General features: G+C 60.8%; 54 protein-coding genes (2 of these 54 only partly in view). 28 read left to right on the forward strand and 26 right to left on the reverse strand.

Annotated features, from left to right (window positions below; all coding sequences use genetic code 11):
* A protein-coding gene (gene ytfE / locus F8N85_RS15975) for an iron-sulfur cluster repair protein YtfE (protein ID WP_150804526.1) crosses the window boundary here: on the forward strand, nt 1-131 show its final stretch. The gene continues 544 nt to the left of window position 1, outside the view; only the last 131 of its 675 coding nucleotides appear in the window; its start codon lies off the left edge, out of view; it ends in the stop codon at nt 129-131.
* A 77-nt stretch (nt 132-208) separates the two neighbouring features.
* Here ytfE and F8N85_RS15980 read toward each other — a convergent pair whose 3' ends face one another.
* Together F8N85_RS15980 and F8N85_RS15985 are read right to left on the reverse strand one after the other, a co-directional pair.
* On the reverse strand, nt 209-646 hold the full coding sequence (locus tag F8N85_RS15980) for a hypothetical protein (RefSeq protein WP_191636192.1): 438 nt from the start codon (nt 644-646) through the stop codon (nt 209-211).
* A gap of 28 nt (nt 647-674) precedes the next feature.
* The gene (locus F8N85_RS15985) at nt 675-1,865 is read right to left on the reverse strand and encodes an NnrS family protein (protein ID WP_150804528.1); all 1,191 of its coding nucleotides are present in this window, start codon (nt 1,863-1,865) and stop codon (nt 675-677) included.
* A 627-nt stretch (nt 1,866-2,492) separates the two neighbouring features.
* Here F8N85_RS15985 and F8N85_RS15990 point away from each other — a divergent pair.
* Both F8N85_RS15990 and F8N85_RS15995 read left to right on the forward strand, forming a co-directional pair.
* The gene (locus F8N85_RS15990) at nt 2,493-3,176 is read left to right on the forward strand and encodes a Crp/Fnr family transcriptional regulator (protein ID WP_150804529.1); all 684 of its coding nucleotides are present in this window, start codon (nt 2,493-2,495) and stop codon (nt 3,174-3,176) included.
* A gap of 5 nt (nt 3,177-3,181) precedes the next feature.
* Nucleotides 3,182-3,373 carry a protein DnrP gene (locus F8N85_RS15995; RefSeq protein WP_150804596.1) on the forward strand — a complete coding sequence of 64 codons (192 nt, stop codon included), beginning with the start codon at nt 3,182-3,184 and terminating at the stop codon, nt 3,371-3,373.
* A gap of 246 nt (nt 3,374-3,619) precedes the next feature.
* Here the strand turns inward: F8N85_RS15995 and F8N85_RS16000 are convergent, their stop codons facing one another.
* From F8N85_RS16000 to F8N85_RS16025, 6 genes are all read right to left on the reverse strand, one after another.
* Entirely contained in the window at nt 3,620-5,467 is a 1,848-nt protein-coding gene (locus tag F8N85_RS16000; protein ID WP_150804530.1) for a nitric oxide reductase activation protein NorD, read from the reverse strand.
* Between the two features lie 78 nt (nt 5,468-5,545).
* Nucleotides 5,546-6,976: a cbb3-type cytochrome c oxidase subunit I gene (locus tag F8N85_RS16005; protein ID WP_150804531.1), complete on the reverse strand. Its 1,431-nt coding sequence runs from the start codon at nt 6,974-6,976 to the stop codon at nt 5,546-5,548.
* Nucleotides 6,977-6,979: 3 nt separating this feature from the next.
* A complete protein-coding gene (locus F8N85_RS16010) occupies nt 6,980-7,420 on the reverse strand; it encodes a c-type cytochrome (RefSeq protein ID WP_150804532.1) in 441 nt (146 codons plus the stop codon).
* A gap of 261 nt (nt 7,421-7,681) precedes the next feature.
* Nucleotides 7,682-7,939 (reverse strand): cytochrome C oxidase subunit IV family protein, encoded by a 258-nt coding sequence (locus tag F8N85_RS16015; protein ID WP_150804533.1) that lies wholly within the window; start codon nt 7,937-7,939, stop codon nt 7,682-7,684.
* 11 nt (nt 7,940-7,950) lie between these two features.
* Complete coding sequence (locus F8N85_RS16020) at nt 7,951-8,538, reverse strand: cytochrome c oxidase subunit 3 family protein (RefSeq protein WP_150804534.1); 588 nt, start codon at nt 8,536-8,538, stop codon at nt 7,951-7,953.
* On the reverse strand, nt 8,522-9,313 hold the full coding sequence (locus F8N85_RS16025; RefSeq protein ID WP_150804535.1) for a CbbQ/NirQ/NorQ/GpvN family protein: 792 nt from the start codon (nt 9,311-9,313) through the stop codon (nt 8,522-8,524). The genes F8N85_RS16020 and F8N85_RS16025 overlap by 17 nt, the downstream gene beginning before the upstream one ends.
* 322 nt (nt 9,314-9,635) lie before the next feature.
* Between F8N85_RS16025 and nirS the strand changes: the two genes are divergently transcribed.
* The 11 genes from nirS (at nt 9,636) to F8N85_RS16080 (ending at nt 18,585) form a co-directional block, all read left to right on the forward strand.
* Complete coding sequence (gene nirS / locus F8N85_RS16030; RefSeq protein WP_224795699.1) at nt 9,636-11,204, forward strand: nitrite reductase; 1,569 nt, start codon at nt 9,636-9,638, stop codon at nt 11,202-11,204.
* Nucleotides 11,205-11,228: 24 nt separating this feature from the next.
* Nucleotides 11,229-11,543 (forward strand): c-type cytochrome, encoded by a 315-nt coding sequence (locus tag F8N85_RS16035; RefSeq protein ID WP_150804537.1) that lies wholly within the window; start codon nt 11,229-11,231, stop codon nt 11,541-11,543.
* Between the two features lie 16 nt (nt 11,544-11,559).
* Entirely contained in the window at nt 11,560-11,898 is a 339-nt protein-coding gene (locus tag F8N85_RS16040) for a c-type cytochrome (RefSeq protein ID WP_150804538.1), read from the forward strand.
* A complete protein-coding gene (locus F8N85_RS16045) occupies nt 11,895-13,070 on the forward strand; it encodes a cytochrome D1 domain-containing protein (protein WP_150804539.1) in 1,176 nt (391 codons plus the stop codon). The genes F8N85_RS16040 and F8N85_RS16045 overlap by 4 nt, the downstream gene beginning before the upstream one ends.
* Before the next feature lies 1 nt (nt 13,071).
* Complete coding sequence (locus tag F8N85_RS16050) at nt 13,072-13,530, forward strand: Lrp/AsnC family transcriptional regulator (protein WP_150804540.1); 459 nt, start codon at nt 13,072-13,074, stop codon at nt 13,528-13,530.
* Nucleotides 13,527-14,066 (forward strand): Lrp/AsnC family transcriptional regulator, encoded by a 540-nt coding sequence (locus F8N85_RS16055; RefSeq protein WP_150804541.1) that lies wholly within the window; start codon nt 13,527-13,529, stop codon nt 14,064-14,066. The genes F8N85_RS16050 and F8N85_RS16055 overlap by 4 nt, the downstream gene beginning before the upstream one ends.
* On the forward strand, nt 14,059-14,502 hold the full coding sequence (locus F8N85_RS16060) for an Lrp/AsnC family transcriptional regulator (protein WP_150804542.1): 444 nt from the start codon (nt 14,059-14,061) through the stop codon (nt 14,500-14,502). Before F8N85_RS16055 ends, F8N85_RS16060 begins: the two co-directional genes overlap by 8 nt.
* A complete protein-coding gene (locus F8N85_RS16065; protein WP_150804543.1) occupies nt 14,477-14,980 on the forward strand; it encodes an Lrp/AsnC family transcriptional regulator in 504 nt (167 codons plus the stop codon). Before F8N85_RS16060 ends, F8N85_RS16065 begins: the two co-directional genes overlap by 26 nt.
* 26 nt (nt 14,981-15,006) lie before the next feature.
* Nucleotides 15,007-16,185: a heme d1 biosynthesis radical SAM protein NirJ gene (nirJ, locus tag F8N85_RS16070; protein WP_150804544.1), complete on the forward strand. Its 1,179-nt coding sequence runs from the start codon at nt 15,007-15,009 to the stop codon at nt 16,183-16,185.
* A gap of 70 nt (nt 16,186-16,255) precedes the next feature.
* Entirely contained in the window at nt 16,256-17,095 is an 840-nt protein-coding gene (cobA, locus tag F8N85_RS16075; protein WP_150804545.1) for a uroporphyrinogen-III C-methyltransferase, read from the forward strand.
* Complete coding sequence (locus F8N85_RS16080) at nt 17,092-18,585, forward strand: nitrite reductase (RefSeq protein WP_150804546.1); 1,494 nt, start codon at nt 17,092-17,094, stop codon at nt 18,583-18,585. The genes cobA and F8N85_RS16080 overlap by 4 nt, the downstream gene beginning before the upstream one ends.
* A gap of 33 nt (nt 18,586-18,618) precedes the next feature.
* On the opposite strand, the gene F8N85_RS34555 is transcribed toward F8N85_RS16080, so the two are convergent.
* Genes F8N85_RS34555 through F8N85_RS16100 form a run of 5 tightly spaced genes read right to left on the reverse strand, consistent with a single transcriptional unit; the run spans nt 18,619 to nt 21,626 of the window.
* Nucleotides 18,619-18,759 (reverse strand): hypothetical protein, encoded by a 141-nt coding sequence (locus F8N85_RS34555; RefSeq protein ID WP_191636194.1) that lies wholly within the window; start codon nt 18,757-18,759, stop codon nt 18,619-18,621.
* Nucleotides 18,744-19,355, reverse strand: coding sequence for a hypothetical protein (locus F8N85_RS16085; RefSeq protein WP_150804547.1), 612 nt, complete (start codon nt 19,353-19,355; stop codon nt 18,744-18,746). Before F8N85_RS16085 ends, F8N85_RS34555 begins: the two co-directional genes overlap by 16 nt.
* Nucleotides 19,352-19,558 (reverse strand): hypothetical protein, encoded by a 207-nt coding sequence (locus F8N85_RS16090; protein WP_412072494.1) that lies wholly within the window; start codon nt 19,556-19,558, stop codon nt 19,352-19,354. Before F8N85_RS16090 ends, F8N85_RS16085 begins: the two co-directional genes overlap by 4 nt.
* The gene (locus F8N85_RS16095) at nt 19,543-20,157 is read right to left on the reverse strand and encodes a hypothetical protein (RefSeq protein WP_150804548.1); all 615 of its coding nucleotides are present in this window, start codon (nt 20,155-20,157) and stop codon (nt 19,543-19,545) included. The genes F8N85_RS16090 and F8N85_RS16095 overlap by 16 nt, the downstream gene beginning before the upstream one ends.
* Entirely contained in the window at nt 20,154-21,626 is a 1,473-nt protein-coding gene (locus F8N85_RS16100) for a PAAR domain-containing protein (RefSeq protein WP_150804549.1), read from the reverse strand. Before F8N85_RS16100 ends, F8N85_RS16095 begins: the two co-directional genes overlap by 4 nt.
* A 733-nt stretch (nt 21,627-22,359) precedes the next feature.
* Between F8N85_RS16100 and F8N85_RS16105 the strand changes: the two genes are divergently transcribed.
* Nucleotides 22,360-22,725, forward strand: a complete 366-nt coding sequence (locus F8N85_RS16105) for a DUF6124 family protein (protein ID WP_150804550.1) — start codon at nt 22,360-22,362, stop codon at nt 22,723-22,725.
* Nucleotides 22,726-23,557: 832 nt separating this feature from the next.
* Here the strand turns inward: F8N85_RS16105 and F8N85_RS16115 are convergent.
* The 10 genes from F8N85_RS16115 to F8N85_RS16160 form a co-directional block, all read right to left on the reverse strand.
* Nucleotides 23,558-24,301: an SDR family NAD(P)-dependent oxidoreductase gene (locus F8N85_RS16115; protein WP_150804597.1), complete on the reverse strand. Its 744-nt coding sequence runs from the start codon at nt 24,299-24,301 to the stop codon at nt 23,558-23,560.
* A 128-nt stretch (nt 24,302-24,429) separates the two neighbouring features.
* Complete coding sequence (locus F8N85_RS16120) at nt 24,430-24,957, reverse strand: nitrous oxide reductase accessory protein NosL (protein WP_150804552.1); 528 nt, start codon at nt 24,955-24,957, stop codon at nt 24,430-24,432.
* Nucleotides 24,958-24,991: 34 nt separating this feature from the next.
* Nucleotides 24,992-25,822, reverse strand: coding sequence for an ABC transporter permease (locus tag F8N85_RS16125; protein ID WP_150804553.1), 831 nt, complete (start codon nt 25,820-25,822; stop codon nt 24,992-24,994).
* On the reverse strand, nt 25,819-26,742 hold the full coding sequence (locus F8N85_RS16130) for an ABC transporter ATP-binding protein (RefSeq protein ID WP_150804554.1): 924 nt from the start codon (nt 26,740-26,742) through the stop codon (nt 25,819-25,821). The genes F8N85_RS16125 and F8N85_RS16130 overlap by 4 nt, the downstream gene beginning before the upstream one ends.
* Nucleotides 26,739-28,049: a nitrous oxide reductase family maturation protein NosD gene (locus tag F8N85_RS16135; RefSeq protein WP_150804555.1), complete on the reverse strand. Its 1,311-nt coding sequence runs from the start codon at nt 28,047-28,049 to the stop codon at nt 26,739-26,741. The genes F8N85_RS16130 and F8N85_RS16135 overlap by 4 nt, the downstream gene beginning before the upstream one ends.
* Nucleotides 28,050-28,076: 27 nt before the next feature.
* Nucleotides 28,077-29,996, reverse strand: a complete 1,920-nt coding sequence (gene nosZ / locus F8N85_RS16140; RefSeq protein WP_150804556.1) for a TAT-dependent nitrous-oxide reductase — start codon at nt 29,994-29,996, stop codon at nt 28,077-28,079.
* On the reverse strand, nt 29,993-32,233 hold the full coding sequence (nosR, locus tag F8N85_RS16145) for a transcriptional regulator NosR (protein ID WP_150804557.1): 2,241 nt from the start codon (nt 32,231-32,233) through the stop codon (nt 29,993-29,995). Before nosR ends, nosZ begins: the two co-directional genes overlap by 4 nt.
* Nucleotides 32,234-32,344: 111 nt before the next feature.
* Complete coding sequence (gene hemN, locus F8N85_RS16150; protein WP_150804558.1) at nt 32,345-33,733, reverse strand: oxygen-independent coproporphyrinogen III oxidase; 1,389 nt, start codon at nt 33,731-33,733, stop codon at nt 32,345-32,347.
* A 23-nt stretch (nt 33,734-33,756) separates the two neighbouring features.
* Nucleotides 33,757-35,103, reverse strand: coding sequence for a coproporphyrinogen III oxidase (locus F8N85_RS16155; RefSeq protein WP_150804559.1), 1,347 nt, complete (start codon nt 35,101-35,103; stop codon nt 33,757-33,759).
* 107 nt (nt 35,104-35,210) lie between these two features.
* Entirely contained in the window at nt 35,211-35,654 is a 444-nt protein-coding gene (locus F8N85_RS16160; RefSeq protein WP_150804598.1) for a CopD family copper resistance protein, read from the reverse strand.
* Between the two features lie 558 nt (nt 35,655-36,212).
* Between F8N85_RS16160 and F8N85_RS16165 the strand changes: the two genes are divergently transcribed.
* Complete coding sequence (locus F8N85_RS16165) at nt 36,213-36,908, forward strand: GNAT family N-acetyltransferase (RefSeq protein WP_150804560.1); 696 nt, start codon at nt 36,213-36,215, stop codon at nt 36,906-36,908.
* A 78-nt stretch (nt 36,909-36,986) separates the two neighbouring features.
* Here F8N85_RS16165 and F8N85_RS16170 read toward each other — a convergent pair whose 3' ends face one another.
* A complete protein-coding gene (locus F8N85_RS16170) occupies nt 36,987-37,622 on the reverse strand; it encodes a response regulator transcription factor (protein ID WP_150804561.1) in 636 nt (211 codons plus the stop codon).
* Between the two features lie 4 nt (nt 37,623-37,626).
* Entirely contained in the window at nt 37,627-39,903 is a 2,277-nt protein-coding gene (locus F8N85_RS16175; protein ID WP_150804562.1) for a PAS domain S-box protein, read from the reverse strand.
* 218 nt (nt 39,904-40,121) lie between these two features.
* Here F8N85_RS16175 and F8N85_RS16180 point away from each other — a divergent pair, with 218 nt between their 5' ends.
* The 11 genes from F8N85_RS16180 (at nt 40,122) to F8N85_RS16230 (ending at nt 53,698) form a co-directional block, all read left to right on the forward strand.
* Nucleotides 40,122-41,744, forward strand: a complete 1,623-nt coding sequence (locus tag F8N85_RS16180) for an acyl-CoA synthetase (RefSeq protein WP_150804563.1) — start codon at nt 40,122-40,124, stop codon at nt 41,742-41,744.
* Between the two features lie 129 nt (nt 41,745-41,873).
* Nucleotides 41,874-42,200 carry a DUF485 domain-containing protein gene (locus F8N85_RS16185; RefSeq protein WP_150804564.1) on the forward strand — a complete coding sequence of 109 codons (327 nt, stop codon included), beginning with the start codon at nt 41,874-41,876 and terminating at the stop codon, nt 42,198-42,200.
* A 5-nt stretch (nt 42,201-42,205) separates the two neighbouring features.
* Nucleotides 42,206-43,870, forward strand: a complete 1,665-nt coding sequence (locus F8N85_RS16190) for a cation acetate symporter (RefSeq protein WP_412072496.1) — start codon at nt 42,206-42,208, stop codon at nt 43,868-43,870.
* 68 nt (nt 43,871-43,938) lie between these two features.
* Nucleotides 43,939-45,711, forward strand: a complete 1,773-nt coding sequence (locus F8N85_RS16195; protein ID WP_150804566.1) for an acyl-CoA dehydrogenase C-terminal domain-containing protein — start codon at nt 43,939-43,941, stop codon at nt 45,709-45,711.
* A 180-nt stretch (nt 45,712-45,891) separates the two neighbouring features.
* Nucleotides 45,892-47,160 (forward strand): OprD family porin, encoded by a 1,269-nt coding sequence (locus tag F8N85_RS16200; RefSeq protein WP_150804567.1) that lies wholly within the window; start codon nt 45,892-45,894, stop codon nt 47,158-47,160.
* A gap of 182 nt (nt 47,161-47,342) precedes the next feature.
* Nucleotides 47,343-47,864: a polyhydroxyalkanoate synthesis repressor PhaR gene (gene phaR / locus F8N85_RS16205; RefSeq protein ID WP_150804568.1), complete on the forward strand. Its 522-nt coding sequence runs from the start codon at nt 47,343-47,345 to the stop codon at nt 47,862-47,864.
* A 212-nt stretch (nt 47,865-48,076) separates the two neighbouring features.
* Nucleotides 48,077-48,406 (forward strand): cupin domain-containing protein, encoded by a 330-nt coding sequence (locus F8N85_RS16210; RefSeq protein ID WP_150804569.1) that lies wholly within the window; start codon nt 48,077-48,079, stop codon nt 48,404-48,406.
* Nucleotides 48,407-48,590: 184 nt separating this feature from the next.
* Nucleotides 48,591-49,460, forward strand: coding sequence for a c-type cytochrome (locus F8N85_RS16215; RefSeq protein ID WP_150804570.1), 870 nt, complete (start codon nt 48,591-48,593; stop codon nt 49,458-49,460).
* A 15-nt stretch (nt 49,461-49,475) separates the two neighbouring features.
* Nucleotides 49,476-50,846, forward strand: coding sequence for a cbb3-type cytochrome c oxidase subunit I (locus F8N85_RS16220; protein ID WP_150804571.1), 1,371 nt, complete (start codon nt 49,476-49,478; stop codon nt 50,844-50,846).
* A gap of 26 nt (nt 50,847-50,872) precedes the next feature.
* The gene (locus F8N85_RS16225; protein WP_150804572.1) at nt 50,873-51,676 is read left to right on the forward strand and encodes a CbbQ/NirQ/NorQ/GpvN family protein; all 804 of its coding nucleotides are present in this window, start codon (nt 50,873-50,875) and stop codon (nt 51,674-51,676) included.
* The gene (locus F8N85_RS16230) at nt 51,677-53,698 is read left to right on the forward strand and encodes a nitric oxide reductase activation protein NorD (protein WP_150804573.1); all 2,022 of its coding nucleotides are present in this window, start codon (nt 51,677-51,679) and stop codon (nt 53,696-53,698) included. It begins immediately after the preceding gene.
* A gap of 90 nt (nt 53,699-53,788) precedes the next feature.
* Here F8N85_RS16230 and phaP read toward each other — a convergent pair whose 3' ends face one another.
* Complete coding sequence (phaP, locus tag F8N85_RS16235) at nt 53,789-54,376, reverse strand: TIGR01841 family phasin (protein WP_150804574.1); 588 nt, start codon at nt 54,374-54,376, stop codon at nt 53,789-53,791.
* Between the two features lie 252 nt (nt 54,377-54,628).
* On the opposite strand from phaP, the gene F8N85_RS16240 reads away from it, so the two are divergent.
* Nucleotides 54,629-57,235, forward strand: partial view of a DUF3141 domain-containing protein gene (locus F8N85_RS16240; protein ID WP_224795696.1) — the 5' portion only. The gene runs 279 nt beyond the window's last position; 2,607 of the gene's 2,886 nt are visible here — the first part of the coding sequence; its start codon is at nt 54,629-54,631; the stop codon falls past the right edge of the window.

The raw sequence follows: 57,235 nt of genomic DNA on the forward strand, positions 1-57,235 counted from the left end.
CGCCGGCCAATGCCTGCAACACCTGGCGTGCGCTTTACCGGGGGTTGCTGGAGTTTCGCGATGACCTGATGCAGCACATCCATCTGGAAAATAACGTACTGTTCGTCAAGGCCATCAGCCCTCGGGATTGATCGCTTGGCGGTCACTCAAAACCCGCGCCAGCCAACCGGTTGACGCGGGTTTTTTATGGCGCTGGACGAACCGGGTGTCAGCCGTGCCAATAGAACATGGCCTTGGCCAGGATCACGATCACCAGCATGTGCCCAAGGATGCTGCGGCGAATCCAGGTGGCGCGGGTCGGGGTCAGCTGTGCGCGTGTGAGCAGGTACGCCAGCAACAGGTAATGGCCGATGATGCTCAAGGCCAGCACGATCTTCAGGCTCAACAGCGTGCCGAAACTGCTCGCCAGCGGCTGACTCAAGGCTGCACGGTGCTGCCATGCCAGGCCGATTCCGGCGCCGTACAACAGCAATACCACGCCATGCAGCACCTTGCGCGAGCGCACCGCTATCGCCTGATCCGCCGGCAGTTGCGCAGCCTGCGCCAGCTGCTGACGGGCGGAGTGCCAGATGAACACTTCGAAAAACAGTGTGCCGATAAAGGCGATCGCGGCCAGTAAGTGGGTGACCAGCAAAATGGGGTAGATCACCGGTAGCCTCCGTCAAATTGACTGCTCATCCTGGATGGCCGTCAACCCGGCCGCGCAACAACATCGGTCCGTAGCGCCAGACATACAGCGCGAACGCCAACGCCCAGCCCACCGCCGCCAGCCACAACCCAAGCATCGGCAAGAACATGACCAGCAGCACCCGGCTCAGACACGCCAGGTTCAGCAGGGTAAATGCCAGGGTCATCCCCGACGGCGGCTCCAGCGGACGGCCGGTATGGCCCAGGCTGACCCGGGCGATCATCGCCAGAATCAAGCCACCCATGGCCCCGATCGTCAGGCTATGCACCGCCAGACTGGGGTTCAGCGGCACACCGAAATGCCACAGCGCCATGCCCAGGCAGGCCACGGCCAACCAGCCATAGGCCAGGTGCAACGACCACAGCAGCGGCACTCGCCAGAGCGCCCGATCGTGCCAGCGAACCAGGCGCACCAGATGCCCCGCCGCCAATACGGCGAACAACAGGCCGACCACTACGTTGGGGGAAAGCGCGGGGCCTGCGGCATACAACAGTGCCACCAGCGCCGAGCCCACCAACAGCAGGCTATCCAGCCAGGGCCAGGGCGCTACGCTATCGACCCGGCCGAGGCCGCGCTGGGTGAAAAACGGTATGACCCGCCCGCCGATCAAGCCCATCATCGCCGCCGCCAGCCAGATGCCGGTCAAGACGCTTTGACGCTGCCAGGCTTCATTGCCTGGAAGCAGGCCATACACCGACAAGCCGTCAGCTACGGCCAGCAGCAGCAACACCGCCACAATCGGATAGTTACGTTTCTGCCGCACCTTCCACAGGGTGAAGCCCATGAGCCCTGCCACCGCCAGTGGAAACGCCAATTCCAGAACCGCCAGCAATGGCCACGGCGCATTCGCCAACCAGGCCAGTCGCGCACCCAGCCACAGCAACGCCAGCAACGCCAGCGGCTTGCCGCTGATGCCGGGGCGGCCGCTCCAGGTCTGTACGGCGGTCAAAAGGAAGCCGGCGATAATTGCCAGCGCAAAGCCGAACAACAGCTCATGCCGATGCCAGGCCAGCCATCCGCCTGCCGGCTGCCAGCCAGTGATCGCGCCACTGAAGGCCGCCACCCAGAGGGGTACAGCCAGCAAAGCCAACAGGCAGCCCGCCAGGAAAAACGGCCGAAAGGCCAGACGTAACAGCGGCATAATCGCCATCGCGGTACGGCGGTCAAGTACTTGCATAACACCACTCCTTTACCTTGCTGCCGGAGGGTAAATCCCGGTCCGATCATCGGGTATTACCGATGAGTTTCAGTTGTCACAGATCAAGCTCGCAAAGGGCCATTGGGCAAACTGGCCAGTCTGTAGTCGAACATTAGTGTGCAAGGGGCGTGCCCTGGTGCCGATTAGGGCGGAATGCATATCCCCTGTGGTGAGGGGGCTTGCCCCCGTTCGGCTGCGAAGCAGTCGTAAAACTGGCTGATACCGTTCTACCTCGATACCGCGGATACAGGTTTTAGGACCGCTTCGCGCTCCAACGGGGGCAAGCCCCCTCGCCACAAAGGGGTGACCCAGCAGGGTATAAATAACCATTTGATGGTTATTTATACCCTAATACCTATGGTCTTTTTCACCACGATCTCCTGCAACCTCCCGCAAATACAGCCCTCCACGCATGGCCCGAGTCTTGCTCAATCATGAGCACCCTTATCACCCGTTTCGATCCCTCGATTACCGGAGTCGTCATGAAAAAAGTCATCCAGCCTCTGGCATGGTTTGTAGTGCTGAGCTCGATAGTAGCCCTGGCCAGCGGCGTCTCTCTAGGACTAGTCTGACTAATCCCCTCCCCAGCCATCAGGATGAATTTTTATGGTGCTTCATCGCGTCCATCACCAGATTCTGCGCAGTCATCATTTGTTCGAGCCGTTGAATGAAGAACAGCTCGATGAGTTGATGAGTACCAGCCACTTGCTGAGCATCGACAAGGGCGAACCGCTGTTCCGCCAGGGCGAGCCGGCCGACTCGTTTTATTTCGTGATCGCCGGCGCAGTGAAGATCTACCGGCTGACGCCCGACGGCCAGGAAAAGGTCTTTGAAGTCATCGGCGATCGGCAAACCTTCGCCGAGGCGATGATGCTGATGGACACCCCCAACTATGTGGCCTCCGCCGAAGCGATCTGTCCGACTCAGCTCTACCGGATATCCAACAACACCTACATGCGTCTGCTGCAGAGCAATAGTCGGCTGACTTTCGCGCTGCTCGGCAAGCTCTGTGTGCGCCTGCACCAGCGGGTCAACGAGATCGAAACCCTGTCGCTGAAAAACGCTACCCACCGGGTCGTGCGTTATCTGCTGACGCAGCTGGTGCGCCAGCAAACCGTTGACAGCCAGTTCGAACTGCCGATGGCCAAGCAACTGATTGCCGGCCATCTGTCAATTCAGCCGGAGACCTTCTCGCGGATCATCCGCCGCCTGATCGATGAAAAAATCATCACTCAGGACGGCCGTCAGATCGCCATTCTTGATCGTCTGCGCCTGGAACAGTTCGAGTGAGTGTCATGCCCATCTGTCTGTATTGCCAACACGCCAACCCTTCACAGGAAGTCGAATGCCGCCAGTGCGGCATGCCCCTCCCGGCCTTGGCCGAACACGCCGAAAAACGTCGGTTGCGCCGATTCCAATGGTTCTGCGTCGGCCTGACGATCTTCTGCATCGCGATGTTCTTCTGGCTGCCGCGCAGCATCTCCTGAGCGGCGCCACACTTCTCAACCCGAATAGATGCCCCCTCCTCCGTCAACTGGCACGGCTTGATCCCCGTAGCAGCTGCCGAGCTTGCGAGGCTGCGTTCGGCCAGCGGCCGTAAATCCTGAGTCCTCGGTTTTTCTAAGACACCGCGGTGGTTGATTTTACGACTGCTGCGCAGCCGAACGCAGCCTCGCAAAGCTCGGCAGCTGCTACGGGGACGCGGGCTATGGCAGTTGTCACGGCAGCGACGGTCAAGGCTGGGTCAGCTGGCGGTACAACTGCGGCAAGCGCAGGGGTAATTGATCCGGCTGGCGGATCAGGGTGTAGCCATTGGCACCGAACATATACGGCAGGTAATCCCCGGCCTCGCGATCAATGGTGATACAGAACGGCGTCAGCCCCTGGCGACGTGCCTCCAGTACCGCTTCGCGGGTGTCTTCCACACCGTAGCGTCCCTCATACAGATCCAGATCGTTGGGCTTGCCGTCAGTCAGCAGCAGCAACAACTTGCGCCGCCGTTTGCAACCGCTCAGTAACTGCGTGGCTTGGCGAATGGCCGCGCCCATGCGCGTGTAATAACCCGGCTTGAGTCCCTGAATACGCCCTCGGGTCGTGTCGTCATAGCGCTGGCCGAAGGACTTCAATTCCTGCATGCGCACCTGGTGGCGGCGCAGCGAGGAGAAGCCATACAGGGCGAAATCATCGCCCAGCATCGACAGCGTTTCGCCGAACAGCAGCAGGCTGTCGCTGATCACATCGATCACTCGATGCTCATCATCGATATGGGCGTCGGTCGACATCGACAGGTCCGCCAGCAACAGGCACGCCAGGTCACGATGGGTCTGGCGCTGCTCCATGAACAGACCGCGTTCGGCGCACTGGCCGTGCTGACGTTCAACGTGGAAATCCAGCCAGGCTTGCATGTCCAGCTCTGACCCCTGGGGCTGCTGACGCAACCATTGTCGATCATTGCGCAGGTGCTCGAACTGACGCCGTAAACGGTGCGCTGAAGCCTTCAGCCTGGGTGGCAGCGGCTTCGGCTCGCTGTCGCGCGGCACCATCATTTGCAGATTGACAAAGGCCTCCTGCATGGTCTGTTTGCGATAGTCCCACTCCGGCAACTTGATGCCCTCGCCCAGGGGAATATCGTCGACATCGGCTGGCGGCAAATCCAGGTGCAGCTTCAGGCCGCCGCCCTTGCGCAGGCGAGTGCGCGACAGGGTCAATTCGTCCAGGTCGTCGGCGACTCGCGCGGCGTCCGGGTCTTCGCTGTCATCCGTCCAGCGATCCAGATCGACGTGTTCGGTCCAGCTGAAGAGGTTCTCCAGCCGCACTATCAGCAGGCCACCTTTACTGGTGCTTTCATCGATTCGCTTGGCGCGCTTGCGGCCGCCTTTCTGTTCGCCGGGGGGCGTGGCCAAATGATCTTCCGAGTCTTGCGACTCTTCGAGATCCCCGGCCTGGGGGCTGGCGAGGTGAAGTGGCGGATACAACCACAGCGGCAGCGGCCAGGCCGCCCGTTCGCTGCGCGGAAAATGTTCGACACTGCCGGGATCGCGCAGTGCCTGGCGCAACGCCCGCTCCAGCGCCGCTTCACCAGCACTCAACGAGGCCGGATCCGGTCGTAATTGCAGATGGGCATCGACCAGTCGCTCGTAGCGCGAACGCAACGCCGGATAACGTTGCAAGAGCATTTGCGTCCAGCGCTGATTGTCCCGGCCCCAGTGGCGCATCTGTCCGGCCTGGGCCGCCAGCAACGCCAGCCAGCGATACAGCTCTTGATTCAGCGTGGGATCCGGGTAGACCGCGAGGCTCGATGGCAGGCGAAGGTTATTCTCGTCACACCAGGCCAACGGCACTTGTTTGCAGGTACCGGCGATCTGCTGCAGCATGTTGCGGCGCAGTAACAGATCGCGGTCGCTGGCGGCTTCCACGCCGACGCCACTGGCACCGCCCATGGCACGAAACAACAACGCCAGTGGCCGTTGCTGGTTGATCAATTCGACCCGGGCCTCTGGAAAGTCCGGGCTGGCGCGGCGGGTGATAAAGCGATGCCAGACACTGCCGACCCACTCTTCCAGTTCGACGGTAAAGGCCATGGTTTTTTTCCTCTGAAAACCAATGTAAAACGGCCCGCTGTACCAGCCGGGCCGTCCTCCTCCAGGGTGTTTCCTGACTTACGAGCGAACGGCGGCTGCGTTCATATCAGCGGTCGTCACAGGCACACGACGCTTGAAGCTGAACAGGTAGCAGATCAGCCCTGCGAAGAAACCGAGACCGGCGCCCAGACGGGCCCAGAACAGCACTTGCAGATGGTCGACAGTGGCCATGAACGGCAACGCGACCCCATCGACCGGCCAGCGTTGCAGGTAGATCTGCACGACACCGGCGGCGGTAAGCAACAGCGTGATCATCACCATCGACAGGGTCATCAACCAGAAGCCCCAGATCTCCAGTTGCTGCGAACGCTCGTCCGCTGCCTCGCCGAGCCCGCGCAGTTTCGGCATGGCGTAGCTGATCAAGGTCATCACGATCATCGCGTAAGCACCGTAGAAGGCCAGGTGACCGTGAGCCGCTGTCAACTGCGAACCATGGGTGTAGTAGTTGACCGGTGCCAGTGTGTGCAGGAAACCCCAGACGCCAGCGCCGAAGAAGGCGGTGACCGTAGTGCCCTTGGCCCACAGCGTGGCCGCGCGGTTCGGGTGGTCGCGGCGCCGATTCTTGACCATGCTGAAGGCGAATATCACCATGGCCAGGAAGGGTAGCGGCTCCAGTGCCGAGAAGATCGAACCGACCCACAACCAGACCTCAGGCGCACCGATCCAGAAGAAGTGGTGACCGGTACCGATGATCCCCGTTATCAGCGCCATGGCGATGATCACGTAGAGCCATTTTTCCACGACCTCCCGGTCCACACCGGTGATCTTGATCAGGACGAAGGCCAGCATCGAACCCATGATCAGTTCCCACACGCCTTCTACCCAAAGATGCACCACCCACCACCAGTAGAACTTGTCGCGGGCGAGGTTGCCGGGGTTGTAGAAGGAGAACAGGAAGAACACCGCGAGCCCGATCAACCCGGTCATCATGACCATGCTGACCGTGGTCTTGCGACCTTTGAGCAGCGTCATGCCGATGTTGTAGAGGAAGCCGAGGCAGACCACCACAATGCCCATCTTGGAAATGGTCGGCTGCTCCAGGAACTCCCGACCCATGGTCGGCAGCAGCTCGTTGTGGGTCAGCTTCGCCAGGCCCGCATAAGGCACCAGCAGATAACCGAGGATCGTCAGCACACCGGCTGCGGCGAATACCCAGAACAGGATGATCGCCAGCTTCGGACTGTGCAGTTCGCGGTCGGCCTCCTCCGGAATCAGGTAGTAGGCAGCGCCCATGAAGCCGAACAATATCCAGACGATCAGCAGGTTGGTGTGCACCATCCGCGCCACGTTGAAGGGAATGATCGGGAACAGGAAGTCCCCGACCACATATTGCAGGCCCATGATCAAACCGAACAGTATCTGACCGAGAAACAGCACCAGGGCAAACACGAAGTAAGGTTTGGCGACGGCTTGCGAGGCGAATTTCAGATGCGGATTAGCAATGCTCATCACTCAGCCCTCCTTGTTTGGCGGCCAGCCATTGGTATTGATGTTCGACGTCCATTTGAGGAACTCAGCGATGTCATTCACCTCCTGTTCGCTCAGATTGAACTGCGGCATCGCGCGCCGGCCTGGTATGCCCAGTGGCTGCATTTTCATCCAGGCATGCAGGAAAGGTTTGAAACCCTCCTCCCCACCGCGCCGTTTGAACACGTTGCCCAGCTCAGGCGCGAAGTAAGCGCCCTCGCCCAGCAGCGTGTGGCAGCCGATACAGTTGTTGTGCTCCCAGACCGTCTTGCCGCGAATCACTGATTCGGTCAATAACGCCTCATTGCTGCGTTCCGGAAAGGTCTTCTCGGTGTGATAGGTCAAGGCCAGGAATATCAGGAAGAAGAACACGCTTCCTCCGAAGTAGATATTCCTGGCCATGCCTTTAGTGAAGGTCTCTGACATGGTCGCTTCCTCATTGCTTGGCCTGTCCATTCTAGGAAGCGAAGGGTCGAAACCCGCTTGATGGCGATCAAGAAACTCCGATGGTTTTGGTCGGGTATAAATTTCGGGGGTGTGGGGGCAGCGAAGATTTCTAATGTGAAATTGAAAAGATCGCAGCCTGCGGCAGCTCCTACGCCGACCGGGTACACCCGTAAATAATCAGGTGTACGCAATCCCTGTAGGAGCTGCCGCAGGCTGCGATCTTTTGGGAGCGCTCAATACTTAATTGACTGCCACCAACGTCACCCCCACCACCACCGCCAAAGCCACCGCCCAGCTCAACATCAAGCTGCGCCACAAACGCGGGGCGTGGCGCATCTCCATGAAGCCATCGGCGATCAGCCAGGCCTTGCCGACGGCCACCAGCAAAATGGTCATGGACAGCAGCATGGTGCCCCCGGCATTCCCCAGCAGCACGGTGCAGACGCTTAACGCGGCCAGCGCCGCCCAGCAGGCGAGCAGAACCCTGGAAACGGACATGAGCAACCTCGTTAATTCAGAACGTAGACCAGCGGAAACAGCACCACCCAGATCAGATCGACCATGTGCCAATAGAGCACGCCGGATTCCAGTCCGCTGCGGTTGTCGGCGCTGTACAGGCGACGCCGGCAGCGCAGCGCCAGCCAGCCGAGAATGAACATCCCGAGCAGGACGTGGAGGAAATGAAACCCGGTGAGGATCCAGTACAGGGTGAAAAAGGTGTTGTGCTCCATGTCCAGGCCGCTGGCAACCAGATGCACGTACTCAGTGAGCTTCAACACCACGTAGACACTGGCGGCCAGCAAGGCCGCCAGCAGGTACCAGGCGCCGTGACGGGCCCGCGACTGCCTGACCTGTTCCTGGGCCAGCGCGGCGAATAGCCCGGCCGTCAGCAGACTCAAGGTCATCTCCAGCCCGGTGGAGCTGTCGAGCAGCTGCCGGCTCTCGCTGAACATCTGCGGGTACAGCGCCTGGGTCACCGCGAAGGCGAGGATCAGGATCGCGAACACCGAGAGCTCGGCGAGGATAAAAAACCACATCGCCAGATCGCCCGGCAAATGACCGGGCGAGGCGACCCTGATTTCAGCTGAAGTGGACATCGACCACATCCATCAGCGCCGCAACGGTCAGCGGATCATCAGTCAAGGGTTCGGCCAGACAAGCCATGCAGGCCTCACGCGGGTTCATCCCGGAGCGGATCATTCGTGCAGTGAAAATCAGCAAGCGAGTCGATGCGACCTCTTCCAGATCATGTTGATCGAGCCGGCGCAGGGCTTGTCCGAGCCTGACCACTTGAGCCGCCAGCGCGAGGTCCACCTGGGCCTCCCTGGCGACAATGCGCTCTTCATCGGCCACCGGCGGATAGCCGAAACGCATGGCCACGAAACGCTGGCGAGTACTCGGTTTCAGGCCCTTGAGCAGGTTCTGGTAACCGGGGTTATAGGACACCACCAACATGAACGACGGCGGTGCCTGCAACACTTCACCGGTGCGCTCCAGGTACAGCTCGCGACGGTCATCGGCCAGCGGATGCAGGACCACCGCGGTGTCCTGGCGTGCTTCGACCACTTCGTCGAGGTAACAGATGCCGCCTTCGCGCACCGCGCGGGTCAACGGTCCGTCCTGCCACCAGGTGCCCTGGGCACCGATCAGATGCCGGCCGATCAGGTCGGCGGCGCTCAGGTCGTCGTGGCAGGCCACGGTATACAGCGGCAGTTTCAGCCGATGAGCCATGTGCTGGACGAAACGGGTCTTGCCGCAGCCGGTAGGCCCTTTGATCAGCACCGGCATGCCGTGGCGCCAGGCTTGTTCGAACAGCGCCTCTTCATTGTTCAGCGGTTGGTAGAAGGGTTCGCGGGAATGATTACTGTCCATTGGGATACCTGGTTCAACAGCGGGCTTGCAGACCACGCTACGGGTGCCTGCGACAACCTGGCAAGGGGGATGGCCGGCAAACTTGATCGCCGTCAAGCGGTATTGGCCGGCTCGGGCATAGCCTTGCACCGCACTAAGAACCTGCGCTCTGTACTGCCGTTTCAGTACATCTCAAAGGTCTTGCCTGAGGAGAAATGGAATGCTGATCAGCAATAGAAAAACGTTTGCTCTGACCATCGCCACCCTGTGTTCGGCACTGGCCCTGGCGGTGAGTCATGCTGCCAGAGCCGAGGATCCTGCCGCTGCTGCAGCCACCCCAGCCATGGTCAAAACCGCGGGAGCGCCCGACATGGGCCAGGCCGAATTCGACTCATCCAAGGAAATCTATTTCCAGCGTTGCGCCGGCTGTCACGGCGTACTGCGCAAGGGCGCCACTGGCAAGGCACTGACCCCGGACATCACCCAAGGCCGCGGCCAGCCTTATCTGGAAGCCTTGATCACTTATGGCTCGGCGGCCGGTATGCCGAACTGGGGCACCTCCAATGTTCTGACCAAGGATCAGATCACCTCGATGGCCAAGTTCGTTCAGCACACGCCGCCAACGCCGCCGGAATGGGGCATGGCCGAGACGCTGAAAACCTGGAAAGTAGTGATCAAACCCGAGGACCGGCCGAAGAAACAGCTGAGCAAACTCAATCTGCAAAACCTGTTTTCGGTGACCCTGCGCGATGACGGCAAGATTGCCCTGATCGATGGCGACAGCAAGAAGATCGTGAAACTCATCGACACCGGTTACGCGGTGCACATCTCCCGGATCTCTGCCTCCGGCCGCTACCTGCTGGTCATCGGTCGAGACGCCAAGATCGATATGATCGACCTGTGGCCGCTGGAGCCGACCAAGGTCGCGGAAGTCAAGGTGGGCATCGAAGCCCGCTCGGTGGAAACCTCCAAGTTCAAAGGCTACGAAGACAAGTACACCATCGCCGGCTCCTACTGGCCGCCGCAATTCACCATCATGGACGGCGAAACCCTCGAGCCCAAACAGATTGTCTCGACTCGCGGCATGACCGTCGACAAGCAGGATTACCACCCCGAACCCCGGGTCGCGGCGATTATCGCCTCCCATGAATGGCCGGAGTTCATCGTCAACGTCAAGGAAACCGGCAAGGTCATGCTGGTCAACTACCAGGACATCAAAAACCTTACCGTCACCTACATCGATGCCGCGCCGTTCCTGCATGACGGCGGTTGGGACAGCACCCACCGTTACTTCATGACCGCCGCCAACAACTCCAACAAAGTCGCAGTGATCGACTCCAAGGAGCGCAAATTGACTGCGTTGGTCGAGGTCGGCAAAACCCCTCACCCGGGCCGTGGCGCCAACTTCACTCACCCTAAATACGGTCCGGTCTGGGCCACCAGCCACCTGGGCGACGCCGGCATTTCACTGATCGGCACCGACCCGGTGAAACATGCGCAATACGCCTGGAAACAGGTTGACTCGCTCAAGGGCCAGGGCGGCGGTTCACTGTTTATCAAAACCCATCCCAAGTCCCGTCACCTGTATGTCGACACCACCCTCAACCCCGACGCCAAGCTCAGCCAGTCGGTAGCGGTGTTCGACATCGACAAGCTCGACGCCGGCTACACCGTGCTGCCGATCGCCGAATACGCGGGGATCAAGAAAGGCGCCATGCGCGTCGTGCAGCCGGAATACAACAAAGCGGGCGATGAAGTCTGGTTCTCCGTCTGGAGCGGCCAGGAAGAAGAGTCGGCACTGGTAGTGATCGACGACAAGACCCTCAAGCTCAAATCCGTCATAAAGGACAAACGGCTGATTACCCCGACAGGGAAGTTCAACGTTTACAACACGCAACACGACATCTATTGAGCGCCATCAACACGAGAACCCCTGATGAAAATTATTCTGATTCCCATGCTCGCACTGACCGGTGCACTGATGCTGCAACCGGCCCTGGCCGAAGACGGCCCCACTCTGTTCAAAAGCAAACCCTGCGCCGCCTGCCACTCCATCGACACCAAAGTAGTCGGCCCGGCGCTTAAAGACGTTGCAGCCAAGAACAAGGGCGTCGCCGGAGCCCAGGAAACCCTGGCCAAACACATCAAGGAAGGCACGTCAGGCAACTGGGGCCCGATGCCGATGCCGGCGAACGCGGTAACCGATGACGAAGCGAAGATTCTCGCTGCGTGGGTCCTGACGCTCAAATAACCCCCTGGAGGGCGTCATGAGACTTTATCGACAGGTTGTGATTGTGGCGTCCCTCCTCCTGATTTTCAGCGCAACTGCGCTTGCCGCGGTTGCCGCGCCTGACAGCAAACGTCAGGCACAACTCGAACACCTGTTGGCCCAGGACTGTGGCGCCTGCCATGGCCTGCGCATGACCGGGGGGCTTGGCCCGGCCCTGACCCGTGAAGCGCTGGCCGGCAAATCCACCGACAGCCTGATTGCCACCGTCACCCAGGGTCGACCTGGAACCGCCATGCCCGGTTGGGGCCCGTTGCTCAGCCCCGCCGACATTCGCTGGCTGGTCGAGCTTCTTCTGCAAGGATATCCAGCACCATGATCCGTTCAATCCTGTTGTCAGCGGCGGCCGGCCTGTTGTTGTCGGCCTGCGCCCAGCCGCCCTTGCGGGGCACTGGCGATCTGGGCGTGGTGGTGGAACGCGCCACCGGCAGCCTGCAGATCATCGAAAGCGACACCCACACCGCCCTGGCCCGGATCGAGGGTTTCGGCGACCTCTCCCATGCCTCGGTGGTGTTCTCCCGCGACCAGCGCTACGCCTACGTATTCGGTCGCGATGGCGGGCTGAGCAAGGTCGACCTGCTGACCCAGCGCATCGACCAGCGTGTCATCCAGGGCGGCAACAGCATCGGTGGCGCCATCAGCCAGGACGGCAAGCTGATCGCCGTATCCAACTATGTGCCCGGCGGGGTCAAGGTATTCGATGCCGTCACCCTGCAACAGGTAGCCGATATCCCCGCCACGGCCATGGCCGATGGCAAACATTCGCGGGTGGTCGGTCTGGTGGATGCACCCGGGCAACGTTTCGTGTTCAGCCTGTTCGATACCGGCGAGATCTGGAGCGCCGATTTCAGCCAGGGCAATACCCCGAAAATCAGTCGCTTCACCGGCATCGGCGAGCAACCCTACGACGCCCTGATCACCCCGGACGGCCGCTACTACATGGCCGGGCTGTTCGGCGAAGACGGCATGGCGCAACTCGATCTCTGGCATCCGGAGCGCGGGGTACAGCGGGTCCTCGGTGACTACGGTCGCGGCCAGGCAAAACTGCCGGTGTACAAGATGCCCCATCTGGAAGGCTGGGCGGTCGCCGACAACCAGGCCTTCGTGCCCGCCGTCGGACGTCATCAGGTGTTGGTGATGGATTCGCGCAACTGGAAGCAGACCGCGGCCATCGCCGTGGCCGGCCAGCCGATATTCGTCACGGCGCGGCCGGACGGTCGCCAGCTGTGGGTGAATTTCGCCTATCCGGACAACGATCGGGTGCAGGTCATCGACACCGAGACCCACGCGATAGTCGCGGACCTGAAACCGGGGCCGGCGGTGCTGCATATGGAATTCACCTCCCGTGGTGACCAGCTGTGGCTGTCGTTACGCGACGGCGAGCAGGTTCAGGTCTGGGATCCGTACCGTTTGAAACTGCTGAGCACCCTGCCCGCCACCAAACCGAGCGGGATTTTCTTCAGCAGCCGCGCGCAAAAGATGGGGTATTGAAATGAAACTTGACCCCCTCAGCCGCCGCCTGATCGACCGCTTCCAGCATGGCATGCCGCTGTGCCCGGAACCTTACAAGGAAATGGCGCAAACCCTGGGCTGCACCGAAGCCGAAGTGATCGCCTGCCTGCAACACCTGACACTGGCCGGCACCCTGTCACGGATCGGCCCGGTGTTCGAACACAGTCGCGCTGGCGCCAGCACCCTCGCTGCCCTGGCCGTGCCCGCCGATCGTCTGCAACAGGTGGCCGCCCGGGTCAGTCAGTATCCCGAGGTCAATCACAACTATGCCCGCGAACATCACTACAACCTGTGGTTCGTGCTGACCGGTCCCGATCGCCCGCACCTCGAGCGGATCCTCGACGAACTGGAGCAAGACACCGGTCTCACGCCGCTGGATCTGCCGATGCTCACCGCTTACCGCATCGACCTGGGTTTTGCCCTGGGAGAAAGCTCATGAAGCCTGGATTGAATCCGAAACAAGTGTTGGCACTGCGCCGGCACCTGGAAGCCGGGTTGCCGCTGGTATCGCGCCCCTATCAGGACCTCGCCGAACGGATCAAGGCTGACGAACACCAGGTGCTCGAACAAATGCGCCTGTGGAATGAGCAAGGCATGTTCCGTCGCATGGGCCTGGTGCTCAATCACCGCGCGCTGGGCTTTGCCGCCAACGCCATGCTGGTGCTGGATATCCCGGACGCGCTGGTCGATGAAGTCGGCCAGCGCCTGGGACGCGCGTCCGGCATTACCCTCTGCTACCAACGGCCACGGCGCTTGCCGGATTGGCGATACAACCTGTTCTGCATGTTTCATGGTCGACAACGGGATCGGGTCGAGGCGCAGATCCAGGCATTGCTCGAAGACCATCTGCTGAGCGATCTGCCCCACCAACTGCTGTTCAGCACCCAGGTGTTCAAACAGTGCGGCGGCCGTTTCGCCCCTCCGTTGACAGATGCATCGACAAAAGCTTCGACAGCAGCGCCGCGCCATGGATGATCTCGACCGCCGACTGATCAACCGCTTGCAGCTGGGCCTGCCGCTGGTGCGCCATCCCTGGCAAGTACTGGCCGCAGAACTCGATAGCAGCAGCAGCGAATTGCTCGACCGCTTGCATGTTTTGCTCGAGGACGGCGTTCTCACCCGCTTCGGCCCGATGTTCGATATCGAGCGCCTCGGCGGGGCATTCACCCTGGCCGCGCTGGCGGTCCCCGAAGAGCGTTTCGAGGAAGTCGCCGAACTGCTGCATGACCTGCCTGAAGTGGCTCACAACTACCGTCGCGAGCACGCCTGGAACATGTGGTTCGTCCTCGGCTGCCCGACCGCACAAGGTATCGACGAGACCCTGCAACGGATCGAACGCCTGACCGGCCTAGTGCCGCTCAACCTGCCGAAAGAGGAGACTTACCATGTCGGTCTGTATTTCCCGGTCTGAAGACTCCCTGGCCTTGCGCCTGATCGAGCTGACCCAGGCCGGCCTGCCCTTGCTCGACGACCCCTGGGCCTGGCTCGCCGAACAGCTGGGGCTAAGCGTCGAATCGACCCTGGACCTGCTCAAGCGACTACAGGCCGAAGGCGCCATCCGCCGGATCGCCGCCGTACCCAACCACTATCGCCTCGGCTATCGCCACAACGGCATGACGGTCTGGGATGTGCGGGACGCCGACATGCCGCGCCTCGGTGCGCTGATCGGCGCGCAATCCTTTGTCAGCCACTGTTATCGCCGGCCGCGCCGCAGCGCCTGGCGCTACAACCTGTTCGCCATGGTTCATGGCCGCAGTAGCGACGAAATCGACAGCTATCGCGAGCACCTGCGCTTCTTGCTGGGTGACGCCTGTGCTGGCGATGAAATGTTGGTGAGCAGCCGCATCCTGAAAAAAACCGGTCTGCGTCTGCCGCCCCCTTTACGCTGAACAAGCGCGCACTCAAGGAGAGTTGCATGTTGAGGATCAGCCATTACCTGCGTGCCCTCGCAGGCCAGAGTCCCGCCCCTCGAACCAGCCCGCCGGGTAGCACCCGCGCACCGGTGGTGATCTGGAATCTGCTCAGGCGTTGCAACCTGACGTGCAAACACTGCTACGCCACCTCGGCCGACAGTGTCTTTCGCGACGAACTGGACACCGCTGCCGCACTGACAGTGATCGATGACCTGCACGACGCCGGGGTGCGGGTATTGATCCTGTCCGGTGGCGAACCATTGTTGCGCGAAGACCTGTTCCAGCTCAGCGACTACGCCAGGAGCAAGGGTTTCTTCGTCGCCCTGTCGAGCAATGGAACGCTGATCAATCAGCAGAACATTGCGCAGATCAGCGCGGCGAGTTTCGATTATGTCGGGATCAGCATCGACGGCCTGGAAGCAACCCATGACGCGTTCCGCCAGCTCAAGGGCAGCTTCGCCAGCTCCATGCAGGCGATCCGGCTGTGCCGGGAACAAGGCATCCGCGTCGGGCTGCGCACCACCCTCACCCAGGAGAACCATGGCCAGCTTCCCCAACTGCTGGAGCTGATGCGCGAATACGACGTGCAGAAGTTCTATCTGTCGCACCTCAATTACAGCGGGCGCGGCAAACGCAGCCGCAAGCTCGACGCCCGGCAACAGATGAGCCGCGAGGCCATGACGCTGATCTTCGAGCGCGCCTGGGAGGACATCGAACAGGGGCGCGACAGCGATTTTGTCAGTGGCAACAACGACGCCGACGCCATTCTGCTGCTGCAATGGGTCGGCCAGCGCCTGCCCGAGCATTACGCTCGGCTGGAACAGATGCTTCGAGCCTGGGGCGGCAACGCCTCGGGCAGCGGCATCGCCAACATCGACAACACCGGCGAAGTGCACCCGGACACCTACTGGTGGCAACACTCGGTGGGCAATGTCCGGCATACGCCGTTCCGCACCCTCTGGCTGGAGCAGCCCGATGCCTTGCTGCAGCAGTTGCGCAAGCATCCACGGGCGGTCGGCGGGCGCTGCGGGCAATGCCGCTGGCTGAGCATCTGCAACGGCAATACCCGCACCCGGGCCTGGGCCGAAGGCGATCTCTGGGGGCAAGACCCGGGCTGCCACCTCAGCGATGAGGAAATCGGCTTGCAGCCGTCACTGACCATTCCTTGCACCATGAGCTGAATAGCCTGGCTGGCAAACCATCTGACACAGGATGGGGCCGGTAAACCTGATGAAGAACCAAGGAAGTCTCATGCAACCATCGACTGTTTTACCTGCCGCTCTCCACTCCCCGTTCAGACCGGGCGAAGTCGCTCTGGTCGGCGCCGGCCCCGGCGATCCACGCCTGCTCACCTTGCGCGCCTGGAGCCTGTTGATGCAGGCCGACGCCGTGGTCTATGACCGGCTGATCAGCGCCGAACTGCTGACATTGATTCCCCTTGATTGCGCCCGACATTACGTCGGCAAGGCCAGCGGCTGCCACAGCCTGCCCCAGGAACACATCAACGAGTTGCTCGCCGATCTCGCCGACCAGGGTCTGCGGGTGGTGCGGCTCAAGGGCGGCGATCCGTTCATTTTCGGCCGTGGCGCCGAGGAGCTGGAGTATCTGCTGGCGCGCGGCGTTGACTGCCAGGTGGTCCCGGGGATTACCGCCGCCGCAGGCTGCACCGCCTACGCCGGGATTCCGCTGACCCACCGTGACCTGGTCAATTCCTGCCGTTTCATCACCGGCCATTTACAGGCCGATGGTGAGTTGCAATTGCCCTGGAGCAGCCTGGCAGACGATAGCCAGACCCTGGTGTTTTACATGGGGCTATCGAACCTTGCTGTCATCTCCCGGCGCTTGATCGAGGCCGGTATGCCTGTCGATACACCGGCGGCGCTGATCAGCAACGGCGCCCGCCCCGACCAGCAGGTTATCCGAGGCACCCTGCAGGGTCTGCCGAGCATGGCGCTCGACTGTCCCCAAGGCACTCCGACGCTGACCGTGATCGGCAAAGTGGTCGATCTGTTCGCCGCGCAGCCGCTGGAGTACCCGGCGCGGGTGTGCTGCGCGCCGCTGCGGCAGCACGCCCGCAAGGTGGCGATATGAGGCGCATGCTCCTTGCCCCTTTGTTATGGCTGGGTACGGCATATGGCACAGTCTCTGGCGTCGCGGTTGACCAGGCCGCGCAGGATTATCAGCAGCACTGCCAGAGCTGCCATGGTGTCAACCGCCTCGGCGGCGCGGGGCCGGCGTTGCTACCGGAGAGTCTCAGCCGGATCAAGCCTGACGAAATTCGCCGGGTGATCCAGAACGGCCGCCCGGCCAGCCAAATGGCCGCGTACGCCAGCGTCCTCGATCCGGCGCAGATCGACGGGCTGGTGAACTACCTTCAGCAACCTCCCGCCACCCCGCCCACCTGGAACGATGAGCAGATTCGCGGCAGTCACAGCCTGCTCGCCGATGTCTCGAAGTTGCCCGTCACACCTCAGCATGGCGCCGACCCGCTCAACCTGTTCGTGGTGGTGGAAGCCGGCAATCATCACATCAACATCCTCGACGGCGATCGTTTTGAAGTGCTGGCGCGTTTTGCTTCGCACTTTGCCGTGCATGGCGGGCCGAAGTTCTCGCCGGACGGGCGCTTCGTCTACTTCGCCTCCCGCGACGGCTGGATCAGCCTGTATGACCTGCACAACCTGAAATTGATCGCCGAAGTGCGTGCCGGGATCAACACCCGCAACCTGGCAGTGAGCAAGGATGGCCGCTGGGTGCTGGTGGGCAACTACCTGCCCGGCAGCCTGGTGGTGCTCGACGCCCGCGACCTGTCGCTGGTCAAGACCATCCCGGCCGTCGGCCTGGACGGCAAGACCTCGCGGGTCAGTGCGGTCTACACCGCGCCGCCGCGCGACAGCTTCATCGTCGCGCTCAAGGACGTGAAGGAAGTCTGGGAGCTGTCCTACTCCGGTAAAGCGGACTTCGAACCGCGACAGATCGCGGCCCAGGATTACCTGGACGACTTCTCCTTCTCGCCGGACTACCGCCAGTTGCTGGCCACTTCACGCAAGGCCCAGGGCGGCCAGGTGATCGACCTCGACAGCGGCAAGGTGGTCACCGACATTCCACTGCCAGGCATGCCGCACCTGGGCTCGGGCACCTACTGGAAACGCGACGGCCAGTGGGTGTTCGCCACACCGAATATCAGCAAGGGACTGATCTCGGTGATCGACTTCAAGACCTGGAAGCTGATCAAGGAAATTCCCACGCTGGGTCCGGGTTTCTTTATGCGCAGTCACGTCAATTCACGGTATGCCTGGACCGACGTGTTCTTCGGCCCGGATAACGATGCGATCCACCTGATCGACAAACAAACCCTGGAAATCGCCCACACCCTGCGCCCGATGCCCGGCAAGACCGCCGCCCACGTCGAATTCACCCGCGATGGCCGTTACCTGCTGCTGAGCATCTGGGACACCGACGGTGCGCTGATCGTTTACGACAGCAATACCCTCAAGGAGATCAAGCGCATCCCGATGAACAAACCGTCGGGCAAGTACAACGTCGGCAACAAGATTGAATTTGCTGAAGGGACTTCGCATTAGACCATTGAAGGCGGCCTGGATTCGATCAGTGTGCTACAGCAGCTCATCAAACCGCGCTGCGGCCTTGAGCACGAAGGGCATGCGCTGATGGAGATCGGCCAGGTCGGCCATGGGGTTGTTGCCAAAGCCAATGGTGCGTCCGTCATCAAGGTGCCGGGTCAAGGCTTCACCCATGGCTTGGCCAGCGCCAGCGTGATTAGGTAACGCTCCTCTGTAGGGCGCTTAACGTCCCTGAAGCGATTAACCACCAGCATCGCTTGATACTGGTTGCCCGCTTGCCAATAAGACGTCCCGCCTTTATTCACGTCGCGCAATCGGGCACGCCATTGCGGTGTGTCGGCAAAGGGTGGATCGTCCTTGACCCGGATGGGTCTCCAGCCGCCTTGGCGCCATTGCTCCTGTAAATCCAGCACGACCTTGAGCGTATCGTCGAGCAATAGCGGCTCGATTTGCGGGGACATCCGTACACTGTTGATCAGCTCATTACGGTAAATAACCGTGAAGAAGCGGGCCAGTGGGGTCACGAACCCGTATTGCGGGTCAGTGAAACGCAGACGGGCATCAGACTTGGGAATGTTGAACGAAACCTGCCCCGGAATGGCGGGTCCAATGGCTGCACTGGAGCGCTGGCGCATGGACTCGTAAGGCTCGCCAATCACCAGTGCGATTTCCTTTTCCGATTGCACTTCAATAGCCCCCCATGCAAGGAGTGCGACAACGACTAGCCCGACCCCGCCACGTCGCCAGCCCACCTGCGCGAGCCAACTCATCGTACGCCCCCACCTGCGGCGATCTCCCGAATCGCCTGTTCGATCTGGTGGCGATTGCCGTTTCGCAGCAGCTCGTCAAACTGCGCCGCGGCCTTGAGCACGAAGGCCATGCGCTGCTCGATATCGGACAGGTCGGCCATGGGGTTATTGCTGAAACCAATGGTGCGTCCGTCATCGAGGCGCAGGATCATGGCTTCACCCATGGCCTGGCCAGCGCCAGCTTGATGAGGTAGCGCTCCTCTGTAGGGCGCTTATCGTCCCTGAAGCGATTAACCACCAACATTGCTTGATACTGGTTGCCCGCTTGCCAATAAGACGTCCCGCCTTTATTCACGTCGCGCAATCGGGCACGCCATTGCGGCGTGTCGGCGAACGGTGGATCGTCCTTGACCCGGATGGGTCTCCAGCCGCCTTGGCGCCACTGCTCCTGCAAATCCAGTACGATTTTGAGCGTATCGTCGAGCAATAGCGGCTCGATTTGCGGGGACATACGGACATTTCCGACCCGCTCATCATCGAAACTAATGGTGAAGAAGCGAGCCAGTGGGGTCACGAACCCGTATTGGGGGTCTATGAAACGAAGGCGGGCATCTGATTTCGGCAATCGCCCCCAGTAATGCCCGGGAATAGCTGGGTCAATGGTGGCGCTGGAGCGCTGACGCATGGCTTCCCAGGGCTCGCCAATCATCAGTGCGATTTCCGGTTCACTCGAATGCACTTGAATCGCCGCCACCGTAAGGAGGGCAGTGACCGCCAGTGCAAATACCGCGCGTCGCCAACCCACACGTTGCAGCAGGCTCATCGCACGCCCCGGCCCGCGGCGATATCCTGAATCGCCTGTTCGATCCGCTGCCGATTGCCATCTTGCAGCAGCTCATCAAACAGCGCCGCCGCATTGAGCACGAAGGGCATGCGCTGATGGAGATCGGCCAGGTTGGCCATAGGGTTGTTGCCGAAGCCAATCGTGCGTCCATCATCAACGCGGCGGCACTGGCTGGCCAGCGTCAGTTCGATGGCTTGAGCGGCGCCGGACGGAAAGCCAGTGACGTAAGAGACATGGTTGCCGCGCAGTAGAGCTACCAGTTTCGTGTCGCTGTACATCGCCGGTTGCAGGATATTCCGCTGTTCGTGCCAAGCCAGACGCTCAACACTATTGGCGACGTAGCCAGCCTCAATGGCTTCGAAGGCTTGCAGGATTTCCTCGTAGTTAGTACCGAACTCTAGCGTCTCCTGCCCGACCGGCCATAGCACTGGGTACTCATCATGCCCATAAATGTTTTTGCGTGAAGGCAGGCAAGTTTCGAGCGCCTTCAACCCACGTTCTTGGTAAAAAACATGCAGCGGAAACACATCCAGAAACAGCGTGGTATTGCCCATGGCCAACATCTCGTACACGTACTGGTACAGCTGCTGCGCGTACGACAGTGATTCGTCGTTGCGCCCGAGGTCGATGCTCGGCACCGGGTTGTTGCGGAGCGCTTGCTCGTAGTCACGCTGTGCCTGCTCGAAGTCCCGCAGTTTCGCCTGCCTGTCCCGCTCACTGCGGCTGAGCAAGCCTAAGAACCCCTTCCTGGCGCTATTCCTCAAGCGCTCCCCGGCCTCATATTCAGCCTGAATCTTCTCCATCGAATCAGCGGCGTGCAGCAGGCCACAGCCGACCTGCTTGGAGGCGAAAGCCGCGAGGCCCGCCCACTGGAAGCGCTGATCGTGCAGCCATAACTGGGCGTAGGCGGCATTGATCGCGCGGTTGCGCTCCTTGGGGTCGACGATCAGCCTGCCGCCCGGCGCCACGACGGACTCGGCTCGTTGCTGGTACCCCAGCCAGAGGTTCTCGCAGACCCGTCCCGGCAATTCAGCGAAGGTCGGAGTGGGACGGCTCGCTGCAGGCGCGAAACCGGAGGGGCGCGGCTCGGTGACCGATTGGCGGGCGGCGGCCGGCGCGGCGGGTTGAGCGGCTGCCCGGGGACGCGGCGCGACGGCACCACCATCGATCTCCTGACACCTGAGGGTCTGGTTGGCAATCAGCCGCGGCGGCGGGTCGCACTTGCACTTGCAGAGGTCACCGTCCAGGGCGGCGTTGCGTCCCTCCAGCAGGTCCACCAGGCGCGGGCCGTCGCAGACAATCTCCCCGGTGCTGTCGCATTCCGGGCAATAGACCTCATCGCCTTCGCGGGCCATGGCCAAGCCATTGATGGTGCTGTACTGCCAGCCGGTGCGCACGCTGCCGTCGACGGTAGTTTTGGCCCCGACGGTGATGTGATAACGCCTCATGCGATGTATGTCCTTGTTTTATCTGCAGGGACGACCACGCTAGGTAAGGCGATGGGGGAGATAAATCAGACGTGTCTTTGTCTGGTGTAGGTCGATTCTGCAATCAGGTAGCCAATGGGCAGTGATTTGGCATTTGAGCAGATAGCTCCGGCGGGATGACCGCATCATCCGAGCGCGACCCATTGTGGCGAGGAAGCTTGCTCCGGTGGCCCGGTCCGCGCTCGGGCGAAGCGGTCGTAGTCCGGTTATCGCGTTCCATCTGAATACTCGCGGTGGCTGATTTCAGGGTCGCTTCGCAACCCAGCGGGAGCAAGCTCCCTCGCCACAGGTTTTGTGTTCGGCGAATCCTTTCCTGAACTAATCGGCATTGGGGCAAGCTTGTTCGGCGCTGATCACGATATCGTGGGCTGATGCAGATCATGTGTGGGAGCGGGATTTTTCCGACAGGTCTTCGGGGTTGCTTTGATGCAGGCCGACGGCTAATCTTTGCGGGTCGCTGCAAAATCAGCGAACGGGTTTAGCGACCCGAACAGGTGTAGGCGCAACAGCGCCCCAGACTTCATTGCAGGCGTTTTTTTATGCCCGCGATATCGTGTCATGGCGGCTGTGCGTGGGAGACCTTCGGGTCTGCCGGGCTCCTATACCCCCGGTTCGCTAACCTGCGTACAGCTGCCACCCTTACTTGTTTAGCGACAGGTCACGGTGGTTCCAACTTCGGTATAGGAGCTTCACCATGCACAAGGTCACCCCCAATCCCCCTGAAATCCCTGATGTTTCTCCCTACGAATCCCTCAATTCCAACAAACTCCATCAGGCCGCCCAGCGGGCTCTGGATCACTACCTGCCACCCCCGTCCGACAAATCTCGACTCGCTGACGCTCGGCCGCTGAACATCTTCGCCGTCGTCCCTGGTCTCAACACCGAAACGCTGTTGGCCAACGCCTCCGAGACGCTAGCCAGCGCCAATGTCCTGGCCAGCGAGCTGGCATTCGATGTCGAGGGCTCTTGCCGCAATGTGGCGCTGGCGATTCAGCAGATGATCGAGCTGGGCCAGTTGTTGGTAAATGAGGCGTTGGAGCAGGTAGCTCCGGCAGGTTGACCGCGTCAGTCGAGCGCGCAAAAAACCTGTGGGAGCGTGGCTTGCCCGCGAAGAACGATGACGCGCAAAGTCTGAAAAACCGCGGTGTTCGTTTCGCGGGCAAGCCACACATTGGATTTGGGTACATCCCCAAGAGCCAGGCCGGATGTCCGGCCGCTATCGCGAGCAGGCTCGCCCACAGTTGATTTGGGTACATCCGCAGGAGACAGGCCGGCCGGTCGGCCGCCTCGCTTTTGCTTTGGCTTTTGATCCTGATCTTGATCTACCCGCCCCTTCGGCAGGCCGAGTGGAGGCGTTCATCAGGGGGGTGGCGCGAAGCGCCGTCAGCGCAGCTGACTCCGCCGCATTGCGGCGCCCCCTGATGGACGCCGGAGCGAGGGAACACCGAGCCTTGGCGAGGTGCCGTACGCTCGGGGCGAGACCTTTGCTTCCTTTGGGCTGGGCCGGCACTCCGGCGTTTGCCAAAGGGAGGCGCCGTAAGGGCGAAACCCTAAGTGGCCGTTACCGCAGGAATGGATATGTACACCAGTGAGAGACAGGTCGGCTATAAGGCCGCCTTCGCAGGCAAGTCGGATCGCCGCACCGCACCTCCCACATTTTATTTGGGTACATCCGCAGGAGACAGGTCGGCTACCAGACCGCCATCGCGAGCAAGCTCGCTCCCACGGTGGATCGGTGTACATCCGCGAGAGACAGGCTGGCTATAAGGCCGCCTTCGCAGGCAAACCAGCTCCCACATTTTATTTGGATACATCCGCAGGAGACAGTTCGGCTGTCAGGCCGCCTTCGCGGGCAAGCCCGCTCCCACAGGAATTGTGCAGTATCTTTGAAATCAACCCAGGGTGTACCCGTTATCCACCTTCCAATCCTGCCCATAGACACCCCGGGCGCCCTGGGACAGTTGAAAAACAATCACATTGGCCACCGCCGCGGCGTCGAGGAAATGACCGGGCAGCAAGCGTTTGGTCAGGTTGTCGGCCAGGACATCCAGCTGCTGCTCGCTCAGGCCCAGATTGTCCCACATGGCAGTGGCTGTCGGCCCTGGCGAGACCAGATTGATCCGCACATCAAGGGACGCGAACTCCACCGCCAGGGTCCGCGCCTGGGCCACCAGCGCGGCTTTGCTGGCGATCCAGGCAGCCAGCCCGGGAAAGCTCGACCCCGTCAGGAAGCTCCCGACAAACACCACCGAAGCCGGATTCGCCAGTTCGCAGCGCAACGCCGCCAGGGTATTCAACGCCCCGGCACCATTGACCGCCCACTGGCGCTGGAAGGCTGCCATATCCAGGCTGTCGGCCATCTCCGCGATGCCGGCGTTGGGCACCAGATAATCCACCGGCCCCAATGCCGCGGCACGCCCGGCGAGACCGCGCAGGTCCTCCTGACAAGTGACATCCCCGGCATGCCAGTGCAAACGGTCGCCATGGATCTGTTGCAAGGCCGACAGTTCGCCGAGGGTGCGCGACATCGCCAACACCTTGGCGCCTCGGGCCAGTAACGCCGTGCACAAGGCCAGGCCAATCCCGGAACTGGCACCCGTGATCACCGCCAAACGATCCTGAAACTCGGTCTTCATCATTTGCTCCTGGGCATCGCTGATGCCAAGCACTGGGGACATAACACACCCCTATCTTTGAGCAGATGGAGAAATACCGACTTGACGGCGATCAGATTTTCTCGATGCAGTTTCGGCTGATCAGCCGATCAATGAGTCATGTGCGACATGGCGGTTTGCTGCTGGAGCAGCGCCTGGTCGATTTCGTAGAAGCGCAGTACGCGCCCGCCCTTGTCGGCGGCAAGTTGTTCCGCGGCCTGCTGCTCGGAGAACGACGCCAGCACCACGCCCATGGAGCCTTTGAGCTCGGTGCCGATCACATAAAAAGCATTTTTCGCATCAATCAGGTGGGAGTCATCCGGCGAATCCCACGAGCTGCGGCCCATATCATGGACATAGAGCCTGGCATTGCCATGATGGTTTTCCGGCTGCAACCACCAACCGAGCATTTCCGCGGTGGAGCAAAACTTCTTGGTCCCGGTCGGTTCGACCACTTCGCCCTTGGGCCCGGGCAATTCGGTGATGATCATCCCGCAGACATGGCACTCATCGCTGGGGTGGAAGGCCGACGCAGCGTCGCTGTAGGTGGTTTGTACGGGCTTGTCGCAGGCCGCCAGCAGCAGGCAGACCAGCAGGCCGGCCAGTGCCCGCGCCGTATTCGGATAACGCCTGTTCATCGTTAAATGCTCCAGAAATGTCCAAAGTTGAAATTCATGTCGACCGTCGACGAAACAGCAGGTAGGCCAGCCCCAGGGGCGCCGCGACCCACAGCGCCAGGCACAGCCAGAGCATCGAGCCCGGCATCGGCAGGTCGCTGCCCAGTGCCAGCACCCCAACGCCATTGGCGCTGGCCTCGAAACCCGAGAGATTGATCAGCCGATACACATCGGCGGGATTGAGCAATAGCAGCCACGGCAGCAGTTTCGGGCTGAACTGGCCTTCGCTGAGCACCAGCAGCGCCAGCAGCGCCAGATCGAACACCAGCACGAAGAAGAACCACACCCCCAGTGCCAGACCGGCCGCGGTGGATTTCTCCGCCGAGACACTGCTCAGTACATAGGCCAGGCCGAGAAAGCCCCAGCCGAGCAAGGTCGAAGACAGCATGAAGCGACCAAAGGCCCAGAGCAGCAGACTCAGTTCGACGTCATCGACCAGCACGGCGATCGCCAGCATCGCGCAGCCGAAACCGATCAGTGTCGCCAGGGCCAGGATCAAGCCATGGCCAACGAACTTGCCCAACAGGATCTGCCCGCGTCCAAGAGGATAGGTCAACAACAGCAAGAGTGTGCCGCTCTCGTCCTCGCCGACTATCGCGTCATAGGCCAGCAGCAAGGCAATCAGCGGCATCAGGAAGGTCGCCAGGCTGGCCAGGCTGGCGATGGTCGCCGGTATCGAGGTGAAGCCCAACTGCCCGGAAGCAGCGGCGCCCAGCCAGGCGATGCCGATGGCCAGTACCGCGAATAACAGACTGATCGCCAGCAACCAGCGGTTGCGCAAACCGTCGCTGAATTCCTTGCGGGCCATGTTCCAGATCGGCTTCATAACGCGCCCTCGGTCGCTGCCACAGCGGCGCGGCCCATGTAAAAGCGGTAAATATCTTCCAGGGATGGTGGATGGATTTCCACGTCCGCCGGGCTGTCTTCTGCCAGTAGCTGGCGCAACAGCCCGAGCTTGTGGCCATTGAGCGCGGCCACTTGCAGGCCTTCCACCCCCCAGCGTTGGGTGACATGCCCGGCGTTGTTCCAGCGCTGCTGCAATTGCCCGGCGCGCTTGAGCCCGCAGGTGCGAATCAGTGTTGGCAGGCCAGCCTCCTCGCGCAGGCTGGCGAGGCTGCCGAGGGCCAGCAACCGGCCTTGGGTAAGAATCGCTGCGCGATTGATATGCGACTCGACCCCCGGCAATACGTGGGAGCAGAGAATGATGCTGGTGCCCTGGCCGCGCAGGCGGTCGAGCAATCGATAAAGGTCCTGGGTCGCGATTGGATCGAGGCCGACGGTCGGCTCATCGAGCAACAGCAGCCTCGGCTCGCCGAGCAGGGCTTGAGCCAGACCCAGACGTTGGCGCATGCCCTTGGAATAGGTCTTGACCCGCCGCAGCGCCGCGCCCGCCAGGCCGACTTCTTCGAGCAGGCTGTCGACCTGGGCGACCGGCGCACCCTTGAGCCGGGCGAAATGGCGCAAGGTTTCCAGACCGCTGAGTTGCGGGTAAAAGGTCACGTTCTCCGGCAAATAGCCGAGCAGCCGCCGCACCTGCGGATCGCTGGGCTGCCGGCCGAACACCCTGACCTGCCCTGCGCTGGCCTGGAGCAGACCGAGTATCAGTTTCATGCTGGTGGTCTTGCCCGCGCCGTTATGCCCGAACAGGCCCAGCACCTCACCTTGCGCCAGACTCAGGTTCAGTTCATGCAACACAGTGGTCTGCCCGTAGCGCTGGCTGACGCCTTCGATTTCGACGACATTCATGACACAGGCTCCTGGGTCAGGGTTTGGGTGGGTGCTTTCATCAGCGGATGGCTGTCCATCACTCCCGGCGATTTCATCACCGGAAAGGCCCGTTGCACCCAGCGCAACAACTCGATCCCGGGGCTATTCATCAACAAGCGGACCTGCGGGTACAGCCACAGCAGGCGGTCGACGTTATCGTTGGGTTCATAGGTAACATCGCCCAGGCCATCGTCGTTGCGATCCCAGCCCAGGTAGTCGCTCCAGTAATTGCCGCGGCCATCCACCGACCATTCCTGCAAACGGGTGGCGACATATTTGACCTGGCGCTGGTTGCCGACAAAAGCGTTGTCGGCGATACGGTTGTCTTCGGAGCCGGCGGTGAGATGAATGCCCACCGCGCTGCCTTCGAAGTGATTGTGTTCGATGCTGTTGAACAGCGAGTTGTAAATGAACAGTGCCTTGCCCTCGGCGCCGCTGATCATGCTGTCGCCGGTCGAGCCGCCGTCGCGTACGTCAGTGACGATGTTGTCGCGCAAGGTCGAATAGGTGATGTAGTTCATCAGGATGCCGTAGTTCTGATCCTGTTCGGAGCGATTGCCGATCACCGTCAGCTTGCGGCTTTGCATCAAGGCGTAGCCGGTGCGGGTGCGGCGAGTGGTGTTGCCGAGCAGTTGGTTGTCGTTGGCAAACATGTAGTGCACACCGTAGCGCAGGTCTTCCAGGGTATTGCCCTGCAGCAGGTTGCCGTTCGAGGTGTCGATGTAGATGCCGTCGCGGGTGTCACGGACATGGTTGCCGATGACCCGGGCGCCGTGCACCGCATACAGATGGATGCCGTTGCCGCGGTCCTGGGAGCGCATGGTCGGATCACCCTGGATGCTGTTGTCGATCAGGCTCACATCCGGGGTTCCATCGACCCAGATACCAAACCCCTGGCCCTGCATCCGGTTGCCCTTGATCTGCGCACCATGAGCCTTGGGCAGGATAAACAACGCAGCGTTCATGGCCGTCATGTCGTGCCCCCAATCGACAAAGGTACAGCCCTCGATCGTTACGTCGGGCGCGCTGATGATCAAGCCATTGCCCTGCCCCTGGCCCTGAAACACCGCACCGGGTTCGCAGAGAATCTGCATCGGCTGATCGACGCTGAACGAGCCAGAGTACTCCCCGGCAGGCAAGCGCCAGCGTTGCTCGCCAGCAGCCTGCAACGGCAGCGCGGTGATGGGTTGCACCACCGCCCCGACACTGCTCGAGAGCACCAGCAGTACCAGCGCAATGGACTTTATCCGGGATCCGCGAACCGGGCTTTCCTTGATATCGACCATTGAACCGTTACCTCCATAGTGAGACCGTCAGACGCGTTCGACTTTCATGCGGCCGACCATTTCCATGTGCAGCGCATGGCAGAACCAGCTGCAGTAGTACCAATGCAGGCCAGGCTGATCGGCAATGAAGGTGATCGAGGAAGTCTGCTGTGGGCTGATTTCCATGCTCACGCCGTGGTTGGTCATGACAAAGCCGTGGGTCACGTCTTCAATCTGGTCGATGTTGGTGATGGTCACGGTGACCTCATCGCCCTGTTTGACGGTGAATTCCGGCATGCCGTAGGCCGGGGCCATCGAAGTCATGTAGACCCGGACTTTTTTGCCGTCGCGGATGACCTTGTTGTCGGTCTCCAGCTTGATCCCGTCCTTGGCTGCAATGGCCACGGTTTCGGCGAAAAACGGGTCGTTGCGGTCCCAGATCTTTTTGGTCCTGATCTGGTCGCGACGGGCCATGATGCAATCGTGGGGTTCGGCGAAGGCCGGGCCGTCGTGCACCAGTTTCATCACGTCGCCGGAGATATCGATCAACTGATCGTTTTCCGGGTGCAACGGGCCGGTCGGCAGGAAGCGGTCCTTGGAGAATTTGCTCAGGACCATCAGCCATTTGCCGTCGGCTTCACTGGTTTCGGTCAGCGATGCATGGTTGTGGCCCGGCTGGTACTGCACGTCGAGTTTCTGCTTGATGTAATTAACCTTTTCGCCGGTGTAGGCGCGAACGGCTTCTTCCACGTTCCACTTCACCACCTGGCTGTCGATGAACAGCGTGGTGTAGGCATTGCCGCGACCGTCGTAGGTGGTGTGCAGTGGGCCCAGACCCAGTTCTGGCTCGCCGACTACCGCATCGCGCGGCTCCTTGAGTTTGTCGTCGAACAGATCGTCGAGCTTGGCAGTGGCGATGATGGTGCAGGTCGGCGAAAGCTTGCCGGCGGCGATGAAGTACTTGCCATCGGGCGTCATATTGATGCCATGCGGGTTCTTCGGCACCGGGATGTAACGGGTGAATGCGCTGTCCTTGCCGTCGGTTTTACGACCGTCGACCACCGGCACTTTCGAATCGCCCACGGTGATGAACTTGCCGGCCTTGATCGCCGCTTCGATGCGCTGAATATTGAATACCACCACCCAGTCGCGCTCGTTGCGCATCATGCCGCCGAGGTCGTAGGCCTTCTCCGAGTTGTAGCAGGTCGACGCCGCATACTTGCCGGTGTAGTCGGCATCGGTGTTGTCCAGGTTGCCGTCGACAATGACCTGGAAGGCCATCTCCATTTTCTCGGCATCGATGGCGTTGAACATGGTGTAGCTGTTCTTGTCCTGCAGGTCGAAGGTGCTGCCGTCATTGGGATGCGGAATGACGAACTCGGCATTGGCGAACACGTACTTGGTGTGCGGCATTTTCTGCAGACGCAGACCGTGCACGGCCTGCACATTCGGGACGGTGAGCATCTTGTCGCATTTCATGACATCCAGGCGGATGCGCGCGACGCGGCTGTTGGCCTTGTCGTTGATGAACAGGTATTTGCCATCGTACTTGCCATCGGTCATGGACAAATGCGGGTGGTGGCAGTCGCCGTTCTGGAATTTGGCGCTATCGCCCATGATCCGCTTGCTTTCGTTGGTCATGCCCCAGCCGGTGGCGGAGTCGACGTTGAACACCGGAATGCGCAACAGCTCGCGCATCGACGGGATGCCCATGACCCGCACTTCACCCTGGTGACCGCCACTCCAGAAACCATAGTAATCGTCCAGATCGCCCGGACCCACGTGGATCTTCGATTGCGACTCCTTGGCCGCCGCCGCCCAGCTTTCGCGGGTGAATACTGCGCCGCCAATGGCCGTGGCACCGGCCAGCACCGCACCGGTCACCGCGCTGGTGCCGAGGAAGCCGCGTCGGCTCAGGCCAGTCGGTTCCGCTGCTTGAGCTGGTTTTTTGGATTCTGTGTCGTTCATGAGGTGCTCCTTGAAGGAATAAAAACAGTCACTGGGGACGTGTGCTCGCGGGGTTCATCCAGAGCCGTCACTTCCACGACAGGTATGAGTTGCGCGCTGACCGGTGCAGCCTTGCCGCGTTGCTTCTTGCGCTTGTTGATCAGCGGTGGGCATTTGTGATCGTTGTTCCAGGTCATCTGGCAATCGAGGCAGTAGTGGCACTCGTTCGCATTGATCCGGCCATCGGGATGAATCGCCTGGATCTCGCATTCCTTGGCACAGAGTTGGCAGGGGTCTCCGCACTCCTTGCGGCGTTTGAGCCAGTCGAACAGCCGCAGTTTGGTCGGAATCGCCAGCGCCGCGCCCAATGGGCAGATGTAGCGGCAATAGACCTTGCGGGTGAAGATATTGATGACCAGCAGCGCCACCGCGTAGAGCACGAACCACCACTGGCGGTCGAACCTGAGGGTGATGGCGGTCTTGAAGGGTTCCACTTCAGCGAACAGCTCGGCAGTGGACATCGACTCCAGGGAGACGCCGAACAGTGCCAGCAGGATGATGTACTTGATCGCCCACAGCCGCTCATGGACCGCGAACGGCAATTCGTACTGGGGAATCTTCAATTTGCGCGCGGCTTCGTTGATCAACTCCTGCAAGGCACCGAACGGGCAGAGCCAGCCGCAGAACACCCCACGGCCCCAGAGCAGAATGCTGGCGGCGGTGAACACCCAGAGCATGAAGATCAGCGGATCGGTGAGAAACAGTTCCCAGCGGAAGTTCTCGAACAGCGCATGGACAAACGTCAGCACGTTGACCACCGACAGCTGCCCCAGGGCGTACCAGCCGATGAACACCACGGTAAACATCAGGTAGCCACGGCGCAGCCAATGCAGAAACCGCGGCCGGCGGGTGAAGGTGTCCTGCAGGAACAGGATCACTGTGAGCAACAACAGCGCCGCGCCGAGGACCATGATCTGGAACTGTTTCTGATACCAGATAGTCACCCACATCGGCCGGTTGGCTTCCTCGATGGCCGCCAGTTCTTCGGCGCTGGGCAACGGCCGTTCCAGGTAGGGCTCGGGCATTTGGTAAGGCAGTTCGAAGCTGCTGAAGGTGCCACTGACCGGGCCGGTCTGACGTCGCACCAGCAACTCCAGGGACCAGGCTGCTCCCGGATCGAACCTGGCTGGTTCACGGACAATGAAAATCGACATTTCATTGAACTCGGGGATGCCCTTGGCAAACACGTCGTCGAGCCGTTGATGGTCCATGTCGCGAAAGCTGATGACGTTGCCGAACTGGCGCAGTTGCACCCGGTCGAAGATCCCGCCGCGCACATAACCCGAACCCTTGTAGGAGAACAGCCCGCGACCCAGCACGGCGATGGCCTGCTCGCCCGGCTTGAGATCCTGCATGAGAAAACGGTACTGATTGTCACCCAGCAGGTTGCGGCCGATGGTCGGCGGATTCAGGTCAGCGACGTAGAGTTCGATAAAGGTTTCATCGACTTGCTCGGCACTGGCATTGTCAATGCCTTCGGCTTCGGTACCCTTGAAGGCTGCGTCGACCTGGCCACGGGTCAGGTTCAAGCGGCGGATCGCGCCGTTACCGGTCAGTTGCTCCCAAGTGGCGGGCTCGAAAAGGTCCTTGCGCACGGTGGCGGGTTTCTGCGCCAGGCCGGCCGCGTCCTCGACCAGTTTGAGCGATACGGCCACCTCATGGGCAGCACGCATGATCACCTCATTGACCACCATCGCCGTGACCGTCGCGCCCGCGATCGCATCCACGGTGACCGCGTTCGGGTCGCTGGAGTGGCCGACAACCACCCGCTGGCTGACCTTGATGTCCTTGTATTTGGCGCTGAAGGCGTGAAGTTTTGCTTCGGGAATCCCGATCAGCAGAATCGGTTCGTGGTGCTCGAGGACATAAGCGTCCTGAATCACCCCGGCAGGGTCGAGGATCACCTGGGTATTGATCGGCTTGCCCGAGTAGGCTGGAATATCGACCACATCCAGACTCTGGAACACATAGCCGATGACCTTGCCGGCCGCCGACAGCGTGCGCACCTTGAACGTGCCTTCAGGGGCGGATACCGAATCGGTCTGCGGGAAGATTTTCTCGATGCGCTGCTGCTCGATGTCGCCGTAGGATTTGGCCTGCACGGCACCGAAGGTTGCGAACATCAGCGCCAGCATCACCACCAGCCCGACGCTCCAGGAGCGCAGGTTGCGAGGTATCGAGGGCTGAGGGTTGTTCATGGCTGACTTCAAAGGCGGGATCATGCGGCCATGTTAGGGGGCCTTGCGCCCCCGTCCCTTGATTGAAATCAACTCAAACCTTTTTACCCCTGCGCGGCCCGCTACACCCCATCAAACGGTGCGGGAAAACTGGCCCTTCTGCTCACCACCCAGATAAGCATCAAACGCCATGGCGGCGCTGCGCATCATCAAATGGCCCTGGGGCAATAACACCAGAGAGTCGTGGTGAATCTCCAGCAGTCCGTCGCGAACATGCTCGTCAAGCTGCGCCAGCGCATCGGCAAAATACTCGGTAAAGCAGATGCCATGCCGCGCCTCGAACTTGCCGAAATCGATCCGCCCGTGACACATCAGGTCGCTGATCACCTCGCGGCGCAGCAGGTCGTCGGCGTTCAAGCGGTAACCTCGATGCACCGGCAGCAAGCCCTGATTCAGGCGCGCGTAGTACTGGGAAAGCTCCTTGACGCTCTGGCTGTAGCTGTCGCCGACCTTGCCGATCGAAGACACCCCAAGGCCGATCAAATCGCAGTCGGCATGGGTCGAGTAGCCCTGGAAGTTGCGTTGCAGGGTGCCGTTGGCACGGGCCAGGGCCAGTTCGTCGTCCGGCAAGGCGAAGTGATCCATACCGATATAGACATAACCGGCCGCGGTCAGCCGGCGGATGGTCAGCTCGAGCAGTTCCAGCTTGCGTTCCGGTGGCGGCATGTCTTCAAGACGAATCAAGCGTTGTGCGCGCACCAGCTGCGGCAGGTGGGCGTAGCTGTAGGCGGCGATCCGGTCCGGGCGCAGGGCGATGATCTTGCTTAGCGTCACATCGAAACTGGCCACGGTCTGCAACGGCAGGCCGTAGATCAGATCGACGCTGATCGACTTGAATTGAGCCTCGCGAGCGGCCGCGACCAGCGCATAGATCTGTTCTTCGCTTTGTTGACGATTGACTGCCGCCTGCACGTCGGGGTCGAAATCCTGGACGCCGAAGCTCAGGCGATTGAAGCCCAGCTCGCGCAACGATTGAATCTGTTCGGTGCTGATGGTGCGCGGGTCGACTTCGATGGAGAATTCATGGTTATCGCTATCATCCATGTCGAACGCTTGATGCAGGCAATCCATCAGGTCAGCCAGTTGCTCGCTGGTCAGATAGGTCGGCGTGCCACCGCCCAGGTGCAGTTGCGTGAGTTTTCGGCTGCTGTCGAACAACGCCGCCTGCATGAGGATTTCACGCTTGAGGTACGTCAGGTACTCGACGGCGCGGTGGGTTTTCTGGGTGATGATCTTGTTGCAGGCGCAGTAGTAGCAAAGGCTTTTGCAAAACGGGATGTGGATATACACCGACAGTGGCTTGGGCACATCCGCCTGGTTGCTGTCCTGTGCGGCACGCTGATAGTCATCGACGGCAAACGCCTGATGAAACTGCGGAGCCGTGGGATAGGAGGTATAGCGCGGCCCCGGGCGGTCGTACTTTTCGACCAGGGCTCGATCGAACTCAAGCGCAGCATTCATGATTGATCGACTCCTGGTGGGGGTTAATGCCGTGCATCGGCCAAATCCTTTGCAAACAGATTGCAGATGGCGTCCACTTCTCTGCGGCCGGCGGGCAGTATGCAAATGAATCGTTCGGACAGCTCGATCAGCCCCTCCCGATTCAATTGCTCGAGCAGTGGCCAGGCTGAAGAAAAGTACTGGCGGAAAATCAGTCCATAGCGGGTTTCGATGGCCTGGATATCCAGTTCCAGGTCGCAGGCCAGGCGTTCCATGACCATTTGCCTGATCTGATCACCCGCCTCACAGCGCCAGCCGCGACTGGTAGGTAACTGGCCGGCGTCCAGTTGTAACTGATAGTGCTCCAGATCTTCGGTGTTTTGCGCATATAAATCGTCGATCTGACTGATGGCCGACAACCCGAAGCCGACGTGATCGCAATAACCATGGCTGGTAAAGCCCTGACAGTTGCGACGCAAGCGGCCACGTTCCTGGGCCATTGCCAGGTCATCATCGGGCCGGACAAACTGGCCCAGGCCGATGTAGTGATAGTCCGCCGCGCCCAACTGTTCAAAGCAGGCCTGGCGCATGGCGCCTTTATCGTCCTGGCTGGACAGCGCTCTGGCTTTATCCCCGCTCAACGGTCGATAACGCTGCGGCGCATCACTGTAGTCGAAGACCTGAAACCGGTCCGGCTCCAGTTCGATGATGGTCGCCAGCTTCATTGCGAAACTTTCTGGTGTCTGCCATGCATGGCCATACCCCAGGTCAACGTTGATCGATCGATAGCCGAAGGTGCGAGCGGCATCGATCAGCGAATGGATCGGCGCCGGGTTCTGGTAGCAGGAGACTGGCATTTCACTGTCTACGCCGATATCCGGAACGCCGATGCTGACGTGATTGAAACCCTGGTCGCGAAGCAGGCCCATGGTCGACCAGTCGGTGTGGTGAAGATCCACTTCGATGCTGTAGTCGCCGCTCTCATGGTCGAGAAAGTTGAAGCGGCTGCGCAGATGGCTCATCAACCGTTGCAGGTGGGCAATGGCCGGTGTGCCGCCAGCCAGGTGAAATTGCTCGACCCGCTGGTCCGCCCCCAGGTGACAACCGATCAGGTCGATCTCGCGCTCCAGGTGCTGAAGGTAGTTGTCAACCTCACTGCACTTGCAGGAGACGTCCAGCAGGGAGCAGGAGGAAGAGCGCAGGTTGGACGGCAACTGCACCGTCAGGGACAGCGGACGTTGCTTCTGGCGACTGCCGCGCAATGCCCGAAGCAGATCAAGAGAGCCGATGCCACCATGAAATTTTTCGGTGTCGGCATGGCAGTTGGGGTCGAGCACGCCTTGATCGCGCCGAATGGTCAGCTCGCTGGAGGGGTGAAGTAGGTCGAACATGGTGATCTCCGAGACTGGCTCCGGATGATCAGTGTCCGGGTTTAACGCCTTGTGCTCCTTGACTTGCATCAAGCGCGGGTGAACGCACTGGGCGGTTGGGTAGCCCCTCACCAGGTCAGGAAGAACATGCCCTTGGCCAACAGCACAATGGCGACCATATGGCAGAACAGACTGCCATGGATGAAGTGCAGGTAGCGGGCATTCATCCGCCCGCTTTTGAACAGGTACATGGCGCCCAGGAAATGCAGCAAGACGCTGACGGCGAGGATGATTTTCAAGCTCAGCAAGGTACCGAAGGACGACGCCAGTGGCGCGGCCAGCGCCGGTAAATAACGCAGCCAGGCCATGCCCAGCCCCGCGCCGAACAGCAGCAACAATACCCAGGGCATCAGACTTCGGGCGCGGCGGCCGATTCCCTGTTCAACCAGGTGCATCACCCGGACAGGCACTTGTTTACGAATACTTTCCAGAAACAACACTTCGAAGAACACCGTTCCGATAAAGATCAGTGCAGCGAACAGATGAATGGTCAATAACAGTGGATAGATCATGGTTTTACCCGCCTTCAACACCGAGGGTGGCGCAATAACGGGCCCGGCACGCGTGGAACCGGGGACGATGCGCAGGGTATTGTTACGCTTTGGCAATCGGTTCGACCTTGACCCGGATCAACATCGAACGGATGAAAAGCGCCGTAAAACATGGTCCTGGCGGGTATGGCGAGTCCTGACCAGAGCCAGCCCTAAAATCATTACATAATTTGAAACAAATCGGCAGATCAGCCATTGCCATTAAATAGCCACGTTGATCTATACCACTTCAAGAGACTCCAACAACCTGATTCACCGCTCGTAGCGAGGCACGTCGACAGGGACGTGAACGGATTCTCGAGATCGATGTGTGATGCGCCTGCCGGGCCTGTAGCCGTTTGCAGGCAATCCGATGGGCATCGACACACACTCGGTGAAGCTGGCGTGCGGATTACTCTGATCAAGCCTTGTTCAGGCCTTTTTCAACTCTGTGCTCCAACCCGTCACGCAAGCGTTTGCGCATTGCGCGGTTGCGCCTGACTGGCACTACATTCTAGCAAGCATTACCTGGGAGGCTCCATGAGCGCACTGCAGAAGCTACGTGAAAGGATCAAACAAAAAGGCTTGCGCCGCACCTTGAATACAATGTGGGAGCGTTATGTGTTCTTTCACTGGGAGCTGCTGTGGATGGAACGCGACCTGGTCACCCCGGTGGCGCCCTACAAACTCAGACCCTATTCCGGATTACGCCTGGTAGACATCGATACGCAGAACGCCGATGCGTTCGCCAAGTACTTCGGTGATCGCGTGGAAACCATGCGCGAACTGGCCGCCGAGGGTCATACCGGACACATGTACCTGGATGAGCAAGGGGACGCCATCGGCTTTATCTGGGGCAGCAAACGCAACTACCATGATCGTCACTATTACGGCTGCTGGTTCCCGGTCAACGAAGGCGAGTTCTTCGAGTTCGGTGGCGAGATGACACGACCTTATTTCGGCACCGCGCTTTCAGTCGATGCCCAGTTCGCCATATGGAAGGCCATGCAAGCGCAAGGTTGCAACAAGGTGGTGGACGTTTGCGAGACGCACAACATCCCTGCGCTCAAATTGCACATCCGCATGGGGTATCAGGAGCAAGGTCGGGTCACGCATGTCTATGGCCTGTTCGGGCGCTGGCGCTTCTTCCGCGAAACCCGCTACACCGGTTCGCGACTCGAACCCCTGCGCGCACCGGGACGCCCTACCATCACCGCCTCGGTTCCCACCACTTGACCAGATCGGTTGAGGATTGATGCCGGCAGGGGCCGGCCTCATCGTAGCGGTCTATCTCGCGACAATTTCAGGACAGGTTCAACGCAGCTTCAGCGGATCAACCATTTCGGCGACGATGGCCATGCCTACCAGGTCTGGCAGGTTGTCCGCCTGCATGCGTTTCATCACGCGCGAGCGATACAGGTCGACGGTTTTTGCGCTGATCCCCAGTTGCTCGGCGATTTCGCGGGTGGTGTAACCCTGTACCAGCGGCAGCATGACGTCGCGCTCGCGGGGCGTCAGGCTCAGCAAGCGAGCCTGCAACTGCGCATGGCCCTCGCTGCCAGAGCGGTTTGCGTCGAAGCTGCTGAGCGCCTGTTGCACGCTGTCGAGCAACAGTTGTTCGTTATAGGGCTTCTCGATGAAGTCATGGGCGCCGGCCTTGAACGCCCGGACCACGATGGGTACGTCGGCATGCCCGCTGACAAAGATGATCGGCAGCTTCAGCTCACGGGCACGCATCTCTTCCTGCACATTCAACCCGCCCATGCCGGGCATGCGCACATCCAGCAACACGCAGGCATTGAGGCGGACATCACAGGCATCGAGGAAGGCCCGGCCACTGGTGAAGGGCAAGGCCTTGAGCCCGACCGACTCGAGTAACCAGACGGTCGAATCGAGCATCCCCTGATCATCGTCGACCACATAGACCACCTGCTCTGCCACAGCTGCCATTGCATTACTCCTGTTGTTGTTTTGTAGGTCCGGCAAGCGGCAAGCGACAACTCATCAGCAACCCGACGGGCTGGCGCCGGGCCTGCAGCTCACCGCCGAAGCCTTCGATGATGCTGCGGCTCATCGACAAGCCAAGTCCCAGGCCTTCGGCCTTGCTGGTGTAGAACGGGGTGAAGATGTGCTCCAGCTGAGGCTCGCTGACACCCGGCCCCTGGTCGACCACGCTGATTTCCACGCATGCCCCACTGTTCTGCCCCGCGGTGAGGACAATCAGCGAAGGCTGGCCCGGATGCTGTTCGCGGTTGGCGTCGATGGCATTGCGTAACAGATTCAGCAACACCTGCTCGAGCAGCACCCGGTCGGCATAAATCGGCGGCAGATTATCCGGCAGGCGCTCCTCGATTACCACTTGGCAGTTGCTCGCCTCCCAGGCACACAGGCGTACCGCCTCACGGGCGACTTCGGCGACGTTGAGTGCCTGCATGCGCCGCTGCCCCTTGCGCAAGAACGCCCGCAACCGGCGGATCACTTCCGAAGCATGAGTGGCATGCAGGGTGATGCGTTCCAGGCCTTGGGCTACCTTTTCGGCGGCCTGCGGATTGGTCCCCAGCGTCTGCAAATAACGTTGGCTGGCATTGGCATAGTTGACCACCGCCGCCAGCGGCTGGTTGATTTCGTGGGCAATGCCCGAGGCCAGTTCACCCAGGGTCACCAGCCGCGCGGTATGCGCCAGTTCGTCCTGATGGTGACGCTGTTGCACTTCGCGCAGTTCACGCTCGGTCATATCCCGCGCCACCAGCGAGTAATAACGCTCACCCGCGGCAGCGCGATGCGCCAGCAGGACCAGCGACACCGGCACCGAGGCGCCGCCACCGGGGGGTTGCAGGCGCGCATCGCTGCTCCAGACACCGTTGCGCTCGGCACTGCTCCAGCCTTCGCGCTGCAGGCGCGCCAGGTCATCGCTGGCGAAGAGTTCGGCCAGGGCCGGCATCGGCTGCTGCTCGTCGAGCCGCAGGGTGCGTCGCGCAGCCGGATTGAGGTAGGTGACCTGGCCAGCGGGATCGATGAACAGTACCGGGTCGGTGTTGGCCTCCACCACTTCAGCCAGTCGTCGCTTGTTCTCCTCAGCCTGGACCCGGGCAGTGATGTCGCGCGAGACGCTGATCACCTCGACCACCGCGCCGGTGTAGGTTTCACGGATCGCCCGGCTGGCCGTCTCGAACCAGAGGTAATGCCCGGCCCGATGGCGAATGCGGTAGGTCATGGTGTGATAACCGTCCTGCTCCAGGGCATCGCGCGCGCGCTGGACCAGGCTGGCCAGGTCCTGAGCATGGAACAGGCCCTGGGCCATTTGCCCGCGCAGCTCTTCTGGCCAGTAGCCGAGCAGCGTCCAGGACGCCGGCGAGGCGTCGAGAAAACGCCCGTCCGGGGTATGCCGGGAAATCAGGTCGGTGGTGTTCTCGATGATCAAGCGGTACAACCGGCGCGCCTTGGCCGCCTCGCGCTCGGCCAGGACCTGGGCGGTGGCTTCCCGACAGCGGGCGAGCACACGGTTGTCCTGAGGATCGGGAATAAAGGTCCAGATCAATATCTGCGCCTCGAACTGCGCCTCGACCCCGTCGATAGCCCGTTGCTGGTCCAGACAGGCACGCACCAGTACCCGGTGATTGACCGGTAAAAAACCCAGCACGTCAGTCAGCGGTTTCTCGGCCAGCAGGGCCAACAGCGCCGCATTGAACTCCAGCGGCCGGCCCTGAGCATCGAGCAGCAAACTCGGTTGCGGATCGTGTCCCAGCAGTGGCGACCCACGCAGCATGCCGTTCACGCTGCTCAGCAAAGTCGTCAACAGGTCCTGCACCCAGCCCAGCCAGTCCAGACTCACACCCTCGTGCACTTCCACCAGCAGCAGCCCCGCCTGCCCCGGCTGCAGCGCAAGATCAAACACCTGGCCATGGCTGATGGCCGCCCGGCGCAGACGCCCGGACAACCAGCAGTCGAGCTGGCGCACCTGAGCCAGGTCCAGTCGCCCCTCCTCCACCAGACGGTCGAAGAGCAATTGATCGCTGGCCAGCAACGGGTCTCCAAGGCCCGGCGGCAAATGTTGGGCCGCCCCCTCATGGCTATAAATGTGCGCCTGCGGCTGCCAACTCAGATACACCGCCCGCTGCACCTCGGGGCAATCGAGCAAGGCCCGGCACAGGGCATCGGCCCGGGCGGCGAGAGAAACCCCCTCGCGCTGCAGGCGCAACCAACTGTGCAATCGAACGGGAGTGAGGCTCATCGCGGGTCCACTTTTTCAGGAAAACCAAGCATATACCGGCCTTGGTGGGGATGACTGAATTCATTTGGCACATCAAGAACCCAATATAGTACTTGTACTATACGACTCAGGTTGTACTTCCATATCTAATGCTGAATGTTATATAAAGCACACCGGACATAAAGTTGACCTCGCAAGGCCAGCTACAGAGCTAACAATCAGCCACCGAGTACCCGTACATGTCGATCTTCGAACAAGGGCTAGCCCCTACGGCTGTCAATCATATTGCCTTGTCTCCACTGAGCTTCCTCGAACGCACCGCCAGCGTTTATCCGCACTATCCCGCCGTTATCCATGGTTCGATTCGCCGTACCTGGGCGCAGACCTATACCCGTTGCCGGCGCCTGGCCTCGGCATTGGCCGGTCGCGGCATCGGCAAGGGCGACACGGTGGCGGTGATGCTGCCCAATATCCCGGAGATGCTTGAAGTGCACTTCGGCGTGCCAATGATTGGCGCCGTGCTCAACCCGCTCAACGTGCGCCTGGATGCCGAAGCCATTGCCTTCATGCTGCAGCATGGCGAAGCCAAGGTGTTGATCACCGACCGCGAGTTCTACGACGTCATCCATGCCGCGATCGGCATGCTCGATCACCCGCCGCTGGTGATTGACGTCAACGACCCGGAATACGGTGAAGGCCAGGCTGTCAGCGATCTCGACTATGAAGCGCTGTTGGCTGAAGGTGACCCGCAATTCGCCTGGCAATGGCCGGATGACGAATGGCAAGCCATCTCGTTGAACTACACCTCAGGCACCACCGGCAACCCGAAAGGCGTGGTCTACCACCATCGCGGTGCTTACCTGAACTCTTTGGGTAACCAGATGATCTGGGCCATGGGTAACCATCCGGTGTACCTCTGGACGCTGCCGATGTTCCATTGCAACGGCTGGTGCTACCCATGGACTGTCACTGCCCTGGCGGGCGTGCATGTGTTCCTGCGCCGTGTCGATCCACAGAAAATCCTGACGATGATTCGCGAGCATCAGGTGACGCACCTGTGCGGTGCGCCGATCGTGCTCAATGCGCTGGTGAACATGCCGGAATCGGCGAAGGCCGCCATCGATCATCCGGTCAACGCCATGGTTGCAGGCGCCGCGCCGCCGGCCAAAGTGATTGGTGCCGTGGAAGAAATGGGCATCAAGGTGACTCACGTCTACGGCCTGACCGAAGTCTATGGTCCGGTGACCCTCTGCGCCTGGCATGCCGAGTGGGATGAGCTGCCATTGGAGGAACGGGCACAGATCAAATCCCGTCAAGGCGTGCGCTACCCGACACTGGAAGGCGTGATGGTGGCCGACTCGACCACACTGGAGCCGACTCCGCGCGATGGCCTGACCATCGGCGAAATCTTCATGCGCGGCAATACCGTGATGAAGGGCTACCTGAAGAACCCTACCGCCACTGCCGAAGCCTTCGAAGGCGGCTGGTTCCACACCGGCGACCTGGCAGTCTGTCATCCCGACGGTTATGTCGAGATCAAGGACCGGCTCAAGGACATCATCATCTCCGGCGGCGAGAACATCTCCACCATCGAACTTGAAGGTGTGCTGTACCGCCATCCAGCCGTAATGGAAGCCGCAGTGGTCGCCCGTCCCGATGAGAAGTGGGGCGAAACGCCCTGCGCCTTCATCACGCTCAAGGCCGATCACCAGGATATCCGCCAAGCCGACATCATCAGTTTCTGCCGCGAACACCTGGCCGGATTCAAGCTGCCGCGCACCGTGGTCTTCACCCAGCTGCCGAAGACCTCGACCGGCAAGATCCAGAAGTTCGTGCTGCGGGAAATGGCCAAAAACCTGTAATCCCGACGACATCCCGTTGACTGAGCGGCTGGTGTTTTACCTGCCGCTTTGGGGTTGTGCAGGCCGAAATCGGCCAGGCACCCGCCCCGCCCCCACATATCGACAACAAAAACAAAGGTGGAGCCCACAATGAGCGACATTCATTCAACCGATACCCAGCGTTGTGAACGCATCCGGTCCAACCCGAAATTCCTCCAGTTGGTGAAGACTCGTTCACGCCTGGCCTGGTCCCTGAGTGCCGCCGTGCTGGGCACCTACTACGTGTTCATGGGGGTGGTGGCCTTTGCTCCGCAGTGGCTGCATGCGCCGCTCGCCAGCCAAAGCCTGATGACCGTGGGCATGCCGGTAGGCGCGGCGATCATCGTGTTCTCCTGGCTACTCACCGGCTGGTACGTCCACAGCGCCAACACCCGTTTCGATGCACTGGGCGCGGCAGTCCTCGAGGAAAGCAAGTGATGAACATGCTCCGTAAGCTGACCCTCACGGCCGCGGGCCTGCTGCCCGCCTCCGTGGTACTCGCCGCGCCAACGCTGGGCGCAGTGGAAAAACAACCGCTGAACCTGCATGCAATCGGCATGTTCTTCGTGTTCGTTCTGGGCACCCTGCTGATTACCATGTGGGCGGCGCGCCAAACCAAATCCACCTCGGATTTCTATACCGCTGGCGGTGGCATCACCGGTTTCCAGAACGGTCTGGCGATTGCCGGTGACTACATGTCCGCCGCGACCCTGCTGGGGCTTTCCAGCCTGGTGTTCGCCAAGGGCTACGACGGCTTCATCTATACCATCGGCTTCTTTGTCGGCTGGCCGATCATTACCTTCCTGATGGCCGAGCGTCTGCGCAACCTGGGGCGCTACACCTTCGCCGACATCGTCTCCTATCGCCTGGACCAGAACAAGGTGCGGATCTTCGCCGCGTTCGGCTCGCTGACGGTGGTGTGCTGCTACCTGATCGTGCAGATGGTCGGTGCCGGCCAGTTGATCAAATTGCTGTTCGGTCTCGACTACCCGGTAGCGGTGGTGATCGTCGGCGCGCTGATGCTGGTGTATGTGATCTTCGGCGGCATGATCGCCACTACCTGGGTACAGATCATCAAGGCCGTGCTGCTGCTTGCCGGCGGTACTACCCTGGCGGTCATGGCCATGTCCCAGTTCGGCTTCAGCTATGAAGTGCTGGCGACCAAAGCCATTGAAGCCCATGCCAGCGGCTGGAACATCATGGGCCCTGGCGCGATGCTCGCCGACCCGATCAACACCGCTTCGATGTCCCTGGGCCTGGTATTCGGCATCGCCGGCCTGCCGCATATCCTGATGCGTTTCTTCACCGTGCCCAACGCCAGGGAAGCGCGTAAATCGGTGTTCTACGCTACCGGTTTTATCGGCTTCTTCTTCCTCGTGGTCTGCACCCTGGGCTTCGCGGCAATGGTCATCATCGGCACCGACCCGCAGTACTACGTCAACGGCGAAGTGGGTGGCACCTTGATCGGCGGCGGCAACATGGTCGCCATGCACCTGGCCAAGGCCGTGGGCGGCAACCTGTTCTTCGGCTTCCTCTCGGCGGTGGCCTTCGCCACTATCCTCGCGGTGGTTTCCGGCCTGGCCCTGGCGGGCGCCTCGGCGATTTCCCACGACCTCTATGCCACTGTCTTCAAGAAAGGCAAGGCTACCGAGAAGCAAGAGATGCGAGTGACCCGTATGGCCACTGTCGCGCTGGGCATCATCGCCATCCTGCTGGGCATCCTGTTCGAGAAGATGAACGTCGCGTTCCTCGTCGGCCTGACCTTCGGCATCGCCGCTTCGACCAACTTCCCGGTGCTGATCATGGCCATGTACTGGAAAGGCCTGACCACCAAGGGCGCGATCATCGGCGGTTTCGCCGGTCTGGTCTGCGCACTGGTATTGGTAATCCTCTCGCCAGCAGTCTGGGTCACCGTACTCGGCCACGCCAAGGCGATTTTCCCCTACGACCATCCGGCATTGTTCTCCATGCCGCTGGCCTTCCTGGTGATAGTCGTGGTGTCCAACCTTGACCGCAGCGTGCGGGCGGACAAGGAGCGTGATGCTTACGACGACCAGTTCGTGCGAGCACAGACCGGCCTCGGCATAGCCAGCGCCTCCAGCCATTGATCTACAGGGCACGGTCCGCTCCAGCGGCGCCGTGCCCATCGCACAACCGTCACAACGAGGTTCACGTTATGCCCCAATTCAATGCCCCACTGCGCGACATGCGCTTTGTCCTGCATGAAGTGTTCGACGCCCCGGCCTTGTGGGCGCGCCTGCCGGCCCTGGCCGATAGCGTCGATGCGGCCACCGCGGATGCGATTCTCGAAGAGGCGGCGAAAGTCACCTCACACCTGATCGCCCCGCTGAACCGCAGCGGCGACGAGGAAGGCGCCCAATGGAACGAGGGCCAGGTCAGCACCCCGATCGGCTTCAAGCAGGCCTACGCCACCTACATCGAGGGCGGCTGGGTGGGCCTTTCCGGTAATGCAGAATTCGGCGGCATGGGCATGCCGAAGATGCTTGCCGTGCAGTTCGAAGAAATGCTCTATGGCGCCAACTCAAGCTTCGCCCTGTACTCGGCGTTGAGTTCCGGCGCCTGTCTGGCAATCGATGCTCACGCCAGCGAAGAGCTGAAAAACCTTTACCTGCCGCCAATGTATGAAGGTCGCTGGGCCGGTTCCATGTGCCTGACCGAAGCCCATGCCGGTACCGATCTGGGGATCATCCGCACCCGCGCCGAACCCCAGGCCGACGGCAGCTTCAACATCACCGGCAGCAAGATCTTCATCACCGGTGGCGACCAGGACCTGACCGAAAACATCATTCACCTGGTGCTGGCCAAACTGCCGGATGCGCCGGCCGGTCCCAAAGGCATCTCGCTGTTTGTGGTGCCCAAGGTATTGATCAACGCCGACGGTTCCCTTGGCAATGCCAACGCCGTCAGCTGCGGCTCGATCGAACACAAGATGGGCATCAAGGCCTCGGCCACCTGCGTGATGAACTTCGACGGTGCCAGCGGCTGGCTGGTCGGCGAAGCCAACAAAGGCCTGGCGGCGATGTTTACCATGATGAACTACGAACGTCTGTCCATCGGCATTCAGGGGATCGGTTGCGCCGAAGCCTCCTACCAGAGCGCCGTCACCTACGCTCGCGAACGCATTCAGAGCCGCGCGCCCACCGGTGCGATCGCCAAGGACAAGATCGCCGACCCGATCATCGTCCACCCGGATGTGCGCCGCATGCTGCTCAGCATGAAAGCCATGACCGAAGGTGGTCGCGCCTTTGCCAGCTATGTCGGGCAGCAGCTGGACCTGGCGAAGTTTTCCGACGATGTGCAAGAACGCGACAGTGCCCAGACCCTGGTCGCGCTGCTCACCCCCATCGCCAAGGCATTTTTTACCGACTCCGGCCTGGAAAGCTGCATCAACGGCCAGCAAGTGTTCGGCGGCCATGGCTACATCCGCGAATGGGGCCAGGAACAGTTGGTCCGCGACGTGCGCATTGCGCAGATCTACGAAGGTACCAACGGCATTCAGGCGCTGGACTTGCTCGGGCGCAAAGTGCTCGCCGATAACGGCGCCGCTCTACGTCAGTTTACCGCTGAGATCCGCGCGTTCGCCGGCCAGCCCGATGCCCCCTACGCCAAGCCACTGCTCGACGCCGTGCAGCGTCTGGAAAACCTCAGCGCCTGGCTGCAGGACCAGGCCGCGACCAACCGCAACGAAATCGGCGCCGCTTCGGTGGAGTATCTGCACCTGTTTGGCTACGTCGCCTACGCCTGGCTCTGGGCGCGCATGGCTCAGGTGGCGGAGAAAAAACGCAGTGAAGACGAGGCCTTTTATGGCGCGAAAATCGCCACCGCCGACTTCTACTTTAGTCGTCTGCTCCCACGGGTACTAACTCTGGAACAATGCATCCGGGCTGGCAGTGCGTCGTTGTATGGCCTGAGCGCCGAACAGTTCTGACGATTGAACCGCACGCGGCGCCAGCTCCTCTCTTTTCGGTGTCCGCGTTTTTTATCGATAGGGCCCTCGCCCGTTTGGCGAGGGCCGTTGTAGAGCACTTCCAAGCATCCCCCCGAATATCGAGCCCTGAAGCTCGATGCGGGAACCGCTACTCCATAATAAAAACAAAGGGGCTCCACCATGGACCGTAACACCCGCACACTCGTTACCCGTCTGCTGTTGGCCGGCGGCGTCGTCGGCCTCTCGGCACCGGCTAACGCCGAATTCATCAAGGACAGCAAGGCCAGCCTGGAGCTGCGCAACTTCTACTTCAACCGCGACTATCGCCAGGACAACGCAGCCCAGTCCAAGCAAGAGGAATGGGCTCAGGGTTTCCTGCTGCGCTACGAGTCTGGCTTCACTGAAGGCTTGATCGGTGTAGGTTTCGACGCCATCGGCCTGGTCGGGGTAAAACTTGACTCCAGTCCCGATCGTGCCGGTTCCGGTTTGCTCAAACGCCACCGCGATGCTTCCAAGGGCTCGCAGGACGAGTACGGCGAACTGGGTCTGACCGCCAAGTTGCGTGCCTCCAAGAGCGTGCTGAAAGTCGGCACCTTGCAGCCCAAAGTACCGACCCTCCTGGCCAACGATTCGCGGCTGTTGCCTCAGACCTTCAAGGGCGGCCAGCTGAATTCGCTGGAACTCGAGGGCCTGACCCTGGATGCCGGCCGGTTGACTCAGGTCAACCAGCGCGATTCCTCGGACTATCAGGACATGGCCATCACCACCACGGGCGTGAAGAACATCCGCACCCGCCATGCCACCAGCGACAGATTCGATTTCGCCGGCCTGAACTACAAGTGGAACAGCAACCTCAATACCGGCTACAGCTACGGCCACCTGGACAACCTCTATAGCCAGCATATGGTCAACCTGACTTATGTATTGCCGGTGACCCAGGGCCAGTCGTTCAAGACCGATCTGCGCTTCGCTCGCTCCACCGACGATGGCGGCAGCAACGTCGACAACCGGGCGCTGGGTGCGATGTTCACCTACAACCTCGGCAGTCACGCCCTCGGTCTCGGCTATCAGGGCATGAGCGGTGACACCGGCTTTGCCTACGTCAATGGCAGCGATGCGTTCCTGGTGAACTTCGTGCAGATCGGCGACTTCGCCAGCAAGGACGAAAAGTCCTGGCAGGCCCGCTATGACTACAACTTCGCTGCGATTGGCATTCCTGGCCTGACCTTCATGACCCGCTACATCAGCGGCTCCGATATCGACCTGGGCAACAATCGCCCCGAAGGCAAGGAATGGGAACGCGATACCGACATCGGCTATGTGTTCCAGAGCGGCACGCTGAAAAACCTCGGGGTGAAATGGCGCAACGCCACGGTCCGCTCGAGCAACTTTGGCAGCGACCTGGATGAAAACCGCCTGATCGTCAGCTATAGCCTGCCGATCTGGTAAGCGCAGAATCCAGCCCTACAGGGGAACCCGCGTAGCTGACTTCCGGCTTCGCGGGTTGCACCCGCAGCGTCTTTCACAGCGCCGCTGAATATCTGACAGCCCCCTCCCGCAATACCAACCCGCCGCAGGGGTCATAGTAGGTTAAGATGCCTGTTAATCAGGCTCGCTGTGAGTAGCCCCGCATGACAGATAACAGTCGGACCACCCGTCTGATCAAGAAGTACCCGAATCGCCGGTTGTATGACACGCACACCAGCAGTCATCTGACCCTGGCGGATATACGCCAGCTGGTCGTCGATAAAATCCCGTTCGAGGTGGTCGACGCCAAGACCGGCGAAGACCTGACCCGAAGCATCCTGCTGCAGGTGATTCTTGAAGCCGAAAGTGGCGGTGAGCCGATCTTCTCCGTCGAGATGCTGATGGGGATAATCCAGTTCTACGGCCCGTACCAAGGCGTCCTCGGCAGCTATCTGGATAAAAGCATCCAGACGGTCATCGACGTCCAGTCGCAAACCGGCGCACAGTCCTCCGAGGCCTGGAGCGAGTTCATGCACAAGCAGGCACCGGTCATGCAGGATTTGATGCGTCAGTATGTCGACCAGTCCAAAGCCCTCTACCTGAATACTCAGAACCTCTTCGGTCTGTTCGGTGGCCCACCCGGCCAGCCAGGGCCCGGTAGCGGACCGAAAAAAGACGACAAGTGAGTCACCCTGACTACCCGGCTGCTCCTACAAGGGAGCAGCGCTCGCTTCTTTTATTATTCTTTTTATTTATTCATCCCGATAATTCCCTCCCCCACGATGATTTCAATTTCACCTGTTAAATAAACCATACAACAGGTTCAACTTCGTCCACTTTCTTGACAGTCACGCAAAGCCTACTACTCTCAAGTCCACTCAACTTGACGAACTTAACCATGGCACTAAAACATGCGGAGTCGGGTGAGGTCGTTAATATATACAGCGCCTATTCGCAACTACCCGAATCCAGATCCTTGGCCATCATCAGTGCACCAGAAATCGAGGTCGTCCGCCTCGTCCTGAACGCCGCAAAAGCCGTCCCGCAACACACGCTGGACGGCCCGTTCACTCTGCACTGCCTCAAGGGCGCCGTCGAAGTAAAGACCGATGGCCACTGGCAACCCCTGGGGCCCGACGACTTGATCTACGTGGAGGCAGGCGTGTTGCATGAACTGCGCGCCGTGGCGGATTCAATCGTATTGCTCACGCTCTTTCGACCGCGTTAACCGCGCCTACAGAGCGACTTGCCAGGAACTTTCCAACTGCACTTTCACCCCCGGGAGGCAGCCGTGCAAAAGGTCTTGAAGATAGCCAGCTTCGCAGTTCTCGCGCTGATGGTCGGCGCGGTCGTCTATGCCGGAGTTATCGGCATTACCTATTGGACCGGCATCGGCGTATAGAGAGTTCGCAATGAACAAACGTCAAACACGCTCGTTCGCGCTGATATCGACGGCCATCGCCGCGGTGGTGTTTCTCGGGTTGACGGTCGACAGTCACCGGCAGTTTCCCACCCTGACCAATGCCGAGCAGATCACCCCGCAAGTCACCCGCGGCAAGGATGTCTGGCACGATTACAACTGCATCAACTGTCACACGTTGTTCGGTGAAGGCGCCTATTACGCCCCGGACCTGACGAAGATTTCCCAGCAGCGCGGCACCCCCTACCTCACTGCCTTCCTCAAGGACCCTTCGAAGTTTTACGACGAGCAGCGCCATCGCCGACTGATGCCAAACCTGAATATGGCCGACGGTGAAATTGCCGATGTGATTGCGTTCCTCGATTGGGTAAGCAAGGTCGACAATCAGGGTTGGCCACCGCGACCGATTCTGGTCACCGGGGCGTCGATCCCCGGCACGGACCTCACAGTGGCGCAGCAAAACGTTTCCGAGGCCAAAGAGTCCGTCGGCCAGTTGCCACCGGCGGCCCGCCCGGTTTCCGGCAAGGAAGACCCTATCGCCCTGGGCGAAGCACTGTTCCGCACCGCTTCACCAGTCTGCAGCGCTTGTCACTCCATCGCGCCGGGGGTCAACCTGGCCGGGCCATCCCTCGCCGGACTGGCCAGCCGGGCGAAACAGGTGATTGCCTCCGCCGACTACAAGGGCAACGCCAAGGACGCCGAAGGTTTCATTCGCGAATCCATTGTGGCGCCGAGTGCCTACCTGCATCCGGGCGCGATGTTTTCCGCCAACGGCATGTCCTTCATGCCGGACACCTTCGGCAAATCGCTGACACCCGAACAGATCGACCAACTGGTCGCCTATCTGGCTTCCTTCCAGTAACTGCAGGGGATGACCATGCGCTACAGATCTCAATCCGTCGCCTACTGGTATTTCGCCGTCGCCATGGTGCTGTTCGGCCTGCAACTGGTCTTCGGTCTGCTCTCGGCCGCCAAGTACCTGGGCCCGGACCCACTGCTGAACTTCCTGCCCTTCGATGTCACCAAGGCCATCCACACCAACCTGTTGATCGTCTGGGTGCTGACCGGGTTCATGGGCGCCACCTATTGGATGGTGCCGGACGAATCCCGCGGCGAATTGCACAGTACCCGGCTGGCCTATATCCAGCTCGGGTTGTGGACAGCCATGGGCGTCACCGCCGTCCTCGGCTACCTGTTCGGTTATGGCACCGGGAACAAATTGCTCGAACAACCGCTGCCACACAAGATCGTGATCGTGATCTGCATGCTGATGTTCCTCTACAACATCGGCATGACGATCAAGAAGGCCGGGCGCTTCACCGCCACCGAAGGCGTGCTGCTGCTGGGTCTGGCCAGCGCCGCGGTGCTTTATCTGCCGGCGCTGCTGCATTACGAGAACTACATCGTGTCGATCTACTACCGCTGGTGGACAATTCATCTGTGGGTCGAAGGTGTCTGGGAGATGATCCAGGGTGGCTTTCTCGCCTATCTGCTGATCAGGTTGTCCGGCGCTGACCGCGAGGTAATGGAGAAGTGGCTGTACGTCATTGTCGGCCTGGTGTTCATCGCCGGCATCCTTGGCACGGCACACCATTATTACTGGATCGGTGTACCCCATTACTGGCTGCCGCTTGGCGGTTTCTTCAGCGCGCTGGAACCGCTGGCGCTGATCGGCATGGCAGTCTATGCCTACAACGCGATGCGCCGCTCCGGTCTCTCTCATCCCAACAAACTGGCGTTGCACTGGACCCTCGGCAGCGCGGTGTTCACCATGTTCGGCGCGGGCCTGCTGGGTCTGGCCCACACCTTTCCCGACGTCAACAAGTGGACCCACGGCACCCTGATCACCGCCATGCACGGCCATGCGGCCTTCTATGGGGCTTACGCCATGATCATCCTGGCGATGATCACGTATGCCCTGCCAGGCATGACTCGTCGCCCCGTGGAGGACAGCGCCATCGGTTACTGGGCGTTCTGGCTGCAGCTGGGCGGGATGTTCGGCATGACCCTGTCATTCGCCACCGCGGGCATTGCCCAGGTCTACCTCGAGCGCATCCTCGGCATGGGCTATCTGGACGTGCAGTTGAAGATCCAGGTGCACTTCCTGATGCTGGTGGCCACTGCGTCGATGTTCTCTCTGGGTGTCGGGTTGTTCATCTACGATTTCTTCCGGCATGCGCCGGATTTCAGTATCGCTGAAGACGATCCGGATACGGTCACGCCCCAAGCTTCAAGTGCCGGCTTGTGATGGACCCGTCGTTGACGCAACAGTGTATGGCCGGCACAGAACCCACACTGCGGGAAGCCGAGCCGTATTACCAATCCTCGGGCGACGAGGTGGCGATCTTCGAACAATGCCATGCCCGGCAATTGGCGATCATGCTCAAAGGGCCTACAGGCTGTGGCAAGACCCGCTTCGTCGAACACATGGCCTGGCGCCTCAAGCGCCCGCTGATCACCATTTCCTGTCACGACGACCTGAGTGCCAGCGACCTCGTCGGGCGCTTCCTCATCGGGCATGAAGGCACCCATTGGGCGGAGGGTCCACTGACCCGCGCGGTGCGCGAAGGCGCGATCTGTTATCTGGACGAGGTGGTCGAAGCACGGCAGGACACCATTGTCGTCCTCCACCCGCTGACCGACCACCGACGTATTCTGCCCCTGGACAAGATCGGCCAGATCCTCGACGCCTCCCCCCACTTCCAGTTGGTGGTGTCCTATAACCCCGGTTACCAACGCATCCTCAAGGATTTGAAACCGAGCACCCGACAGCGCTTCGTGGCACTGGATTTTGACTTCCCGCCGGCCGATCGCGAAATCGCCATCGTCATCCATGAAGGTGCAACCGACTACGCCACCGCTCACGCGCTGGTGACGCTCGCTCATCGCTTGCGCGCCCTGCAGGACCGCGGGCTGGCGGAGGTTCCGAGCACTCGCCTGCTGATCGCCACTGCACGCCTGATCACCAGCGGTATTGCCGCCCCCGCCGCCTGCCGGGCGGCGCTGATCTCGCCGCTGTCCGATGACGCGGTGCTGGTCGCCGCCATGCGCGACCTCGTCGACCTGACGTTCATCTAGATGGCCGAAGCCGAGGACCTGATCACCGATGTCGCGCGGCATGCCACGGTGTATGCCCAGGCGTTGTGGCGGCGTCACCAGGGCCCCGCGGACCACGCGAAAACGGTCAGCCTGAAGGATGTCGCGCCACGCCTCGACCTGCTGATCAAGGCGGTGTTCGGCAGCCATTATTCACTGCGAGTCGCGCAACCGCCGTCACCGCCCACGCTGCTGAAAAAACTTTTTGTAACCGAGGAAAAACCTTGCCGGCTCTGCGCCGTCCCGGCTACCGATGGCGTGCATATCTGGTTGCCGGGGCAGTTGGGCGACGCCGATGGGCCATTCGCCCTGGAACGCTATCGCACCCTCGCCTTGCAACAGGCGATGCGCGCCCGGCGCGGCAGTGCCGTGGTTTTATCCACCCTCGACAACCCGCTGCAGCGCAGCCTCTATCTGCTCCTCGAAGCCTGGGCTGCCGACACTGATCTGGTCCGCCAGCTACCGGGGCTGGCGGCGTCGATCCATGGTTTGCGCAAACATGCCCTGGCCGCCCGCCCGCCCCTCGACGTTTTCCCCAGCCAGCGCCGCCCCCTGGAAAGTTTCCTGCGTTTGCTGCTGCGCAGCGAATGCGATCAGGCACTGGAGGGCTTGCCAATACCTGCGACAACGGCCGACTCGCTGCGCCAGTCAGCAACCCTGGCGGCACATCTGTTGCCGCTCGACAAACCGCAACGGCCCGGTGCCCACCGGTTGTTGCTCGATGCATGGACCGGCGACCTGCGCTCACCCGCGACGCGTCCGGAGCTGCCGGGCTTGCCGGGCGAAATCGACAGCGCCGATGCCCTGCCGCGCAGCGCCCGCCTCCCGCGCCAACCGAATGTGCGCGAAGCCAGTGCAGACGAAGATGACGATCAGCAACCCGGTCTGTGGATGGTGCAACCGGCCCAGCCGCTGGAGCATGCCGAGGACCCCATGGGCATGCAGCGCCCTGCAGACCGGGACGCAGAAATTCCGGCGGCCGATTTCGCCGACGCATTGTCGGAGTTAAACGAAGCCCGGCTAGTGGTCACGCCAGGTCATCCAAAGGAAGTGCTGCTCTGCGACGATCCACCGCAAACCCGTGTTCGGCGTGACGCGCAGAGCCTTGCAAATGGTCCAGTCAGCTACCCCGAATGGGATTACCGCAGCCAGGCCTATCGCGATCCAGGCGCAACCCTGCAGCTGTGTGCAGCCCGGGAAGGCCCGCAGCAATGGGTCGAGCAAACCCTGAAAACTCACCGTTCGATGCTCGATGCCATCCGCCAGCAATTCGAAAAATTGCGCGCCCGCCGCGTCAGGCTGCGCAAACAGTTGGAGGGCGACGATATCGATCTGGAAGCCTATATCGACGGCTGTGCCCAAGCCCGTGCCGGTCTGGACATGCCTCAGGCGCTGTATCAGACCCAGCGCCGGACCCGGCGCGACATGGCGATCATGTTGCTGATCGACGTCAGTGGCTCGACCGACAGCTGGATCTCCCGCAATCGGCGAGTCATCGACGTCGAGCGCGAAGCATTGCTGCTGGTCTGCCTGGCGCTGGAGAGCATGGGCGAACCTTATAGCGTGCTGGCGTTCTCCGGCGAAGGACCGCAGAGGGTCACGATTCGTATGCTCAAGGCATTCGATGAGTGCTACAGCAACGAGGTCGGTCGGCGCATTGCCGCACTCGAACCGGAACGTTACACCCGGGCAGGTGCCGCCATCCGTCACGCCAGCACCTTGCTGATGCGTGAAGCCGCCAGCCACCGCCTGCTGTTGCTGATCTCCGACGGCAAGCCTAACGATGTTGACCAATATGAAGGTCGCTATGGCGTGGAAGACATGCGCCAGGCCGTGACTGAAGCCAAACTGCAAGGCATCTATCCCTTCTGTTTGACCATCGACTGCCAGGCGGCCAACTACCTGCCAGCGGTATTCGGCGCGCGGCAATATGCCTTGCTGCCCAGACCTGAGCTGTTGCCCGGTGTGTTGCTGGAGTGGATCAAGCGGCTGGTATCGGCTTGATAGCTGGAGCGACTGTCATCCGCCAGGCAAAAAAAACCGCAGGCGATGGAAGGGAATCCATCGCCTGCGGCCGGGTCTTGCTTGACGGTGTTACTTGTTGCCGCTTGATGCTTTGGTTGCTTCCGGAGCGGCTTTGCCAGCCGCTGCGGTCGCTTCGGTAGCGGCTTTGCTGGCAGCGTCGAAATTGCTCTGGGCAACATCAGTAGCTTGTTTCACGGCTTTTTGGGCGCTTTCAAAGACGGTACCGGCATTGGCCAGCGACGTTTTGAATGCTGCTACAACTGGCTCGGAACCAGCAGGTGCATTTTTGCTGAGCGCTTCAACGAACTCTTGAACCTGCTGAGTGCCCGCCGCGACCTGAGTTTCGGTCAGTTTGGCGATGTCCGACTGGGTGCCAACGATCAGTGCTTGTACCTGGCGGTTGAATTCGGCCAGGCGTTCGGCTTGTACATTAGGCTTGGTAAAGGAAGCTTGCAGCTCTGCGAAACCTTGTGCATCTTTTACTGCCAGCAGCTTGCGGACACCGTCGAAGTTTTCTTCAGTGGCGGTGCGCAATGCCTGGAACTGCAGCTGGCTGAGCTGTTCAACGCTGGCGAAGACTTTGCCGCTGATTTGCTGCAGCAGGTCGAGGTTGGCTTTCTGAGCGCTTTGCAGTTTTTCCGAATTAAAAAAAGTCATGCTGAAACTCCTGATTCTGGAAGGCCGACGTGGGCCTGAAGGCGCGATAGCGATCCTGCCGGTCATCGCGTTAGCCTTGATATTGCAGTGCACAAAAGTGTTTGGCAATCTTTTTTATTGTGCACTGCAAAATAAACTTTGCTCCTCCCTCCTCTATTAGCTATAAACTCCATCACATCGAACGGCCACCCGTGTCTCCCTCATTAAGGGCGCAGGCAGGTCGCTTCCCATGTATGGAGTCAGGAGAGCACTATGGGCCAGCAAGATATTGTTGCATCGCAAGATGAAGGGCTTACCTCACAGCTCGGACTGTTTCAACACCTGAGCCATCTGCAGCGCCTCAATACCCAGAACGTCCTTGACGCCATACAGCAGCGCCAGGCGAAAACCTTCGCGCCTTTAAGCCAGGGTCAACTCAAAAACCCCACGGCTGAGGACTGGCAGGAATACTTTACCGACCTCAGCCAACGCAGCCTGCTGTTCTGGGACACCTTGCGTCAGCGCGGCGACAATACCCTGGCCCACGAACGCGCCGGGTACCCGCTGCTGCTCAAGTTCAATCATGAAACGCTGATTGCCGGCACCGACCTGCCGCGCCCGGTCAATTACTCACTGTTGCGAATCCTTCCCGGGCCAGATCAAAAAATCGACCGCAACAGCCCGCCAGTGATCATCATTGATCCACGAGGCGGCCACGGCTCGGGTATCGGCGGCTTCAAACAGGATTCGGTCATCGGCGAAAGCCTCAGAGCCGGCCATCCGACCTATTTCATCTCCTTCAGCCATGCACCTGCACCCGGACAAACCCTGGCGGATATCAGCGAAGCCCAGGCCCGGTTCATCGAACGGGTCAGCACCCTGCATCCCGACAGCGGCAAGCCGGTGATCATCGGCAACTGCCAGGCCGGCTGGGCGTTGATGGAGTTGGCGGCAACCCGTCCGGAACTGCCTGGCCTGATCATCGTTAATGGCGCGCCTTTGTCCTATTGGGCCGGGGTCAATGGACGCAATCCGATGCGATATAGCGGCGGCCTGTTGGGTGGCGGCTGGATGACTCGCCTGGGCAGTGACCTGGGCAACGACCGTTTCGACGGAACCTGGCTGGTCAGCAACTTCGAGAACCTTGACCCGGCCAACACTTATTGGGGCAAGTATTACCAGCTGTTCACTGAGGTCGACAGCGAAGCCGCGCGCTTCCTTGACTTCGAACGCTGGTGGGGCAGCCCGACCTTGCTCAACGGCGAAGAAATCGAGATGATTGTCGACGACCTGTTCATCGGCAACCAACTGTCCGGCGGTCTTGGCCGCAAGAGCAGCGGGTTTGACCTGAAACGGATCGAAGTACCGGTGGTGGTGTTCTGCTCCTACGGGGATAACATCACCCCACCGCAGCAGGCGCTGAACTGGATCACCGATGTCTATCCGAGTGACCTTGCGTTGCACGACGCCGGGCGCACTATCGTCTATCTGCGGCACGCCAGCATCGGCCATCTGGGAATCTTCGTTTCCGGCAAGGTTGCCCGGCGCGAACACCGTGAGCTTCTCGGCGCGGTCGAGGCGATCAATGCCTTGCCGTCGGGGCTGTACGAACTGCTGATCGACGATCTGCCGGCCCCGGCAGGCAGCGCGGCAGACGCGAAATACAGCGTGCGTTTCGAAGCGAGAAAAATCGCCGATATCCATGCTGACAGCCAGCCAGCGCGAGATGACGATCGCGAGTTCACGCTGGTAGAACGCGCCTCGGAAATCAACAGTACGCTTTACGACAGCTTCGTCCGTCCATGGCTGCGTCAGCTGATCAATGAGCCGGCTGCCGAACTGATACGCCGGGCCCATCCCTTCCATCAGCAACGGATGCTATTGAGCAGCTTGAACCCGGCGCTCTGGTGGCTTCCAGGCAGCGCCCACCAGGTGCGCAGCGACCGTCGCCCGGCAGCCAAGGACAACCCGTTGCTGGCCTGGCAGGCGCTGTTCTCCAACCAGATACAGGACGCACTGGACGCTTTTCGCGATGTGCGTGACGCCACTCAGGAGCTGTGTTTCTACGGTGTTTATGGTGCACTGAGCAGTTTTGCCGGCAACCCACCCGGGCGTAATCTCCAGGAACATGCCGACCTGCAGGACCAGGCGCTCATCGAACGCCTGCAAACAGCCCTGCCCGAGGGCGGCCCGTTGCAAGCCTTGGTGCGGATCCTGTTTCTGCTCAGCCGCAACAGCGACCAGGCCGGCAAGGAAAGCATCGAGAAACTGATCCAGCAAGTGCATGTCCTGGTCCAGGACTACAGCGCCGAACCGGCTGCCCTTCGCGAAGCCATACGACTGCAGAACCTGCTGGTATTTACCCACCCGCAGGAAAGCTTGCGCACTCTGCCCCTGCTGCTTCCAGACCCAGCGACACGCCAGCAGGTGCTCTCCGCCGTCGGGTTGTTAATGCCTGAACTGCTGACCACTGGCGCTGAAGGCGAAGTCTGGCGCGAGCTGCATGCGCTGCTCGACGTTCCCCTGCCTGGCTTCAGCCTGAGCCAACCGCCCAGTGAAGTCGATGTCCAGCCGACGCCGGCACCGCTGAAGCCGTCGCCGATTGTGGCGGCGCCGCCGGCAGAGGTCGCTGCGCCAAAGGTCGAACAAACAGCGCCTGTTGCGCCGACCGTAGCGCCTGTCAAAGCCAAGACCAGCAAACCGAAGATTCAGCGCGCCAAGGCCAGCACCATCGCGCCAGTGAAAACCCAGGCCAAAAATCCTCCGGCCGTGGCATTGCCGATCGCTGAAACGCCACCACCGGTGCTGGTGCCTACCCCTGCAAAAAAAACTCCGGCCGTGACATTGCCGATCGCTGAGACGCCACCATCGGTGCCGGTG

Origin of the sequence: Pseudomonas fluorescens, from assembly GCF_902497875.1 — a bacterium.
Lineage (GTDB): Bacteria > Pseudomonadota > Gammaproteobacteria > Pseudomonadales > Pseudomonadaceae > Aquipseudomonas > Aquipseudomonas fluorescens_BR.

Bases quoted from the DNA above. Each gene is read 5' to 3' on its own strand.
- cobA (WP_150804545.1), top strand. From the start codon at position 16,256: ATGCAACCATCGACTGTTTTACCTGCCGCTCTCCACTCCCCGTTCAGA.
- F8N85_RS16040 (WP_150804538.1), top strand. From the start codon at position 11,560: ATGAGACTTTATCGACAGGTTGTGATTGTGGCGTCCCTCCTCCTGATT.
- F8N85_RS15985 (WP_150804528.1), bottom strand. From the start codon at position 1,865: ATGCAAGTACTTGACCGCCGTACCGCGATGGCGATTATGCCGCTGTTA.
- phaR (WP_150804568.1), top strand. From the start codon at position 47,343: ATGACAGATAACAGTCGGACCACCCGTCTGATCAAGAAGTACCCGAAT.
- F8N85_RS16185 (WP_150804564.1), top strand. From the start codon at position 41,874: ATGAGCGACATTCATTCAACCGATACCCAGCGTTGTGAACGCATCCGG.
- F8N85_RS16060 (WP_150804542.1), top strand. From the start codon at position 14,059: ATGGATGATCTCGACCGCCGACTGATCAACCGCTTGCAGCTGGGCCTG.
- phaP (WP_150804574.1), bottom strand. From the start codon at position 54,376: ATGACTTTTTTTAATTCGGAAAAACTGCAAAGCGCTCAGAAAGCCAAC.
- F8N85_RS16125 (WP_150804553.1), bottom strand. From the start codon at position 25,822: ATGAAGCCGATCTGGAACATGGCCCGCAAGGAATTCAGCGACGGTTTG.
- F8N85_RS16165 (WP_150804560.1), top strand. From the start codon at position 36,213: ATGAGCGCACTGCAGAAGCTACGTGAAAGGATCAAACAAAAAGGCTTG.
- F8N85_RS16230 (WP_150804573.1), top strand. From the start codon at position 51,677: ATGGCCGAAGCCGAGGACCTGATCACCGATGTCGCGCGGCATGCCACG.
- F8N85_RS16020 (WP_150804534.1), bottom strand. From the start codon at position 8,538: ATGTCCACTTCAGCTGAAATCAGGGTCGCCTCGCCCGGTCATTTGCCG.
- F8N85_RS16025 (WP_150804535.1), bottom strand. From the start codon at position 9,313: ATGGACAGTAATCATTCCCGCGAACCCTTCTACCAACCGCTGAACAAT.
- F8N85_RS34555 (WP_191636194.1), bottom strand. From the start codon at position 18,759: ATGGGTGAAGCCTTGACCCGGCACCTTGATGACGGACGCACCATTGGC.
- F8N85_RS15990 (WP_150804529.1), top strand. From the start codon at position 2,493: ATGGTGCTTCATCGCGTCCATCACCAGATTCTGCGCAGTCATCATTTG.
- F8N85_RS16120 (WP_150804552.1), bottom strand. From the start codon at position 24,957: ATGAACAGGCGTTATCCGAATACGGCGCGGGCACTGGCCGGCCTGCTG.
- F8N85_RS16215 (WP_150804570.1), top strand. From the start codon at position 48,591: ATGAACAAACGTCAAACACGCTCGTTCGCGCTGATATCGACGGCCATC.
- F8N85_RS16195 (WP_150804566.1), top strand. From the start codon at position 43,939: ATGCCCCAATTCAATGCCCCACTGCGCGACATGCGCTTTGTCCTGCAT.
- F8N85_RS16105 (WP_150804550.1), top strand. From the start codon at position 22,360: ATGCACAAGGTCACCCCCAATCCCCCTGAAATCCCTGATGTTTCTCCC.
- F8N85_RS16065 (WP_150804543.1), top strand. From the start codon at position 14,477: ATGTCGGTCTGTATTTCCCGGTCTGAAGACTCCCTGGCCTTGCGCCTG.
- F8N85_RS16155 (WP_150804559.1), bottom strand. From the start codon at position 35,103: ATGTTCGACCTACTTCACCCCTCCAGCGAGCTGACCATTCGGCGCGAT.
- F8N85_RS16085 (WP_150804547.1), bottom strand. From the start codon at position 19,355: ATGAGTTGGCTCGCGCAGGTGGGCTGGCGACGTGGCGGGGTCGGGCTA.
- F8N85_RS16095 (WP_150804548.1), bottom strand. From the start codon at position 20,157: ATGAGCCTGCTGCAACGTGTGGGTTGGCGACGCGCGGTATTTGCACTG.
- nosR (WP_150804557.1), bottom strand. From the start codon at position 32,233: ATGAACAACCCTCAGCCCTCGATACCTCGCAACCTGCGCTCCTGGAGC.
- F8N85_RS16080 (WP_150804546.1), top strand. From the start codon at position 17,092: ATGAGGCGCATGCTCCTTGCCCCTTTGTTATGGCTGGGTACGGCATAT.
- F8N85_RS16015 (WP_150804533.1), bottom strand. From the start codon at position 7,939: ATGTCCGTTTCCAGGGTTCTGCTCGCCTGCTGGGCGGCGCTGGCCGCG.
- F8N85_RS16160 (WP_150804598.1), bottom strand. From the start codon at position 35,654: ATGATCTATCCACTGTTATTGACCATTCATCTGTTCGCTGCACTGATC.
- F8N85_RS16045 (WP_150804539.1), top strand. From the start codon at position 11,895: ATGATCCGTTCAATCCTGTTGTCAGCGGCGGCCGGCCTGTTGTTGTCG.
- F8N85_RS16100 (WP_150804549.1), bottom strand. From the start codon at position 21,626: ATGAGGCGTTATCACATCACCGTCGGGGCCAAAACTACCGTCGACGGC.
- F8N85_RS16010 (WP_150804532.1), bottom strand. From the start codon at position 7,420: ATGTCAGAGACCTTCACTAAAGGCATGGCCAGGAATATCTACTTCGGA.
- F8N85_RS16115 (WP_150804597.1), bottom strand. From the start codon at position 24,301: ATGAAGACCGAGTTTCAGGATCGTTTGGCGGTGATCACGGGTGCCAGT.
- nirS (WP_224795699.1), top strand. From the start codon at position 9,636: ATGGTCAAAACCGCGGGAGCGCCCGACATGGGCCAGGCCGAATTCGAC.
- F8N85_RS16190 (WP_412072496.1), top strand. From the start codon at position 42,206: ATGCTCCGTAAGCTGACCCTCACGGCCGCGGGCCTGCTGCCCGCCTCC.
- nosZ (WP_150804556.1), bottom strand. From the start codon at position 29,996: ATGAACGACACAGAATCCAAAAAACCAGCTCAAGCAGCGGAACCGACT.
- F8N85_RS16090 (WP_412072494.1), bottom strand. From the start codon at position 19,558: ATGGGTGAAGCCATGATCCTGCGCCTCGATGACGGACGCACCATTGGT.
- F8N85_RS16000 (WP_150804530.1), bottom strand. From the start codon at position 5,467: ATGGCCTTTACCGTCGAACTGGAAGAGTGGGTCGGCAGTGTCTGGCAT.
- F8N85_RS16225 (WP_150804572.1), top strand. From the start codon at position 50,873: ATGGCCGGCACAGAACCCACACTGCGGGAAGCCGAGCCGTATTACCAA.
- F8N85_RS16130 (WP_150804554.1), bottom strand. From the start codon at position 26,742: ATGAATGTCGTCGAAATCGAAGGCGTCAGCCAGCGCTACGGGCAGACC.
- F8N85_RS16175 (WP_150804562.1), bottom strand. From the start codon at position 39,903: ATGAGCCTCACTCCCGTTCGATTGCACAGTTGGTTGCGCCTGCAGCGC.
- F8N85_RS16050 (WP_150804540.1), top strand. From the start codon at position 13,072: ATGAAACTTGACCCCCTCAGCCGCCGCCTGATCGACCGCTTCCAGCAT.
- F8N85_RS16135 (WP_150804555.1), bottom strand. From the start codon at position 28,049: ATGGTCGATATCAAGGAAAGCCCGGTTCGCGGATCCCGGATAAAGTCC.
- F8N85_RS16005 (WP_150804531.1), bottom strand. From the start codon at position 6,976: ATGAGCATTGCTAATCCGCATCTGAAATTCGCCTCGCAAGCCGTCGCC.
- F8N85_RS16220 (WP_150804571.1), top strand. From the start codon at position 49,476: ATGCGCTACAGATCTCAATCCGTCGCCTACTGGTATTTCGCCGTCGCC.
- F8N85_RS16180 (WP_150804563.1), top strand. From the start codon at position 40,122: ATGTCGATCTTCGAACAAGGGCTAGCCCCTACGGCTGTCAATCATATT.
- F8N85_RS15995 (WP_150804596.1), top strand. From the start codon at position 3,182: ATGCCCATCTGTCTGTATTGCCAACACGCCAACCCTTCACAGGAAGTC.
- F8N85_RS16055 (WP_150804541.1), top strand. From the start codon at position 13,527: ATGAAGCCTGGATTGAATCCGAAACAAGTGTTGGCACTGCGCCGGCAC.
- hemN (WP_150804558.1), bottom strand. From the start codon at position 33,733: ATGAATGCTGCGCTTGAGTTCGATCGAGCCCTGGTCGAAAAGTACGAC.
- F8N85_RS16210 (WP_150804569.1), top strand. From the start codon at position 48,077: ATGGCACTAAAACATGCGGAGTCGGGTGAGGTCGTTAATATATACAGC.
- nirJ (WP_150804544.1), top strand. From the start codon at position 15,007: ATGTTGAGGATCAGCCATTACCTGCGTGCCCTCGCAGGCCAGAGTCCC.
- F8N85_RS16170 (WP_150804561.1), bottom strand. From the start codon at position 37,622: ATGGCAGCTGTGGCAGAGCAGGTGGTCTATGTGGTCGACGATGATCAG.
- F8N85_RS16200 (WP_150804567.1), top strand. From the start codon at position 45,892: ATGGACCGTAACACCCGCACACTCGTTACCCGTCTGCTGTTGGCCGGC.
- F8N85_RS16035 (WP_150804537.1), top strand. From the start codon at position 11,229: ATGAAAATTATTCTGATTCCCATGCTCGCACTGACCGGTGCACTGATG.